The 55,771-nt window shown below is 71.6% G+C and carries 55 protein-coding genes; 23 read left to right on the top strand and 32 right to left on the bottom strand.

Translation table 11 applies throughout. The features are described 5' to 3' along the window. The first annotated feature begins 73 nt into the window (after positions 1–73). Positions 74–637, top strand: coding sequence for a GNAT family N-acetyltransferase (locus tag IE275_RS37620; RefSeq protein ID WP_189717159.1), 564 nt, complete (start codon positions 74–76; stop codon positions 635–637). On the opposite strand, the gene IE275_RS37615 is transcribed toward IE275_RS37620, so the two are convergent. The 6 genes from IE275_RS37615 to IE275_RS37590 form a co-directional block, all read right to left on the bottom strand. Next, positions 626–2,119, bottom strand: a complete 1,494-nt coding sequence (locus IE275_RS37615; RefSeq protein WP_189717158.1) for a type IV secretory system conjugative DNA transfer family protein — start codon at positions 2,117–2,119, stop codon at positions 626–628. The two genes, IE275_RS37620 and IE275_RS37615, sit on opposite strands and share 12 nt — an antisense overlap. Before the next feature lie 15 nt (positions 2,120–2,134). Continuing rightward, positions 2,135–3,562: an ATP-binding protein gene (locus IE275_RS37610; protein ID WP_189717157.1), complete on the bottom strand. Its 1,428-nt coding sequence runs from the start codon at positions 3,560–3,562 to the stop codon at positions 2,135–2,137. 9 nt (positions 3,563–3,571) lie between these two features. Further along, positions 3,572–5,113, bottom strand: a complete 1,542-nt coding sequence (locus IE275_RS37605; protein ID WP_373299369.1) for an SCO6880 family protein — start codon at positions 5,111–5,113, stop codon at positions 3,572–3,574. A 23-nt stretch (positions 5,114–5,136) separates the two neighbouring features. Further along, positions 5,137–6,483 (bottom strand): hypothetical protein, encoded by a 1,347-nt coding sequence (locus tag IE275_RS37600; RefSeq protein WP_189717155.1) that lies wholly within the window; start codon positions 6,481–6,483, stop codon positions 5,137–5,139. Beyond that, on the bottom strand, positions 6,473–7,294 hold the full coding sequence (locus tag IE275_RS37595) for a DUF8175 domain-containg protein (RefSeq protein ID WP_189717154.1): 822 nt from the start codon (positions 7,292–7,294) through the stop codon (positions 6,473–6,475). Before IE275_RS37595 ends, IE275_RS37600 begins: the two co-directional genes overlap by 11 nt. 212 nt (positions 7,295–7,506) lie before the next feature. Beyond that, on the bottom strand, positions 7,507–7,815 hold the full coding sequence (locus IE275_RS37590; protein ID WP_030795368.1) for a DUF8827 family protein: 309 nt from the start codon (positions 7,813–7,815) through the stop codon (positions 7,507–7,509). Positions 7,816–8,241: 426 nt separating this feature from the next. Here IE275_RS37590 and IE275_RS37585 point away from each other — a divergent pair, with 426 nt between their 5' ends. Next, positions 8,242–8,787 carry a GNAT family N-acetyltransferase gene (locus IE275_RS37585; RefSeq protein WP_229871013.1) on the top strand — a complete coding sequence of 182 codons (546 nt, stop codon included), beginning with the start codon at positions 8,242–8,244 and terminating at the stop codon, positions 8,785–8,787. Between the two features lie 6 nt (positions 8,788–8,793). Here IE275_RS37585 and IE275_RS37580 read toward each other — a convergent pair whose 3' ends face one another. Next, positions 8,794–9,036: a DUF397 domain-containing protein gene (locus IE275_RS37580; RefSeq protein ID WP_189717152.1), complete on the bottom strand. Its 243-nt coding sequence runs from the start codon at positions 9,034–9,036 to the stop codon at positions 8,794–8,796. A 177-nt stretch (positions 9,037–9,213) separates the two neighbouring features. Here IE275_RS37580 and IE275_RS37575 point away from each other — a divergent pair, with 177 nt between their 5' ends. Further along, entirely contained in the window at positions 9,214–9,957 is a 744-nt protein-coding gene (locus tag IE275_RS37575) for a trypsin-like serine peptidase (RefSeq protein ID WP_189717151.1), read from the top strand. Positions 9,958–9,960: 3 nt separating this feature from the next. Here IE275_RS37575 and IE275_RS37570 read toward each other — a convergent pair whose 3' ends face one another. The 3 genes from IE275_RS37570 to IE275_RS37560 all read right to left on the bottom strand — a co-directional run bounded on the left by IE275_RS37570 (position 9,961) and on the right by IE275_RS37560 (position 12,135). Further along, complete coding sequence (locus IE275_RS37570; RefSeq protein WP_189717150.1) at positions 9,961–10,686, bottom strand: carbonic anhydrase; 726 nt, start codon at positions 10,684–10,686, stop codon at positions 9,961–9,963. 242 nt (positions 10,687–10,928) lie between these two features. Further along, positions 10,929–11,504 carry a DNA-3-methyladenine glycosylase gene (locus IE275_RS37565; RefSeq protein ID WP_189717149.1) on the bottom strand — a complete coding sequence of 192 codons (576 nt, stop codon included), beginning with the start codon at positions 11,502–11,504 and terminating at the stop codon, positions 10,929–10,931. A 16-nt stretch (positions 11,505–11,520) separates the two neighbouring features. Further along, positions 11,521–12,135 carry a hypothetical protein gene (locus tag IE275_RS37560; RefSeq protein WP_189717148.1) on the bottom strand — a complete coding sequence of 205 codons (615 nt, stop codon included), beginning with the start codon at positions 12,133–12,135 and terminating at the stop codon, positions 11,521–11,523. An 89-nt stretch (positions 12,136–12,224) separates the two neighbouring features. Between IE275_RS37560 and IE275_RS37555 the strand changes: the two genes are divergently transcribed. Beyond that, a complete protein-coding gene (locus IE275_RS37555) occupies positions 12,225–13,232 on the top strand; it encodes a C40 family peptidase (RefSeq protein WP_308435752.1) in 1,008 nt (335 codons plus the stop codon). Between the two features lie 168 nt (positions 13,233–13,400). Beyond that, complete coding sequence (locus tag IE275_RS37550; RefSeq protein ID WP_189717146.1) at positions 13,401–14,111, top strand: phosphatase PAP2 family protein; 711 nt, start codon at positions 13,401–13,403, stop codon at positions 14,109–14,111. 39 nt (positions 14,112–14,150) lie between these two features. Here the strand turns inward: IE275_RS37550 and IE275_RS37545 are convergent, their stop codons facing one another. After that, on the bottom strand, positions 14,151–15,698 hold the full coding sequence (locus IE275_RS37545; RefSeq protein ID WP_189717145.1) for an FAD-binding oxidoreductase: 1,548 nt from the start codon (positions 15,696–15,698) through the stop codon (positions 14,151–14,153). A 513-nt stretch (positions 15,699–16,211) separates the two neighbouring features. On the opposite strand from IE275_RS37545, the gene IE275_RS37540 reads away from it, so the two are divergent. Further along, positions 16,212–17,048, top strand: coding sequence for an SCO4651 family lipoprotein (locus IE275_RS37540; protein WP_189717144.1), 837 nt, complete (start codon positions 16,212–16,214; stop codon positions 17,046–17,048). Positions 17,049–17,244: 196 nt separating this feature from the next. Continuing rightward, on the top strand, positions 17,245–17,451 hold the full coding sequence (locus IE275_RS37535) for a hypothetical protein (RefSeq protein ID WP_189717143.1): 207 nt from the start codon (positions 17,245–17,247) through the stop codon (positions 17,449–17,451). On the opposite strand, the gene IE275_RS37530 is transcribed toward IE275_RS37535, so the two are convergent. After that, entirely contained in the window at positions 17,437–17,853 is a 417-nt protein-coding gene (locus IE275_RS37530) for a metal-sensitive transcriptional regulator (protein ID WP_189717142.1), read from the bottom strand. The two genes, IE275_RS37535 and IE275_RS37530, sit on opposite strands and share 15 nt — an antisense overlap. A 215-nt stretch (positions 17,854–18,068) precedes the next feature. On the opposite strand from IE275_RS37530, the gene IE275_RS37525 reads away from it, so the two are divergent. Next, entirely contained in the window at positions 18,069–18,689 is a 621-nt protein-coding gene (locus IE275_RS37525) for a DUF47 domain-containing protein (protein WP_189717141.1), read from the top strand. 7 nt (positions 18,690–18,696) lie between these two features. Then, a complete protein-coding gene (locus IE275_RS37520; protein ID WP_189717140.1) occupies positions 18,697–19,695 on the top strand; it encodes an inorganic phosphate transporter in 999 nt (332 codons plus the stop codon). Between the two features lie 422 nt (positions 19,696–20,117). Here the strand turns inward: IE275_RS37520 and pstB are convergent, their stop codons facing one another. The 11 genes from pstB to IE275_RS37465 all read right to left on the bottom strand — a co-directional run bounded on the left by pstB (position 20,118) and on the right by IE275_RS37465 (position 32,359). Beyond that, positions 20,118–20,894, bottom strand: coding sequence for a phosphate ABC transporter ATP-binding protein PstB (gene pstB / locus IE275_RS37515; protein ID WP_189717139.1), 777 nt, complete (start codon positions 20,892–20,894; stop codon positions 20,118–20,120). A 43-nt stretch (positions 20,895–20,937) separates the two neighbouring features. Next, entirely contained in the window at positions 20,938–22,002 is a 1,065-nt protein-coding gene (gene pstA, locus IE275_RS37510) for a phosphate ABC transporter permease PstA (protein WP_189717138.1), read from the bottom strand. Further along, positions 21,999–23,021: a phosphate ABC transporter permease subunit PstC gene (gene pstC, locus IE275_RS37505; RefSeq protein ID WP_189717137.1), complete on the bottom strand. Its 1,023-nt coding sequence runs from the start codon at positions 23,019–23,021 to the stop codon at positions 21,999–22,001. The genes pstA and pstC overlap by 4 nt, the downstream gene beginning before the upstream one ends. Before the next feature lie 140 nt (positions 23,022–23,161). Then, on the bottom strand, positions 23,162–24,292 hold the full coding sequence (gene pstS / locus IE275_RS37500) for a phosphate ABC transporter substrate-binding protein PstS (protein WP_189717136.1): 1,131 nt from the start codon (positions 24,290–24,292) through the stop codon (positions 23,162–23,164). 226 nt (positions 24,293–24,518) lie between these two features. Continuing rightward, positions 24,519–24,941: an NUDIX hydrolase gene (locus IE275_RS37495; protein WP_189717135.1), complete on the bottom strand. Its 423-nt coding sequence runs from the start codon at positions 24,939–24,941 to the stop codon at positions 24,519–24,521. A 30-nt stretch (positions 24,942–24,971) separates the two neighbouring features. Next, positions 24,972–26,135: a CHAD domain-containing protein gene (locus IE275_RS37490; RefSeq protein ID WP_189717134.1), complete on the bottom strand. Its 1,164-nt coding sequence runs from the start codon at positions 26,133–26,135 to the stop codon at positions 24,972–24,974. Beyond that, positions 26,116–28,347: an RNA degradosome polyphosphate kinase gene (locus IE275_RS37485; RefSeq protein ID WP_189717133.1), complete on the bottom strand. Its 2,232-nt coding sequence runs from the start codon at positions 28,345–28,347 to the stop codon at positions 26,116–26,118. The genes IE275_RS37490 and IE275_RS37485 overlap by 20 nt, the downstream gene beginning before the upstream one ends. 365 nt (positions 28,348–28,712) lie before the next feature. Then, a complete protein-coding gene (locus tag IE275_RS37480) occupies positions 28,713–29,735 on the bottom strand; it encodes an ABC-2 membrane transporter-related protein (protein ID WP_189717132.1) in 1,023 nt (340 codons plus the stop codon). After that, entirely contained in the window at positions 29,732–30,787 is a 1,056-nt protein-coding gene (locus IE275_RS37475; RefSeq protein WP_189717131.1) for an ABC-2 membrane transporter-related protein, read from the bottom strand. The genes IE275_RS37480 and IE275_RS37475 overlap by 4 nt, the downstream gene beginning before the upstream one ends. 127 nt (positions 30,788–30,914) lie before the next feature. Further along, positions 30,915–31,850 carry an ABC transporter ATP-binding protein gene (locus IE275_RS37470; protein WP_189717168.1) on the bottom strand — a complete coding sequence of 312 codons (936 nt, stop codon included), beginning with the start codon at positions 31,848–31,850 and terminating at the stop codon, positions 30,915–30,917. A 2-nt stretch (positions 31,851–31,852) separates the two neighbouring features. Beyond that, on the bottom strand, positions 31,853–32,359 hold the full coding sequence (locus tag IE275_RS37465) for a GntR family transcriptional regulator (protein WP_189717130.1): 507 nt from the start codon (positions 32,357–32,359) through the stop codon (positions 31,853–31,855). Positions 32,360–32,601: 242 nt separating this feature from the next. Between IE275_RS37465 and IE275_RS37460 the strand changes: the two genes are divergently transcribed. The 5 genes from IE275_RS37460 to IE275_RS37440 all read left to right on the top strand — a co-directional run bounded on the left by IE275_RS37460 (position 32,602) and on the right by IE275_RS37440 (position 37,278). After that, a complete protein-coding gene (locus IE275_RS37460) occupies positions 32,602–33,144 on the top strand; it encodes an RNA polymerase sigma factor (protein ID WP_189717129.1) in 543 nt (180 codons plus the stop codon). Positions 33,145–33,253: 109 nt separating this feature from the next. Next, positions 33,254–34,087 carry a cupin domain-containing protein gene (locus tag IE275_RS37455; RefSeq protein WP_189717128.1) on the top strand — a complete coding sequence of 278 codons (834 nt, stop codon included), beginning with the start codon at positions 33,254–33,256 and terminating at the stop codon, positions 34,085–34,087. Between the two features lie 55 nt (positions 34,088–34,142). Beyond that, positions 34,143–35,024, top strand: coding sequence for an ABC transporter ATP-binding protein (locus tag IE275_RS37450; protein WP_189717127.1), 882 nt, complete (start codon positions 34,143–34,145; stop codon positions 35,022–35,024). Continuing rightward, positions 35,021–36,574: an ABC transporter permease gene (locus IE275_RS37445; RefSeq protein ID WP_189717126.1), complete on the top strand. Its 1,554-nt coding sequence runs from the start codon at positions 35,021–35,023 to the stop codon at positions 36,572–36,574. Before IE275_RS37450 ends, IE275_RS37445 begins: the two co-directional genes overlap by 4 nt. Further along, positions 36,562–37,278: an ABC transporter gene (locus IE275_RS37440; protein ID WP_189717125.1), complete on the top strand. Its 717-nt coding sequence runs from the start codon at positions 36,562–36,564 to the stop codon at positions 37,276–37,278. Before IE275_RS37445 ends, IE275_RS37440 begins: the two co-directional genes overlap by 13 nt. A gap of 341 nt (positions 37,279–37,619) precedes the next feature. Here IE275_RS37440 and mshD read toward each other — a convergent pair whose 3' ends face one another. Then, positions 37,620–38,546 (bottom strand): mycothiol synthase, encoded by a 927-nt coding sequence (mshD, locus tag IE275_RS37435; RefSeq protein ID WP_189717124.1) that lies wholly within the window; start codon positions 38,544–38,546, stop codon positions 37,620–37,622. A 218-nt stretch (positions 38,547–38,764) separates the two neighbouring features. Here mshD and IE275_RS37430 point away from each other — a divergent pair, with 218 nt between their 5' ends. From IE275_RS37430 to IE275_RS37425, 4 genes are all read left to right on the top strand, one after another. Then, on the top strand, positions 38,765–40,567 hold the full coding sequence (locus tag IE275_RS37430; RefSeq protein WP_189717123.1) for a bifunctional metallophosphatase/5'-nucleotidase: 1,803 nt from the start codon (positions 38,765–38,767) through the stop codon (positions 40,565–40,567). A gap of 247 nt (positions 40,568–40,814) precedes the next feature. Next, entirely contained in the window at positions 40,815–40,949 is a 135-nt protein-coding gene (locus tag IE275_RS46920; RefSeq protein WP_268255326.1) for a hypothetical protein, read from the top strand. An 80-nt stretch (positions 40,950–41,029) separates the two neighbouring features. After that, positions 41,030–41,164 carry a hypothetical protein gene (locus IE275_RS46915; RefSeq protein ID WP_268255325.1) on the top strand — a complete coding sequence of 45 codons (135 nt, stop codon included), beginning with the start codon at positions 41,030–41,032 and terminating at the stop codon, positions 41,162–41,164. Between the two features lie 108 nt (positions 41,165–41,272). Beyond that, a complete protein-coding gene (locus IE275_RS37425) occupies positions 41,273–43,117 on the top strand; it encodes an ABC transporter ATP-binding protein (RefSeq protein ID WP_189717122.1) in 1,845 nt (614 codons plus the stop codon). Here the strand turns inward: IE275_RS37425 and IE275_RS37420 are convergent. The 8 genes from IE275_RS37420 to IE275_RS37385 all read right to left on the bottom strand — a co-directional run bounded on the left by IE275_RS37420 (position 43,106) and on the right by IE275_RS37385 (position 51,945). After that, positions 43,106–43,879, bottom strand: coding sequence for a response regulator transcription factor (locus tag IE275_RS37420; protein WP_189717121.1), 774 nt, complete (start codon positions 43,877–43,879; stop codon positions 43,106–43,108). The genes IE275_RS37425 and IE275_RS37420 overlap by 12 nt on opposite strands. Positions 43,880–43,940: 61 nt before the next feature. Next, on the bottom strand, positions 43,941–46,004 hold the full coding sequence (locus IE275_RS37415; protein ID WP_189717120.1) for a pectinesterase family protein: 2,064 nt from the start codon (positions 46,002–46,004) through the stop codon (positions 43,941–43,943). Positions 46,005–46,096: 92 nt separating this feature from the next. Beyond that, entirely contained in the window at positions 46,097–47,542 is a 1,446-nt protein-coding gene (locus IE275_RS37410; RefSeq protein ID WP_189717167.1) for a sensor histidine kinase, read from the bottom strand. A 50-nt stretch (positions 47,543–47,592) separates the two neighbouring features. After that, positions 47,593–48,330, bottom strand: coding sequence for a response regulator transcription factor (locus IE275_RS37405; RefSeq protein ID WP_189717119.1), 738 nt, complete (start codon positions 48,328–48,330; stop codon positions 47,593–47,595). A 105-nt stretch (positions 48,331–48,435) separates the two neighbouring features. Beyond that, complete coding sequence (locus IE275_RS37400) at positions 48,436–48,645, bottom strand: hypothetical protein (RefSeq protein WP_189717118.1); 210 nt, start codon at positions 48,643–48,645, stop codon at positions 48,436–48,438. A gap of 29 nt (positions 48,646–48,674) precedes the next feature. After that, on the bottom strand, positions 48,675–49,883 hold the full coding sequence (locus IE275_RS37395) for a S1C family serine protease (protein ID WP_189717117.1): 1,209 nt from the start codon (positions 49,881–49,883) through the stop codon (positions 48,675–48,677). A 142-nt stretch (positions 49,884–50,025) separates the two neighbouring features. Next, positions 50,026–51,048 carry a LacI family DNA-binding transcriptional regulator gene (locus IE275_RS37390; RefSeq protein WP_189717116.1) on the bottom strand — a complete coding sequence of 341 codons (1,023 nt, stop codon included), beginning with the start codon at positions 51,046–51,048 and terminating at the stop codon, positions 50,026–50,028. Positions 51,049–51,165: 117 nt separating this feature from the next. Next, positions 51,166–51,945, bottom strand: a complete 780-nt coding sequence (locus IE275_RS37385) for a winged helix-turn-helix transcriptional regulator (RefSeq protein WP_189717115.1) — start codon at positions 51,943–51,945, stop codon at positions 51,166–51,168. 182 nt (positions 51,946–52,127) lie between these two features. On the opposite strand from IE275_RS37385, the gene IE275_RS37380 reads away from it, so the two are divergent. From IE275_RS37380 to IE275_RS47315, 5 genes are all read left to right on the top strand, one after another. Then, complete coding sequence (locus IE275_RS37380; protein WP_189717114.1) at positions 52,128–52,970, top strand: alpha/beta hydrolase; 843 nt, start codon at positions 52,128–52,130, stop codon at positions 52,968–52,970. 41 nt (positions 52,971–53,011) lie between these two features. After that, positions 53,012–53,266, top strand: coding sequence for a MoaD/ThiS family protein (locus IE275_RS37375; RefSeq protein WP_189717166.1), 255 nt, complete (start codon positions 53,012–53,014; stop codon positions 53,264–53,266). 2 nt (positions 53,267–53,268) lie between these two features. After that, entirely contained in the window at positions 53,269–54,507 is a 1,239-nt protein-coding gene (locus IE275_RS37370; RefSeq protein ID WP_189717113.1) for a hypothetical protein, read from the top strand. Between the two features lie 204 nt (positions 54,508–54,711). Beyond that, complete coding sequence (locus IE275_RS37365) at positions 54,712–55,449, top strand: LmeA family phospholipid-binding protein (RefSeq protein WP_189717112.1); 738 nt, start codon at positions 54,712–54,714, stop codon at positions 55,447–55,449. Positions 55,450–55,646: 197 nt separating this feature from the next. Further along, positions 55,647–55,730, top strand: coding sequence for a putative leader peptide (locus IE275_RS47315; protein WP_352348054.1), 84 nt, complete (start codon positions 55,647–55,649; stop codon positions 55,728–55,730). Positions 55,731–55,771: the final 41 nt, after the last annotated feature.

Raw genomic sequence — 55,771 nt, 5'->3', positions numbered from 1 at the left:
GCCGAACAAATTTTGAGAAAACCCCCAAGCCTATCGGCTTGGGGGTTTTCTGCGTTGTACTACGGTGATCCGCATGAGTGATTTTTCGGTACGGGGGATACAGGCCCAGGAGTGGGGCGCGGTCAAGGCGCTGCGGTTGCTGGCGCTACAGGATCCGATGGCGCCGCTGGCCTTTCTGGAGACGTACGAGCACGCCGTAGAGCAGCCGGACTCGTTCTGGCAGGAGCGGGCCTCCCGGGCCGGCGAAGGGGCGCTCGCGGTGCGGCAGTTCATCGCCGAGACGGAGGACGGGGTGTGGGTGGGGACGCTCACGGTCCTGGTCGAGGCGGCGGGGACGGTCGACTGGGCCGGGTATCCCGTCGAGCATCAGCAGGGGCATGTCGTGGGCGTGTACGTGCGGCCCGAGTGGCGTGGGGGTGAGGTGATCCGGGGGCTGTTCGACGCCGCGCTGGAGTGGGCGTGGGAGCACGGGTTGGAGCGGGTGCGGCTCATCGTGCACGAGGAGAACCTGCGGGCGCAGGGCGCGTACCGGAAGTTCGGATTCGTGCCGAGCGGGGTGACGGTGGCGCTGGAGGCGGCCCCCGGGGAGTCCGAGCTGGAGTTCGTGCTGGACGGACCCGGCGGGTCACACCGGTAGTTCGTGGTGCGGCCAGCGGGCCCTGGCCTGTTCACGGGAGCGGAGCAGGGCGAGCGTGGGCAGGCCGCGGTCGGCTCCGGTGGTGAGGAGCTCCGGGAGCTGGGCGAGGGGCGCCACGGCCGCGATGTCGTCGAGGACCAGAGTCAGTGGTGGGTCGAGGCGACCGGAGGATGACCGTTCGGCCATGCGCCGGCCGCGCTCGACCACGCTGGAGACGAGGGCCGTGAGGAGGGGCATCGCGCCGGGACGCGCCCTCGGGTCCTCGATGGATTCGCCGACCACATAAAGCGTTCCCCCTTCGTCCACGAAGGAATCCAAGGCGAGGGCATCACTTCGGTTTGGAGTGCATGCCTCGCGGATGTTGACCGTGGAGAGGGCGGAGAGGGCACGCGTCGTCAGTTCGTGGGCGATGTCGCGGCGTTCGGGGTACGCGGTGAGGGCCGCTTCGAGTTCGCCGGCGGAGCCGGGGGCGGCCTTGGGGTGGGTGCGGAGCGTTCTGACCGCTTCCTGGATGCCGGTGCCCTGGGACCAGCGGTGGAGGTGGCGGATGGTGCGGCCGTCGAGGGCGGCGGCGTGCAGGTAGCTGCGCAGGAGGGTCTCGGCGGTGTCGTGCACCGCCTGGTCCAGTCGGGCGGTGGGTCTCACCGGTGTGAGGAGGGCGGTGGCTCTGGCGGCTGCCGTAGCCTTGTCCTCGCAGCCCGCCGTGGGGGACCAGTGGAGGCGGGACGGGGTGTCGCAGAGGTGGGTGGGGTCGTAGAGGTGGAGCGGGCCCAGTTTGGCTCTGGCGTCCTTGGTGTCCTGCCAGAGTGTGGGGTCGGAGGTGACGACGAGGGCGGGGCCCTCGGCGTCCCGGACCGCCTGGGCGGCGGTCGTGTGGCGGGTCGCGGGTGGGGCGTAGTGCACCGCGCCCTCGGTGCGGGGTGCTTCCCACCCGCCCGCAGGCTCGGCCTTGGACAGGGAGGCGGGCGGCGCAGTCGGCAACGCCTCCAGCAACGGCTCCGGTTTCGGCTCCGGTTTCGGCTCCGGGTTCGGTTCGGTGCGGGGCGTCGGTACCTCGTCGGCCGCCGGGGTCTCCCTGGTCGCGGTGGTGTCGTACGCGCCCGCGCGCTTTCTGGCTCGTACGGCCTTCCATCTCGCCAGTGTTCCTATGACGAACACGGTGAGGACGAAGAGGATCATCAGCTGGCCGATGAAGAGGCCCCAGAAGAGGCCGTAGCCCGGGAGGCCCGATGTGTTCGCGTCGGGCCAGGCGCCGGGGATGTCGTGGGGCTCGGAGACGAGGTGGCGCATGGCCAGGGGGGTGCGGGAGAAGGTGACTCCCGTGGGCCAGGCGCCGTGGGTGAAGAGGGCGGCCAGGCCCGTCGCCGTCCAGACGAGCAGGGTGATGCCGAGCAGGAACGCGAGTATGCCGACCAGGAGGCCGTCGGGGATGCCGCCGGCCTGGCCTTCGCGGCCGGGGGTGCGGTCGTTGCCCGGTCTCATGGATGCCCCCGCCGTCTATGCCACCGTCGACTCGGACGAGCCGTCCAAGTCGGCCAGATGCTGTTCCATGAAGGCCGCCGCCCGCTGTTCCTGTTCCAGTTCGGCGGCGTGCAGGGCGTCGTCGGCGGCCAGGTGGTCGGCCGACGACTCCGTCATCGCGCGGTCGGTGAAGACCAGGGGGCGTTCCGTCTCGGTGACCAGGTGCTTGACCACCTGGACATTGCCGTTGACGTCCCAGACCGCGATGCCGGGGGTCAGCGTGGGGATGATCTCCACCGCCCAGCGGGGCAGGCCGAGGACGCGGCCCGTGGACCGTGCCTCGTCCGCCTTCTGGGCGTAGATCGTCCTGGTCGACGCCATCTTCAGGATCGCCGCGGCTTCCTTCGCCGCGGCTCCGTCGACGACGTCGGACAGGTGGTGGACCACCGCGACGAAGGAGAGGCCGAGGCGGCGGCCGAACTTCAGCAGGCGCTGGAACAGCTGGGCCACGAACGGGCTGTTGATGATGTGCCAGGCCTCCTCGACCAGGAAGATGCGCTTCTTCCGGTCGGGGCGGATCCAGGTGTGCTCCAGCCAGACGCCGACGATCGCCATCAGGATGGGCATGGCGATGGAGTTGCGGTCGATGTGGGACAGGTCGAAGACGATCAGTGGGGCGTCGAGGTCGATGCCGACCGTCGTCGGGCCGTCGAACATGCCGCGCAGGTCGCCGTCGACCAGGCGGTCCAGGACCAGGGCGACGTCCAGGCCCCAGGCGCGTACATCGTCTATGGCGACGTTCATCGCCTCCGCCGACTCCGGTTCGGGGTGGCGCAGCTGCTCGACGATGTCGGTCAGGACGGGCTGGCGTTCGACGATGGTCTCGTTGACGTAGGCGTGGGCGACCTTGAGGGCGAAGCCCGCGCGTTCGTCGAGGCCGTGGCCCATCGCCACTTCGATGATGGTGCGCAGCAGCGCCAGCTGGCCGGTCGTGGTGATCGACGGGTCCAGCGGGTTCAGGCGGATCCCGTGGTTCAGGGCGGCCGTCGGGTCCAGGCGGATGGGAGTTATTCCCAGCGCCTGCGCGATGAGGTTCCATTCGCCGACGCCGTCCTCGCCCTGTGCGTCCAGGACGACGACCTGGCGGTCCCGGAAGCGGAGCTGGCGCAGGACGTAGGTCTTCTCCAGGGCCGACTTGCCGTTGCCGGACTCGCCGAGGACCAGCCAGTGCGGGGCCGGGAGCTGCTGGCCGTACAGCTGGAAGGGGTCGTAGATGTAGCCCTTCCCGGAGTAGACCTCGCGGCCGATGATGACGCCGGAGTCGCCGAGGCCGGGGGCGGCCGTGGGCAGGTAGACCGCCTGGGCCTGGCCGGTGGAGGTGCGGACGGGCAGCCGGGTCGTCTCGACCTTGCCGAAGAGGAAGGCCGTGAAGGCGTCGGTGAGGACGGACAGCGGGTCCCGCATGTGATGCCCCTACCTTCGGATGCCGGTGGCGAACGGGAGCGTGTTCACGAACGCGCGGTGGTGCTCGCGGTCGCACCACTCCAGCTTCAGGTACGACTTGCCCGCGGACGCCCTTATCGTGCGCTTGTCGCGGGCGAGCGCCTCGGGGTTGCGGGAGGAGACGGTGATGTAGCCGACCAGGTTGACGCCGGCCGCGCCGGAGGCCAGGTCCTCGCCGCGCTGGTCGAGGCGGCCGTGGGCGGCGACGTCGCGGGGGTCGACGGTGCGGTTCATCTTGGCGGCGCGGCTGGCCTCGGCCTCGTCGTTGGTCTTCTCGGTCAGCATGCGCTCGATGGCGATCTCGGTGGGTTCGAGATCCATCGTGACGGCGACGGTGCGGATGACGTCCGGGGTGTGGACCAGGAGCGGGGCCAGGAAGTTGACGCCGACGGGGGTCATCGGCCACTCCTTGACCCAGGCCGTGGCGTGGCACCAGGGGGCGCGGGTGGACGACTCACGGGTCTTGGCCTGGAGGAAGGTGGGCTCCATGGCGTCCAGTTCGGCCGGCCAGGCGTTGCGCCGGGTCATCGCCTGGAGGTGGTCGATCGGGTGGTCGGGGTCGTACATGGAGTGGATGAGTGAGGCGAGGCGGCCCTGGCCGAGGGGCTGGCGGACGCGGATGTCCGCCTCCTGGAGGCGGGAGCAGATGTCCGTCAGCTCGCGGGCCATGACGACGGCCAGGCCGGCGTCGCGGTCCAGTTTGCGGCCGGCCTGGGGGCGGGCGGCGCGGGCCATGGCGTGCGCCTCGGCGGCCAGTTCACGGTTGAAGTGCATGCAGGCGACGAGGTAGGCGCGGTGCTGCTCGCTGCTCGTCGACACCATGGACTGCAACTGGTCGTAGGACGTCTGGAGCCAGGGCCGGGCCTTCTCGTCGCCGCGCTGGGTGACGTCCTTGGCGTGGGCGTCGGGGTCGGCGGGGAGGGTGCGGGCGAGCATCTGGAGGCGGGTGACGAAGCCGTCGCCGTTGGCCACGTGCTTGAGGAGGGTGCCGAAGCGGTCGACGAGGGCTTCCTGGTCCTCGCTGTCGCGCAGGCCGACGCCGGGGCCCTCGATCTCGATGGCGGCGGTCACGGTACGGCGGTCCGCGTGCAGGAGTACGGCGATCTCGTCGGGGCCGAAGGGGGCGGCGAGCCAGTTGATGCGGCCGATGCCCGGGGGCGGGCCGATCTCGATCTCCTCGCCGCCGATGCGGGTGCCCGCCTCCATGACGCCGGAGCGGTACGTGGTGCCCTGGCGGAGGGTGCGCTTGTAGCTGCGGTTGATCTCGAACCACTTGTAGAACGTGCGGTGCTTGTACGGCACGTAGACCGCGGCGAGCGCGATCAGCGGGAAGCCGGTCAGCAGCACGATGCGCAGGGAGAGGACGGGGACGAGCAGTCCGCACATCATGCCGAGGAACGCGCCGACGATGATCAGCGCGATCTCGCCGCTCTCGCGGTTGCGGCCGACGATCGCGTTCGGCCGGGCGCGGCCGATCAGATAAGTGCGGCGGGGCGAGATCGCGTGGGACACATGGGCCACGTGGGAATCCGTCGTCAACGCCCTTCACCTCCCGTGCGGTTGTTGCGGGCGTTGCTTGCGTGCGGTGAGTTCGCCGTGCCGCTCGTGCGGGGCGCGGGTGCGGCGGAGGGGACAGATCCGCCGCCTCCGTTCGAGGTGCGCGAGCTGTGCGCGGCGACGCCTCCGGAGGCCGGGTTGGCGGGGCGGGCGCCACTGGAGGCGGTTCCGCCGCCGTTGTTGTCGGCGCGGGTGCTGTGGGTCTTGATGCCCTGGGCGACGAGGGTCGCGGGGGAGCTGATGACGGCGGCGGCCTTGCCCTCGGCGCCCTGCATGATGCGGTTGTTGCGGGAGCCGGCGATCTCGTCGCCGAAGCCGGGGACGAAGCGGTAGATCATCGCGCTGGCGAAGATGGCGAGCAGGATGATGGACAGGCCGGAGACGACGGCGGAGAAGGCGTTGGGGCCGTCGTCGGCGGAGAGGGCGCCCGCCAGTCCGAGGACGATCACGATGACCGGTTTGACCAGGATGACGGCGATCATGATGCCGGCCCAGCGGCGGACGTGGCTCCACAGGTTCTTGTCGACCAGACCCGCGTAGACGACGGTGCCGAGGAGGGCGCCGACGTAGAGCAGGGCGGCGCGGATGACCAGCTCCAGCCAGAGGACGCCGGCGGCGAGGATCGACACGAGGGAGACGACGATCAGCATGATCGGGCCGCCGCCGATGTCCTCGCCCTTCTCCAGGGCGGCGGAGAACGTGCCGAAGAACGTGTCGGTCTGGTCGCCGGTGGCCTTGGCGAGAACCTCGGTGATGCCGTCGGTGGCCGATACGACGGTGTAGAGGATCAGCGGGGTGAAGGCGGAGGCGAGGACCGTCAGCCAGAGGAAGCCGACGGCTTCGCCGATGGCGGTGGGGAGCGGGACGCCCCGCACCGCCCGCTTGGCGACGGCCAGCAGCCACAGCAGGAGGGTGAGGACGGTCGAGGCGGCGAAGACGACGGCGTACTGCTGGAGGAACTTGGGGTTGGTGAAGTCGACGTTCGCCGTGCTCTTCACGGCCTCGCTGAGCTTCTCCACGGTCCACGCGGCGGCTTCGGCGCAGCCCTTCGCCAGGGAGGAGAGGGGGTCGAGGGTGTCGGATACGCCGGGGTTGGTCGTGGTGCCGGAGTTGGCGTTGCCCCGCTCGCAGTACTTCTTGGCCTCGCCGGAGATCAGGCTGCAGTCGAGGGTGTCGGTGGGCGTGGGCGTCGCCGAGCCCGAGGAGGACGGGGTCGGGTCGGGCGACGGGGCCGCGAAGGCGCGGGTGGCCAGCAGCACGGCGGAGGTCTGGACGGCCGTGACGACACCGGCGAGCCTGAGCAGGCGGCGCGGGTTACCGGGCATACGTGAACCCTCCGTACTCCTCGATGGCCTTGCTGATCTCGTCGGAGGTGGCGGCCTGGTCGTCGCCGGGGACCGGGGCGGGGCCGCCCTTCTGGGTGTCGGCGGTGATCTTCCAGTCGCCGTCGGCCCAGCTCAGGTCGAACGTCCAGGTCTTCCAGGACGAGGTGACCGGGTCGGTCGAGTTCGTGCCGGACATGCCGATCAGGCCGAGGTACCAGACGGCGACCTTGGCGGTGTTGTCGGAGTACGCCTGGACGGTCGTGCCCACGGGCACCACGCGGGAGACGAAGGTGTTTCCCGTGGGAGCGTCGCCTTCGGCGTCGAGGCCCATCTTGGCGAGGAAGTCGGCCGAATACGCCTGGTCCATGGCGCTCTGGAGCGAGGACGCCGCGGTGGTGGTGTAGATCGTGTCGACCAGGGTGTGTCTGCTGTCCTTGCGGAACATTCCGGTCGAACCCAGGGCCACGGCGTAGTTGGCGGCCGCCGACTGGACGCCCTGCCGGCTGCGGGCGAACCCGGCCGGGATGCCGGCCTTCTTCGTCTTCACCGGCTCCCTGCCCGTCGCCGCCGTGGACGTAGTCTCCGGCTTGCCCGCGTCCTCGCCGGTGGTGGCGGAAGGTGAATCGTCTCCTCCGCGGTTCGCGAAGGCGATGGCCGCGATGAGGAGGACGACGACGCCGACCACCGTGACCAGGCTCCGGGAGGAGGAGCGGGCGGGGCGGCGGGCGCCGCCGTAGGGGTCGCTCTCGGGCAGCCGGACGCGGGTGCCCGTGGGCTCGCCGTAGTCGTCGTGTTCGTCGCCGGGAGTCATGCCGCGGACGCCCCCTCGATGCCGTACCGGAACGCGTAGAAGTACGACGGTAGCCGTGCTGGTTCCCGCGCGGGCGCGGTGTGGTGACTCGACATCAGGGAAACGCAACCTCAGCCGGTGGGCACGACGGGTGGGTGGGGTGGAGGGGGCCGGGAACGGGTTCGGGTGTGCCCGGACGGGACCGACGGGACACCCGGTGGACGAGAACCCGGCTAGATGGCCATGCCGTACACGATCGTGAAGAGCGTGCCGAGCGAACCGATGATGAAGACGCCCGTCAGGCCGGCGATGATGAGGCCCTTGCCCTGTTCCGCGCTGAAGGTGTCCCTGAGGGCCGTGGCGCCGATGCGCTGTTTGGCCGCACCCCAGACGGCGATGCCCAGACAGAGCAGGATGGCTACGGCCATCACCACCTGGATCATCGTCTTCGCCTCGTTGCCGAGGCTGCCGAAGGGGCCCCAGTCCGGAGCGATCCCGCCGATGATGGTGTTGATGTCGCCCTTGTCGGCCGCAAACAGCATGTAAGTCACCGCCCCTGGTGGGTAGTTCCGCGTGTCCTCTGCGGTGCACAGAGGTCAGGCCTCATTGTCGCCGACAATGACGCCGTCTCATGTCGACTTGGCGGCATTGATGAGCGGGATTCGTATGAATGTCTCGTACGGTTACTCTGTGTATCACGGCCGGTCACGCCGGGCAATGAGGCCGGAGCGGAACCTGGGTGTGGTCCCGTCGTTGACCCACTTCACGGCTCTGGGCCGTTTCTGACGGCCGGTCGGGTGAGCGTCCGTCTTCATGTTCTCCGATGGTCTCATGGCGGCGGTGGGCGTACGGAGGGGGAGTGAGGGGGCGTCAGTCGGCGAGAGGCGTTCGGGCCCTGCGGGGTGCCGTGGCAGGATGCCGCGATGAACGCGTTCCCGCCTGTACCTCCTGCTGTTCCTCCCGGCCGAATGAACGGGGCCGAGCAGCCCGTCCTCGCACTGGCGGTCGACGGGCTGGAGCTGAGGCCCTGGCGGGCCGCCGACGCGGGTGCGTTGCTGGCGGCCGCGGGCGACCCGGGGATCCGGCAGTGGAATCTGCTGACCGTCCCCGACCGGGACGCCGCCGAGCACCGGATCGCGCGCATGCGCGAGCGGTGGCGGGCGGAGACCGGCGCGATCTGGGCGCTCGCGCCGGTGGACGGCGGTGAGGTCGTCGGGCTCGTCGGCTGGAACGACGTCGATCTGGCCGGCGGCGGCGCGGAGATCGTCTACTGGCTGCTCCCGCCGGCGCGGGGGCGCGGCCTCGCCGTCCACGCGGTGGAGCGGCTGACCCGGTGGGCCTTCGACGACCTCGGCCTGCACCGGCTGCGCCTGTGCCACGCCGTGGCCAACGAGGCGTCCTGCCGGGTGGCCGGGAAGGCCGGGTACGTCTACGAGGGCACGATGCGGGGCGCGTTGCTGCATGCGGACGGGTGGCACGACCAGCATCTGCACGCGGTGGTGCGGGCCGGGTGAGAGGCCTCAGCCCAGTTCGACGCCTTCCACGAAGTGGTCGAACTCGCCCGCCTGGACGCCGAGGACGAAGGCGTCCCACTTGCGGCGGTTCGTGGTGACGACGTTGTCCGGGTCCCTGGTCTCACGGAGGTAGACCGGGGCCTCGCCGTCGTCCCCCTCGCCGAAAGCGATCTCGATCCAGGGCCCCGGCCCGGTCGCCTCCGGCGGGGCGGCGCGGATCCAGGTGAGGTCCGGGGGGACGTCAGACATGGGGGGCGTCCATTCTGGAGGGCGGCGCAGGGGGCCGAGGAGTCGGTGATCGGAGATCTCATGCCCACCGTAGCCCCGTCCCGGTCCTGCGCCCGGAAGGTGCTGTGGGTCGAGTGCCGGTAGCGTGAGGAGCGGCATCCGACGTTTCTCTCACCTTTGTGGGACACAGTGGGCCCGATGAAGCGAAACGCCCTGCTCGGTGCGGTCGTGCTGCTGGCCGTCACCTCCGCCTCCGAGGCGGCCGCCGACGGCGGGCCCGGGCCGCTCGGCGTCACCGTGGTCGCGGCGGCCACGGCGGAGTCCGCGCGCGTCGGGGCGCTGTTCGGGTCCGCCGGCCTCGACGGCGGTCACTTCTGTACCGCGTCCGTGGTGCACTCCGACCACCGCGACCTCCTCGTCGGTGCCGCGCACTGTCTGGAGGCGGGGGACGACTTCTTCTTCGTGCCGGGGTACCGGGACGGGCGGGCGCCCTACGGCGTCTGGAAGGTCTCCCGGGTGTTTCTGCCCGACGGGTGGGCTTCCGGGCGGGACGAGGACAGTGACGTGGCGTTCGCGGCCGTTCGGGCGCGGGCGGGGAAGCGGGTCGAGGACGTCGTAGGAGGGAACCGGTTCGCGGCGGGGACGGCGACCGGGGCCACCGCCGTGACCGTCACCGGGTATCCCGACTCCCGGGAGGTGCCCGTCCGTTGCACCGACCGGGCGGCCGCGCACAGCCGTACCCAGCAGCGCATCGACTGTCCCGGCTTCACCGGCGGGACCAGTGGCAGTCCGTGGGTCGACGGGGACGGGCGGGTCGTCGGGGTGCTCGGCGGGCACGAGCGGGGCGGGGCCACGGCGGACGTCTCGTACAGCGTGGTCCTGGGCGCGGAGGCCGCGAAGCTCTACCGGCACGCGGCCTCCGCCGCCCGGGACGCCCCCTAGGGGTCACGTGACGCGGTGGACCAGCTGGGTCGTCAGTTCGTAGCGTGCGCCGACGACCGCCAGTTCGCCCGTGGAGATCTTCGCGGCGAGGTCGGGCTCGGCGGCGAGACGGGAGCGGACGGCTCGTATGTTGGCGTCGATGGTGGAGTCGACGCGGGCGTCGCCCTCCTTGCTGCGGTCGATGTTCGGGGCTATCCGGTCGGCCAGGTACTGGATGTGCGCGGGCAGCTTCTCGCCGGTCAGGTCCGCCTGCACGGCCGCCTTCACCGCACCGCACGACTGGTGGCCGAGGACGACGACCAGGGGGATGTCCAGTTCGAGCACGCCGTAGGCGACGCTGCCGAGGACGGCCTCGTCCAGGACCTCGCCCGCCGAGCGGACGGTCATCAGGTCGCCGAGGCCCTGGTCGAAGACCAGCTCGGGCGGTACGCGGGAGTCGATGCAGCCGAGGATCAGGGCGAAGGGGTGCTGAGCCGTCGTCAGGGTCCGGCGGACGGCCGGGGACTCGTCCGGGTGCCGTTCGCGGAAGGTGCGCCAGCGGCGGTTGCCGTCGGCGAGTTCACGCAGGGCCTCCTCGGCCGTGGCCGGGCGGTGGCGGGATGCGGTGGGCCGTGGGGAGGCGGACGCGGGGGCCGTGCCGAGGGCGAGGCCGCCCAGGGTCGCGGCACCGGCGAGGCCGCGCAGCAGGGCACGGCGGGCAGCGCTGTGGGGGGTGTCTTCAGTGATCACGGCGGGAACGTATGACCGAACCCCGGGCCCGGCGCCGGGGTTGCCGAATCATGGCCGTGGATGGGGATCACGGGGGTGATTGTTGGGGGGTGCTTGGCGTGGATCGGGGGCGTCCTTGACCGGCCGCCGGTCGCCCGTCGCCGGCGTCAGCCGTCGGTCGCCAGCGGTCAGCCGTCGGTCGCCGACTGCGGGCCGCCGGTCCTGGGCCGCCGGTCGGCCGTCGCCCGTCGGTCGTCGTCGGCTCAGCTGTCGAACCACACCACGAGCCGGACGTTCTCCCCGCCGTGCAGTTCCGCGAGCGTGCGCATCACGGTCCACACCGGCGCCCAGTCACCGTCCTCGGGCACGGCGTCGCGACGGGTGAGCCGGGCGACGCGGAAGAGGCGGCCGTGCTCCGTCCACGCGTCGCCCTCCGGCCGGCCGTGGCCGGGGCGCAGCCGCTTGCCGACCCGGGTCCAGCCGCCGTCCGGGGCGGGGGCGTACTCGTGGACCCGGCCGTCCACCTCCGCCGCGGGTTCGTCCCAGTCGACGCGCGCCAGCTCCGGCCAGCCGATCCAGGTCGTGTCGTGGGCGCCGGACACCCGCTCCTCCCGGATGCGCCGGGTCTCGGCCGACACGTCGTCCGGGAGACCCCGTCCCGCCGCGAGCGGGCGGAAGCCCGCGTGGTTCCGTACGCCGAAGAGGCAGCCGAAGGCGTCGTAGTCCCGCTGGTCGAGCAGGAACCTCAGGTCGACGGCGGCACCCCAGCGCACATGCCGCGCGTCGAGGAGCCCGGAGGTGGGCCGGCACTCGACGACGCCGTTGATGTCCGTGCCCATGTCCCGGTCCGTTCCCTCAGCTCAGTCCGCGCACGACCAGGAACAGCACCCAGCCGGCGATCAGCGACAGGCCCACGTAGGCGAGGGGGCGCTGGAGGATCGGCTTGCCGGGGTGGAGGGTGGCGGGGGTCGGGGCGGGGTGCGGGAGCTTGGCGATCTTGAAGTGTGCGTGGACGTTCGCGGCCAGGGTCAGCCAGCACAGCAGGAACAGGGACATCGGGCTGAACCAGCCGCCCGCCAGGGTCTTCGTGGTCATCTGACGGTGGATCGCGGTCGCGCAGGTCCGGCACAGCGGGCCCTGCGCCTTGTCCGTGCGCATCGCCACCAGCAGCCCCGTGTGCTGCCGGATCGTGACGTCCGCCGCCGCCGGGAACGCGCCGCACACCCGGCAGCCGGGGGCGCCGGGGGGCACGGAGGCGCCCGGACCGTACGCCGGCTGAGGCTGTCCGTACGCCTGGGCCGGCGCTTGGGGCGGTCCCTGGACGTGGGGCTGGGCCGGCGGCTGGGCGTACGGGCCCTGCTGGGCGTATCCCGCGTAGGCCGGATGCTGCGCCCCGTTTGGCGCGTAACCCCCTTGCGGAACCGGCTGGTTGGGCTGAGCCGGGTGCTGCGGGGGATAAGGGGTCGCCACGTGCGGTTTTCTCCTTCTGCATGATCACCCCGGAGGGCGGGGCCCGCCTCTACACTGGCCGGGGCGGACTCCCGGGCGGAGAGGGGCGGTTGACGGTGCGTAAGGCATGGATCGTAGCGACCGCCGCCGTCGGCGCCGGGGCCGCCTTCATGATGGTCCTCGTCGTCGGCGTGTACCTGGTCGCCGGGAACCTCACCGGCGGGGTCGGCGGCGGTGCCAGGACGCTCGCCAAGGGCGCCGTACCCGCCGCCTATCAGAGCATCGTGGCGAAGTGGGGCAACCTCTGCTCCGCCATCAACCCCGCGCTGCTCGCCGCCCAGCTGTACCAGGAGAGCGGCTTCAACCCGAGGGCGCAGAGCGGGGCGGCCGCACAGGGGATAGCTCAGTTCATCCCGGGCACCTGGGCCACGCACGGCATCGACGGCGACGGCGACGGCGACCGTGACGTCTGGGACCCGAATGACGCGATTCCATCGGCCGCGTCGTACGACTGCCAGCTCGCCTCGTACGTCAAGGACGTCCCCGGGGACGCCACCAAGAACATGCTCGCCGCCTACAACGCGGGGGCGTACGCGGTCATCAAGTACGGGGGCGTACCGCCGTACCGGGAGACCCAGAACTACGTGAAGACGATCACGACCCTGGAGGAGTCCTTCGCGGCTCCGGTGAGCCGGGTCGACCCCTCCGAGCAGGCGGCGGGAGCCATCTACTTCGCCCAGAAGAAGCTCGGCACGCCCTATCTGTGGGGCGGGAACGGCACCGCTGACCAGGGCGGACGGTTCGACTGCTCCGGTCTGACCAAGGCCGCCTACGAAAGCGTCGGGATCACCCTGCCGCGAGTGGCCAACGACCAGTACAACGCCGGCCCGCACCCCGCGCGGGACGAACTGCTCCCCGGCGATCTGGTGTTCTTCTCGCCCGACCCCACCAACTCCCGGGCCATCGACCACGTGGGCATCTACGTCGGCGGCGGGTACATGATCGACGCCCCGTTCACGGGGGCCGTCATCCGCTTCGACCCCATCGACACCCGCAAGTACTTCGGTGCCACACGCGTGACCGAAGATGGCGCGAAAGCGCTCCCCACGACCGTCTGAGCCGGACCGCCACCCACCCCCTGAGCTGCGATGATGTATCTCTCTTCGATAACGTCTGCGTGATCATTCAGTGGAGAGTGGAACGTATCAAGAGGGGCCGTGCGTTCCTGTTGGTACGGGCGCACGCGAGCGCGCCGTGCAAGACCGTGACGAAGGGGCCGCAGCACCATGGCTGGACTCGCCGATTCCGGGTCGAACCCTGACGTCGACCTGCTCTATGACATCAACGGCCTCGCGAAGGACGCCCCGCACTGGCTGGACCGGGTCGTCGAGTTCGTTGGCGAGTACGGCCTGCTGTTCGCCATGATCCTGCTGATCATGTGGTGCTGGTGGACCGTGCGCAGACGGCCCGGCAGTGCCGAGGAGGCCGCGTCCTCCGTCGCCGCGCTCGTGTGGGCCCCGCTCGCCGCCGCCGTCGCCGTGCTCGTCAACGTGCCGATACGCGGGTTCGTGGAGCGGCCCCGGCCCTTCCTCGACCACCAGGGGCTCGAGGTCCTGGTCGCCGGCAAGACCGACTACTCCTTCGTCAGCGACCACGCCACCATCACCATGGCCATGGCGGTCGGCCTGTTCGTCGCCAACCGGAAGTTCGGGCTCGTGGGGCTCGGGATAGCCCTGCTCGAAGGGTTCTGCCGGATCTACATGGGCGTGCACTACCCGACCGACGTCGTCGGCGGCTTCGCGCTCGGCACCGCCGTCGCCCTGCTCCTGTCGCCCCTCGCCTCGCTGCTGCTCACCCCGCTGCTGAAGGCCGTCGAGCGGTCGCCCCGGCTCGGCTGGGCCGTGCGCAGCCGGGCCGCCCGGGCCGGCGCCCGGGACGCGGTGATCCCGGGGGCGCGCAGCGGGGCGGCCGACAAAGAGCGTGACCTCGCCGCGTAGGGCGGGCCGTTGAGGCTCAGAGCGGGCCGTCGTTGAGGCTCAGAGCGCCTGCGGGTAGCTGAAGAAGCCCTTCGGGTCGTACTGCTTCTTCAGCTGGGTCAGGCGCGGCAGCGCGTCGCCGTAGTAGGCCTTCCGCCAGTTCGTCAGCGTCGGGTCCGCGTAGTTCTGGTAGGCGGCGCCCGACGCGTACGGGCCCATCGCCTTGTGCGCCTCGGTCAGCCACGACTGGGCGGTCGTACCCGCCGAACCCGCCCCCCAGGACGCGATGTACTGGGCCAGCATGAGGGAGCGGCGGTGGACGAAGGCGGTGGCCGTGGGGGAGACCCGGTTGACCGCTCCGCCGAGCGCGGTGAGCGCGATGCTGCCCGCGCCGCCGCGTACCGCCGTCATCTGCCGGAGCAGGGTCTGGATGCCCGCCGTCGACAGGGAGCGGTCGAAGAAGTCCGAGCGGGCCGCGTACGTCTCCCGGCCCAGCTTGCCCTGCGGGGAGCGGCCCGGCGTCGAGCCCGGCAGGTGGCACTGGGCGTCGGCGGAGAAGGACGAGCAGCCGGCGTAGATCTCCATCGCGTCCTCGTACGAGCGGCGGCGCAGGGACACGCTGGACGCCGGGGCGCCCACCCGGTCCGCCAGCCGGTCCACGGCGTTCTGGAGCTGGCCGTAGGTGCCGATACAGAACGCGGCGACCGAGACCGTGGGGGGACGGCCGGGCGAGGCGGACAGGTGCAGCGAGGACCAGATCTCGTCGGGCTGGGACGGGCCCCACTCCTGCCAGGCCTTCACCACCGCGGCCGCCTTCGCCCAGGGCCAGGTGAGATAGCCGGTCACCGCCTGGGGCGCGGGGTGGGTCTTGAAGTGGAGTTCCGTGACGATGCCGAAGTTGCCGTTGCCCGCGCCGCGCAGCGCCCAGAACAGGTCCTTGTTCCGGGTGGCGTCGGCGACGAACTGCTTGCCGTCCGCCGTGACGATCGTGGCCTGGGTGAGGCTGTCGCAGGTCAGGCCGTAGGCGCGGGAGACCACGCCGTGGCCGCCGCCGAGGACGAGGCCCGAGACGCCGACCGTGGGGCAGGAGCCCGCCGGGATCGTGACCCCCTTCGCGGCGAGCGCGCGGTAGACGTCGATCAGCTTGGCGCCGGCGCCCACCACGGCCGAGCCCGCGCTCGCCCGGACCCGGTTCAGCTTCGACACGTCGACGATCAGCCGGCCGTCGCCGGAGGACCAACCGCCGTAGGAGTGGCCGCCGTTGCGGATCGAGACCTTCGTCCGGTGGGCGCGGGCGTACGCCAGGACCGTGCGGATGTCGTCGGTGTGGGCGACGTAGGCCACCGCGGCCGGCTTGAGGTTGTCGAAACGGGTGTTGTACAGCTGCCGGGCCGTGGTCCAGGAGGCGTCGCCGGGGCGGACCAGCGTGCCGTCCAGGTCGCGGGCGAGGGCCGACCAGTTGGCGGGCGCGGAGACACTGGTCGTGGTGAGGGTCGGGCCACCGGTGCTGTCCGTGGTGCCTCCCGCGCCGGCGCCGGCCTTGCAGCCGGCCGTGGTGACCGCCGCGAGTGCGGCCGTACCGCCCGCGATGAACGTACGCCGTTCCATGTTCTGCGCCTTCCCTCGGCCTGTCGGCATCTCTCGGCCGGTCGGCACTGCTCGGCCGGTCGGCCTTCCTGAGCCGGTCGGCGTTCGCGGCCGGTCGGCTTCATGGAGCGAGACGGGCGCCCGCCGGGACGGGTTCCGGCGGGCCTCGGCGGTGACGGAACGGTGACGTCAGCCGCGCGCGTGCCCCTCCGCGTCGGTTCTCGCCATACTGCGGGCCCTGCGGGCCGGACCACGCCAGCCGCAGGTGCAGCGGGCCACACAGAAGCGACCCTGTTCGACGGTCCTGGTGAGATGTTCCCCGTCGGTGCGGGGAGGGGCCGAGCCGTCCTGCTGCGTCACGACGACAACGTTACCCAGTCCCGGCAAAGAACCCGTATGGCGGTGCCCTTGGCCGGGTGAAGGCCCCGTACGGCGGCCGCGGGGCGTCCGGTGCGCGTGACGGGGGGCGCCTGCCCGTCGTTAACCGGAACGACAGGGGGCCCTGACGGACGTACCGGTTGAGGTAGGCGGGCGATGGCACAGCGGTGGCGCAGGCGGCGGGGTGCGGTGGTCGTCGCGGGGCTGGTGGCCGGGGTCTGTGCCGGGGCCTGCGGATGCTCCGGCGGCGGTGCCGACGCCGACGACGCACGGGCGGGCGACCCCGTCGCGCTGCTGCACGGGGCCGCCGACACGCTCGTACGGGCGGGCACGTCGAAGGCGCGCACGTCGATGGAGATGGCCACCGGGGGCACCCGCGTCACCATCCGGGGCCAGGGTGTCTACGACTACCGCCGGCAGCTCGGCGAGCTGAAAGTGCTGCTGCCGCAGGATCCGGCCGGGACCAGCGAGCACCGGCCGATCACCGAACTCCTCGCGCCCGGCGCGCTGTTCATGAAGAACCGGGGTGCGGGGGTGCCCGCGGACAAATGGGTGCGGGTCGAGACGGCGACCCTGTCCGACGGCAATCTGGTGACCGGCGGGGTCACCGACCCGTTCGCCGCGGCCGAGGTGCTGCGGGGGACGCGTACGGCGACGTACGTCGGACGGACCGAGCTGGCCGGGACGGCCGTACGGCACTACCGCGGGACGGCGGACCTGACGATGGCGGCGCGAGGCGCCTCGGCGGGTGGCCGGGGATCGCTGCGGGCGGCGGCGCGAGGATTCGCCACGGCGCGGGTGCCGTTCGACGTGTACCTCGACGACGAGGGGCGGATCCGCAAGGTGCGGCACCGGTTCAGCTTCGTCAACGGGAGGCAGGAGGAGGCGGTGGCCGTGGCCTCCACGACCTTGCTCTACGACTTCGGCGCACCGGTCGACGTACGGCTGCCGGCGTCCGGGGACATCTATGCCGGGCGGATCGCGGAGGACTGACGGGAGGGGTGGGGTGGTTCCGGGGCGGAGGCCGGGTGGGGGGTTCGGGAGGTTTTCGGGGGGTTTTTCACGTGGGGGTTCGGGTGAGGGACGGACGGATTCGGTCATGGGGCGGGCACAAGGACTAGCCCGTCCGTGCCATGCGCGCGGTGTATACCGCTCCCTACTCTAGGAAGCCGGTGACGGCAGAGACGAGGTGACGCGCGTGGCTCCGGTCGGCGGTACGGCAGTTCAGGACCACGTGGCCCTCGCCGAGATCGAGCTGTGCGGGGAGCTGATCATCGCGGCCTCGGCGGCCGAGGAGCGGCTCAGCCTGGAAAGCATCGACCAGGTGCTGCGGGTGGGAGAGGAGCGGGCGGCCGGCGAGGCGGCGTCCGACGGCTCCGGATCAGGTACGCAGTAGCCGGCCGATCGCCTTGGTGGCTTCCTCGACCTTCGCGTCGATCTCGTCGCCGCCCTTGAGAGCCGCGTCGGCGACGCAGTGGCGCAGGTGTTCCTCCAGCAGCTGCAAGGCGAAGGACTGGAGTGCCTTGGTGGAGGCGGACACCTGGGTGAGTATGTCGATGCAGTAGGTGTCCTCGTCGACCATGCGCTGAAGGCCGCGGATCTGGCCCTCGATCCGGCGCAGGCGCTTGAGGTGCTCGTCCTTCTGCTTGTGGTAGCCGTGCGTGGTGTGGGTCTCGCCGGTCGGAGCGGCGGGCTCGGTGCGGACGTCCGCGGTGTCGCCGGCGGTCGCGGTGTCGCCGGCGGTCGCGGCTCCGGTGGGGACCGGCTCGGCGGCCTCGGTGACCTCAGTGGTCGTCATCGCGTCCTCCCGTTCCGGACATATACCCCTGCCGGGTATATCGTAACGAACTTTGCGGGTACAGGGCCCTTGAGACCCCTTGAACCGCCCCCGTGCTGATCACTCTGCCTGATGGGCGACACTGGGGGACGGCCCGATAGCCACGGTCGGATGGTGCGCCTAGCATCAACCTGGCCACCAGCTTGACTGAAACCGATGCATTCTGAGGACCTCACGTGCGCTTTCGTCTGACCCCCAGGGAGACGAGCTTCTACGACATGTTCGCCGCATCCGCGGACAACATCGTCACGGGCTCGAAACTCCTGATGGAACTGCTCGGGGCGGACTCGTCCGGCCGGGCCGAGATCGCAGAGCGTATGCGGGCCGCGGAACACGCCGGTGACGATGCCACGCACGCGATCTTCCACCAGTTGAACTCCTCGTTCATCACGCCGTTCGACCGTGAGGACATCTACTCTCTCGCGTCCTCCCTCGACGACATCATGGACTTCATGGAGGAGGCCGTCGACCTGGTCGTCCTCTACAACGTCGAGGAACTGCCCAAGGGCGTCGAGCAGCAGATCGAGGTGCTGTCCCGGGCGGCCGAGCTGACCGCCGAGGCGATGCCGAACCTGCGGACGATGGAGAACCTCACCGAGTACTGGATCGAGGTCAACCGGCTGGAGAACCAGGCCGACCAGATCCACCGCAAGCTGCTGGCGCACCTCTTCAACGGCAAGTACGACGCGATCGAGGTGCTGAAGCTCAAGCAGATCGTGGACGTGCTGGAGGAAGCGGCCGACGCGTTCGAGCACGTGGCGAACACGGTGGAGACCATCGCCGTCAAGGAGTCCTGAACCCTTAATGGACACCCTTGCTCTGGTCGTGACCGTCGGGGTCGCGCTCTTTTTCACGTATACGAACGGTTTCCACGACTCGGCGAACGCGATCGCCACCTCGGTGTCGACACGGGCGCTCACGCCGCGTGCCGCGCTGGCGATGGCGGCGGTGATGAACCTCGCCGGTGCGTTCATGGGGTCCGGGGTCGCCAAGACGGTCAGCGAGGGGCTGATCGAGACGCCCGAGGGGTCGAAGGGGATGGGGATCCTCTTCGCCGCGCTCGTCGGTGCGATCACCTGGAACCTCCTCACCTGGTACTTCGGGCTGCCTTCGTCGTCGTCGCACGCTCTGTTCGGCGGGATGGTGGGGGCCGCGCTGGCGGGCGGTACGACCGTCTACTGGAGCGGCGTCCTGGACAAGGTCGTCATCCCGATGTTCGTGTCGCCGGTCGTGGGCCTGCTCGTCGGCTACCTGGTGATGACCGCGATCATGTGGATGTTCCGGCGGGCCAATCCGCACAAGGCGAAGCGGGGCTTCCGGATCGCGCAGACCGTCTCGGCGGCCGGCATGGCGCTGGGGCACGGTCTTCAGGACGCGCAGAAGACCATGGGCATCGTGGTGATGGCGCTGGTCATCGCCGACGTCGAGGACTACGGGGATCCGATCCCGGTCTGGGTGAAGATCGTCTGTGCGGTGATGCTGTCCGCGGGCACGTACGCCGGCGGGTGGCGGATCATGCGGACGCTCGGGCGGAAGATCATCGAGTTGGATCCGCCGCAGGGGTTCGCGGCGGAGACCACCGGGGCGTCGATCATGTTCACCACGGCGTTCCTGTTCAAGGCGCCGATCTCCACGACGCATGTGATCACGTCGGCGATCATGGGTGTGGGGGCGACGAAGCGGATCAACGCGGTGCGGTGGGGGGTTGCGAAGAACATCGTGCTGGGGTGGTTCATCACGATGCCGGCGGCTGCGGTGGTGGCTGCGGGGGCGTTCTGGGTGGTGAATCTGGCGTTCCTGTAGGGGTCTTGCCCACCCGCCCGCCCGTCTCGGTGGGCCAAGAGGTGGGCGCTTCTCGGGGCTCCGCCCCGGGCCCCGGCGGGGACTGCGTCCCCTGCACCCCCTTTGCCCACCCGCCCGCCCGTCTCGGTCGGCCAAGGGGTGGGCCGTCTCGGGGCTCCGCCCCGGGCCCCGGCGGGGACTGCGTCCCCTGCGCCCCCATTGCCCGCCCGCCCGACTCGGTCGGCCAAGAGGTGGGCCGCCCCGGACTCCGGCCGGGACTGTGCCCCCATCGCCCACCCGCCTGACTCGGTCGGCCAAGCGGTGTCCGGTTCGGGTTGTCGCCGGAGGCATACGCATGCGGGCCCGCCCTCCGATCCGGAGGGCGGGCCCTTTGCGTCCTCGCGGTGGCACCGCCATGCAGCACCGCGAGGGGTCTGTGCGCTCTAGCCGAAGCGGCCCGAGATGTAGTCCTCCGTGGCCTGGACGGACGGGTTGGAGAAGATGCGCTCCGTGTCGTCTATCTCGATCAGCTTGCCGGGCTGGCCGACGGCCGCGAGGTTGAAGAACGCGGTGCGGTCGGAGACACGTGCCGCCTGCTGCATGTTGTGCGTCACGATGACGATCGTGAAGCGCTCCTTCAGCTCGCCGATCAGGTCCTCGATGGCGAGGGTGGAGATCGGGTCGAGGGCCGAGCAGGGCTCGTCCATCAGCAGGACCTTCGGCTCGACCGCGATGGCGCGGGCGATGCACAGGCGCTGCTGCTGGCCGCCCGACAGGCCGGAGCCCGGCTTGTTGAGGCGGTCCTTGACCTCGTTCCAGAGGTTCGCGCCCTTGAGGGACTTCTCCACGACGTCGGACAGCGCGCTCTTCTTGTAGCTGCCGTTGAGGCGCAGGCCCGCCGCCACGTTGTCGAAGATCGACATCGTGGGGAAGGGGTTCGGGCGCTGGAAGACCATGCCGATCTCGCGGCGGACGGACACCGGGTCCACGCCGGTGCCGTACAGGTCCTCGTCGTCGAGCAGCACCTTGCCTTCGACCCGGCCGCCCGACGTCACCTCGTGCATGCGGTTGAGCGTGCGCAGGAACGTCGACTTGCCGCAGCCGGACGGCCCGATGAACGCCGTCACCGAACGCGGCTCGACCGTCATCGAGATGTCCTCGATCGCCTTGTGGGATCCGTAATACGCGGTCAGTCCGCTTACGTCGATTCGCTTGGACATGGCTACTTCTTCACTTCCAGTCTCGGTCGCTGAGGGGCCGCGGTCAGCGACCGGTCTTCGGGGCCTTCCAGCGGGCGATGCCGCGGGCCACCATGTTGAGGATCATCACGAAGGCGATCAGCGTGAGCGAGGCCGCCCAGGCCCGGTCGTACGCCGCCGTCGAACCAGCGCTCTGCGAGTACTGCTGGTAGATGTACAGCGGCAGCGACGCCTGCGCCCCTTCGAAGGGGTTGTTGTTGATGAACGGGTTACCGAAGACCAACAGCAGGACGGGGGCGGTCTCACCCGCGATACGGGCGATCGACAGCATCACACCGGTGATGATTCCGCCGATCGAGGTCGGGACCACCACCTTGAGAATGGTGCGCCACTTCGGGACGCCGAGCGCCAGGCTCGCCTCACGCAGCTCGTTCGGGACGAGCTTCAGCATTTCCTCGGTCGAGCGTACGACCACCGGCATCATCAGGATCGCCAGGGCGAGGGAGCCCGCGAAGCCGAAGGGCTGCATGTCGAACATCAGCATGAGGCTGAGGATGAACAGACCCGCGACGATCGACGGGATGCCCGTCATGACGTCCACGAAGAAGGTGACGGCCTTGGCCAGCCCGCCCCGGCCGTACTCGACCAGGTAGATCGCGGTCAGGATGCCGATCGGGGCGCCGATCAGGGTGGCGAGGCCGACCTGCTCCAGGCTGCCGATGATGGCGTGGTAGATACCGCCGCCCGGCTCGGAGTCGGCGACCACACCCATGGAGTGGGTCAGGAAGTAGACGTCCAGGACCTTGACGCCGCGGGCGATGGTCGTCCAGAGCAGGGAGACCAGCGGGACGACCGCCAGGACGAAGGCGACCCAGACCAGCGAGGTCGCCACACGGTCCTTGGCCTGCCGGCGGCCCTCCACCTTCGCGGCGATGCCGTACGTGCCGAAGACGAAGAGGAGGCCCGCGATCAGGCCCCACTGGACCCGGCTGTCCAGGCCGGCGCCCAGGCCGATGCCGACGGCCGCCACGATCGAGCCGGCCGCGATCGCCCACGGCGACCACTTCGGGAGGCTGGCGCCGCGCAGCGTGCTGGGGCGCTTGTCGGAGACGGTAGCTGCGTGGCTCATGCGTTGGCCCCCGAGTACTCCTTGCGACGGGCGATGATCATGCGTGCCGCGCCGTTGACCAGCAGGGTGATGACGAACAGGACCAGGCCGGAGGCGATGAGCGCGTCACGGCCGAACTCGGTCGCCTCGTTGAACTTGCTGGCGATGTTCTGGGCGAAGGTACCGCCGCCGGGGTTCAGCAGGCTGGCGTGGATGTCGAAGTCGGGGGAGAGGACGGTGGCCACGGCCATCGTCTCGCCGAGCGCGCGGCCGAGGCCGAGCATCGAGGCCGAGATCACGCCGGAGCGGCCGAAGGGGATGACCGCCATGCGGACCACTTCCCAGCGGGTGGCGCCGAGTGCCAGCGCCGCCTCCTCGTGCATCTGCGGGACCTGGCGGAACACCTCGCGGCTGACGTTGGTGATGATCGGCAGGATCATGATCGCCAGGAGGATGCCGACGGTGAGCATCGAGCGCGGGGCGCCCTCGTCCCAGGAGAAGATCCCGGTCCAGCCGAAGAAGTCGTTGAGCCAGCCGAACAGGCCGTCCAGGTACGGCACGAGCACCAGGGCGCCCCACAGGCCGTACACGATGGACGGGACGGCGGCGAGCAGGTCGACCACGTAGGCGACCGGACCGCTCAGCTTGCGCGGGGCGTAATGCGTGATGAACAGCGCGATGGCGACCGCGATCGGGACCGCGATGACCATGGCGATGATCGACGAGACCACCGTGCCGAAGGCCAGGACCGCGATGCCGAACTTCGGCGGGACCAGGCCGGTGTTCCACTCGAAGGTGGTCAGGAAGTTGGCGTCGTCCTTGCTGATGGCGAGGTAGGCGCGGTAGGCCAGGAAGACCGCGATGGCCGCCATGATCACGAGCAGCAGGATGCCCGACCCGCGGGAGAGGCCGAGGAAGATGCGGTCACCCGGGCGGGTGGCGGCGCGGGCCGCGCGCTTCTGCTCGGCCGTCGGGGACGGTGGGACGTTCGTGGGGGGAGGCGCGTCGGCCGCGCCTGTCTTCTTCGTTGATATGTCCATCTGGGTCTCCGGTCTGCGGAGCCGTCTGCGGGAGTGGGCGGCTCGGGCGGGGCCGGCCGTCGACGGCGGCCCCTGGCGGCGGTGCACCGGACGGGTGCGGTCCGGACCGGGTCACCCCGGTGCCGGACCGCACCTTCGGATTAGCTCAGGCCCTCGACGGTGGTGCGGACCTTGGTGATGATGGCGTCGGGGATCGGCGCGTAGTCGATGCCCGACAGGATGCCCTGGCCCTGCTCGCTGGCGATGTAGCGCAGGAACGCCTTGGTGGCGGGCAGCGTGGCGGCCTTGTTGCCCTTGTCGCAGGCGATCTCGTACGTGACCAGGGTGATCGGGTAGGCGCCGTCGGCCTTGGTGGTGTAGTCGAGCTTCAGCGACAGGTCGCTGCCGGTGCCGACGACCTGGGCGGCGGCGACGGCCTTGGTGGCGCCGTCGGAGGAGGCCTTGACCGGGGCGGAGGCGCCGGTGTCGATGGCGACCGTGCCGAGACCGTCCTTGGCGTAGGACAGCTCCATGTAGCCGATGGCGCCGTTGGTCTGCTTGACGCCCTGGGCGACACCGGAGGAGCCGGCCGCGGACTGGCCGCCCTTGGCCTGCCAGGCCTTGCCGCCCTCGTACTTCCAGTTGTCCGGGGTGGCGGCGATCAGGTACTTGGTGAAGTTGTCCGTCGTACCCGACTCGTCGGAGCGGTGGTACGGCTGGATCTTGAGGTCGGGCAGCTTCGCGTCGGGGTTGAGCTTCGCGATGGCCGCGTCGTTCCAGTTGGTGATCTTGCCGTCGAAGATCTTGGCGATCGTCGCGGCGTCGAGGACGAGGTCGTCCACGCCGGAGACGTTGTACGCGACGGCGATCGGGCCGGCCACCATCGGGAGGTCGATGCCCTGGCCGCCGGTGCAGACCGACTTGGAGGCGGTGACCTCTTCGGGCTTCAGCGCGGAGTCGGAACCGGCGAAGGCGACCGTGCCCTGGGTGAACGCGGTGACGCCCGCGCCCGAACCGGAGCCCTTGTAGTTGACCTGGACGCCGTTGCAGGCCTGGGTGAAGTTCTTGACCCAGGCGTCGATCGCGTTCTTCTGCGCGGAGGAGCCGTCGGCGAGGAGCTGGCCCTTGGCGTCGTCACACTTGATGTCACCGGCGGCGGCGGTGGCGGACGAGGTGCTGCCGCCCTCCTTGGAGCCGGTGTCGTCGGAGCCGCACGCCGTGAGGGCCAGGGCGCCGGAGACGGCGAGAGCACCGAGGGTGAGGGCCCGCCGGTTCATGCGCTGAAGCTTCACTTGAGGGAGATCCTTCCAGGAGCCGCCGTCCTGAATTCGGCGGCGTGCGAAAGTCATGGGCGATGTGGACGCTTCTGTCAGGTCGCGTGCCGCACCGTGTAAGGCCGAAATTAGGCAGAACAGGTGAAGGCGCCTACGGGCGTGAATGAACGGCGGGTGAACCACTGGGGAAGCCCCGGTAAGGTCACGGAACGCTTACGCCGAGGACACGGCCCGGTCCCGGAATTCATGTCCGGTGCAGGACCGCCAGCAGGACGTCGACCAGGTACCGGTCCCTGGGCTGGGTGAGACGGGCCTTGGCGGGGGCGGGCGGCAGCCACAGAAGGCGGTCCACCTCGTCGTTCGGGGCGAAGGCGCCGGAGACGGCCTCGGCGGCCCAGTAGCGCACCTGCTTGGGCCGGCCGTTCGCCTCGTACTCCAGCGTGGGCAGCCCGGTCCCGGGCGCCGCCCGGTAGCCGGTCTCCTCGACCACCTCGCGCAGCGCACCGGTGAGAGGGTCCTCGCCCCGCTTGAGCTTGCCCTTGGGGTGCGACCAGTCGTCGTATTTCGGTCGGTGGACCAGGCACACCTCCAGTTGACCGTCAACCGGTGAACGGCGCCACAGGACGCAGCCGGCCGCCTGGACGGGGGTCTCGTTCGGGGAACTCACCTGGGTCTCACCACCTGCGTGACTGCTGGTCTAGGACGGGGTGAAGGTCTGCTTCGGCCAGGAGCGCTGGAAGGCGTAGCGGGCCGCCTCCACCTCGTGGCGCTGGTCCGCGTGCAGCACGCCGAGGGCGTACGCCGTCGCGGGCGCGATGCGGGGGGTACGGGCGGCCTGGGCCGCCGCGGACGCCGCCTCCGACGCGTCGCGGTGCCGGTCCAGGGCCTGGCCGGCGGTGAGCAGACGGACGTCGAGGGGCGTGGCGGGCCCGTGCAGCACCTCGCACGCGTAGCGGTGCAGGCGCAGCAGGAGGCGGGCCTGGTGCCAGGGGGCGTCCTGCGGGTGCGGGGCCGGGTCCGGGGAGAGGCCGTGGACCAGGGCCTCCGCGTTGTACGGGTTGCCCGCGGTGACCAGGGGGAGCGCGGTGACGGAGTCCGCGAGGCGCTCCTCGGCGGCGGTCGCGAAGGGGCGGAGGTCGGTGGTGGGCGCGGCCGGGGTGAGCGGGACCTCGCTGGCGAGGACGGCCACCTTGTCGGCGACGGCGTGGAAGCGGGACGAGCCGAGGGCCTGGAGGGCCGTGGAGTGGGCCCGGGTGCGGGCCAGGGTGAGCTGGCGGTCCAGGAGGGCGCCGGCCTTCGCCGCGCCCACGGTGAGGTTGCCGCGGTCGGGGGCCTGCACCGGGGCGGCGGGGCCGGCTTTCGCCGGGGCGGGGTCGGCCCCGGCGGCACGGCCGCCCACCGCCGCGCCCGCCTGGACGGGGACGACCGCCGCCCCGGACAGCCGGTGCAGCGCCAGCAGCAGCCGCTCCAGCCGGGCCCCGTAGGCGTGTTCCAGGGCCAGCGTGCCGGACAGCCAGGCCAGTTCGGGGCGGATCTGTTCCGACCAGTCGGGGTCGAGCAGCGGACGGAAGGTGTGCAGGCTCCCGCTGATGCGGCGGGCGGTGCGGCGCAGGGCGCGCACCGCGTCGACGGAGTCCTCCGCGCCGCCGGTCGTGCCGCCGGTCTCCCGGTGCAGACGCAGGGCGCGCAGGAAGTCCGTGGCCTGGGACCGGAGGTAGCCCGCGAGGGCGTCTCCGGTGGGCGTGCCTCCCTGCTCACGGGGGTCCCCCCGCTCGGGCGTGGCCGCGAGCGGGGGAGGGGCCGAGAGCTTGGCGGAGGTCCCGGCCGCCGGGTCCGTCAGGTCATGGTGTCGCTGTGCCACGCCGGCGCCTCCGGGCGTCTATGAGCATCTCCTGGATGTTGCGCAGGGGCTGGCCGTCCGCGTCCGTCGCGTGCCGGGTCCACTCACCGTCGGGGCCGAGGTGCCAGGAGGCGGTGGCGTCGGACATGCCGGTCTCCAGCAGCCGGTTCAGGGCTGCCCGGTGGGCCGGGTCGGTGACCCTGACCAGGGCCTCGATACGGCGGTCGAGGTTACGGTGCATCATGTCGGCGCTGCCGATCCACACCTCGGGCTCGCCGCCGTTGCCGAAGCCGAAGACCCGGGAGTGCTCCAGGAAGCGGCCCAGGATCGAGCGGACCTTGACGTTCTCCGACAGGCCGGGCACGCCCGGGCGCACCGCGCAGATGCCGCGCACCCAGACCTCGACCGGCACGCCCGCCTGGGACGCGCGGTAGAGGGAGTCGATCAGCGCCTCGTCGACGATGGAGTTCACCTTGATGCGGACGTACGCGGGACGTCCGGCGCGGTGGTGCTGGATCTCCTTCTCGACGCGCGAGATCAGGCCGTCGCGCAGCGACTTGGGGGCGACCAGGAGCCGGCGGTAGGTCTCGCGGCGGGAGTAGCCGGAGAGCCGGTTGAACAGGTCGGAGAGGTCCGCGCCGACCTGCGGGTCGGCGGTGAGCACGCCGAGGTCCTCGTACAGCCGGGCCGTCTTCGGGTGGTAGTTGCCGGTGCCGACGTGGCAGTACCGGCGGAGCGTCTCGCCCTCCTGGCGGACCACCAGGGACAGCTTGCAGTGGGTCTTCAGGCCGACGAGGCCGTAGACGACATGGCAGCCGGCCTCCTCCAGCTTGCGCGCCCACTTGATGTTGGCGTGTTCGTCGAAGCGGGCCTTGATCTCGACCAGGACGAGGACCTGTTTGCCGGCCTCGGCGGCCTCGATGAGCGCGTCGACTATGGGGGAGTCGCCCGAGGTCCGGTACAGGGTCTGCTTGATGGCGAGGACGTCCGGGTCGGCGGCCGCCTGCTCCAGGAACGCCTGGACGGAGGTGGAGAAGCTGTCGTACGGGTGGTGCAGGAGCACGTCGCGGTTGCGCAGGGCGCCGAAGATGTCGGGGGCGGAGGCGGACTCCACCTCGGCGAGGTCGCGGTGCGTGCCGGCGATGAACTTCTTGTACTTCAGCTCGGGCCGGTCGAGGCCGTGGATGCGGAAGAGACCGGTGAGGTCGAGCGGGCCGGGCAGCGGGTAGACCTCGGCCTCGGAGATCTTCAGCTCGCGCACCAGCAGGTCGAGCACCTCGCGGTCGATGGACTCCTCGACCTCCAGCCGCACCGGCGGCCCGAAGCGGCGCCGCATCAGTTCCTTCTCCAGGGCCTGGAGGAGGTTCTCGGCGTCGTCCTCCTCGACCTCCAGGTCCTCGTTGCGGGTGAGCCGGAAGGCGTGGTGCTCCAGCACCTCCATGCCCGGGAACAGCTCCTCCAGGTGCGCGCCGATGACGTCCTCGATGGGGACGTAGCGGCCCGGGGAGCTCTCCAGGAAGCGGGACAGCAGCGGCGGCACCTTGACGCGCGCGAAGTGCTTGTGGCTGCTGACCGGGTTGCGGACGACGACCGCGAGGTTCAGCGAGAGACCCGAGATGTACGGGAAGGGGTGCGCGGGGTCGACGGCCAGCGGGGTCAGGACCGGGAAGATCTGGTGCCGGAAGAGCGTGAAGAGGCGGGCCTGCTCCTTCTCGGTCAGCTCGTTCCAGCGGACCAGGTGGATGCCCTCCTCCGCGAGCGCGGGGGCGATGTCCTCGTGGTAGGTCGCGGCGTGCCGGGCCATCAGCTCGCGGGAGCGGGCCCAGATCATCTCCAGCACCTCGCGCGGCTGGAGACCGGACGCCGAACGGGTGGCGACCCCGGTGGCGATACGGCGCTTCAGTCCGGCCACCCGGACCATGAAGAACTCGTCCAGGTTGCTCGCGAAGATGGCGAGGAAGTTCGCCCGTTCGAGCAGGGGCGTGTTCGGGTCCTCGGCCAGCTCGAGGACGCGCTCGTTGAACGCCAGCCAGCTGCGCTCCCGATCGAGGAAACGACCCTGCGGAAGCTGCGGCCCGTCGTACGGCGACTCCTCGTACGCGTCGAGGTCGGCGTCGATGTCCGGTTCCAGATCGGACACCGCCGCCGCCACGGTGTGCGGACGGTGCGCGGCTATGGAGCCCACGGAGGGCTGCGTGTGCTGGACCTCGGCGGGGGCGTGTGACTGGCTCATGTACCCATTGTTCCGCGCCGGCAGCGAGACAGGCGCGTCGGAACGTGCGAGCGGGAGCACGGAGGCGTCCCCATCGGGGCGATTCCCCTCGGGGGGCGGTGAGGCCTCGGGCACGGCGGGGTTCATTGATCGAGCGTTGCAAGGTCGTCTGAACCGGTGGTTACGGAGACATGGCGTATGGGATATCGGGCGGCGGCTCGCGGGGGTCGATCTCGTGCGCACGCGTGTCCCTCCCCCCGTCGAGGGACACGCGCGCGTGGATCGGCCGAACAGGGTGGCCTACGGGGGCCCGGGAGCGGGACGGGGCTGATGTGCGGGGTGGGTGGGTCAGCCGCCGGTCGTCGCCGTGCGGCGGGGTGGGTCGGTCAGCCGCCGGTCGTCGCCGTGCGGCGGCGCAGGAGGAGGAACGCGGCGGCCGTGGCGAGGACGGCGACGCCGAGCACGATCCCGGTCTCCACGCACTGGAGCGGCCAGAAATGGGACTCGGGATGGAAGCGCGTGTAGGAGCCGGTGACGCCCAGGTCGTCGAGGCAGCGTGCCGACGAGGTTCCCGCGCGGTCGCAGGACCCGAGGTCGAGGTCCGGGGCCTGCCGCCCGTGGACCAGCACGCCGGACTCCACGTCCCAGGAGCCCTCGGGGGCGGACGGGACGTCCGTCGGGGAGGTGAGGGTCACCGCGGGCCACAGGGACGCCCGGTACCGCGCCAGGAGCAGGGCGAGTCCCAGGACCGCGGCGACGGAGACGCCCAGCGCGGGCAGGGCGCGGCGCAGCAGGAGCCCGGTGAGCGCGCCGACGGCCAGCGCGCACAGGGCGTACGCGACCGCGACCGGGCCGCGGGCCGTGAACGCGTGCCCGGACCACCAGTCGGCGTAGGTCAGGGGGCGGGCGGCGGACCAGGCCCAGCGGAACACCAGGACCTCGGCGGTGAGCCCGAGCGTCACGGCGAGCGCCGGCACGGCCAGCTTGGCGGCGAGCCAGCGGGTGGGGGTGATGCCCTGGGTCCAGGCCAGACGCGCGGTGCCGCTGTCCAGCTCGCGGCCGATCAGCGCGCCGCCCGCGAAGGCGGCCACGGCGACGAAGGCGCCGGCGGTCAGGAGCCCGATCAGGTCGAGCGGCCCGTCGTAGCCGACCATGCCGATGTTCATGTCGCACCAGTCCTGGGCCGCCCAGTCGCAGGCCTCCTGCCGCGCGCGCAGGTCAGGCCCGGTGACCTCGGTGAGCCACACCAGCCCGCCGGCCAGGGCGGCCACGAGGACGCCCCACACGACGAGCGCCGTGCGGTGCACGCGCAGCACGGCGCGTGCGGTGCCCCAGCCGGTCCGGCCCGTCGCGTCCGGTGCGCGGCCCGGTTCGGTCCGGGGGGCGGTCGTGGGGACGGTGGCGGTCATACGGCCTGCTCCTGGGTGGGCTCCTGGGCGGTGCGCTCCCGGGTGGGGCGCGTGGTGGCGGTCGTCCGCTTCAGCAGGGTGAACGTGGCCACCGCGAGTCCGGCGGCCACGGCCAGGACGAGGGCGGTGGTGGCCAGCTGGAGCGCCCAGTAGTGGGACTCGGGGTGGTAGGTGGTGTAGAAGCCGGTGGCGTCGAGCCGGGCGTACACGGCGTCGCAGCCGGAGTAGGACGACACCGGTCCGCAGCCGGGGTCGGCGATGTGCGCGCCGGTGGAGGTGACGAGGCCGGAGTCGACCGTGAGGCCCGAGGCCCGGTACCCCTCCTCCAGGCCGGTGACCTGGGTGACCGCCGGCCACAGGTGCGGCATGGCCAGACCGGCCAGGAACCGTACGCCCGCGGCGAGGCCGAGGGAGAGGATCAGCGCGGGCAGCGTACGGCGCAGCAGCAGGCCCGCGAGGGCGCCGCCGGCCAGACCGGTGAGGGCGAAGGCGACGGTGGTGGGGCCGTTGGCGTGCAGGGTCGGGCTGTCGTACCAGCTCTTGGCGGTGTCGATCCGGCCGTCGCCCGCCGACCACGCCAGACGGTGCAGCGCGACGAGCAGGCCGGTGCCCGCGGCGACGAGGACGGCGGGCACGGCGAGCTTGGTGGCCAGCCAGCGGGCCGGGGACAGGCCCTGGGTCCAGGCGAGGTGCGCGGTGCCCTGCTCCAGCTCGCGGCCGAACAGGGAGGCGCCCGACCAGGCGGCGACGAGGAAGGGGAGCGCGATCAGGGGGACGGTCGTGTAGTTGTACACGGACTTGTAGGTGACGATCGCGTCCTGGTCGTAGGCGCAGGGGCCGGTGTCGGCGCAGGCGCCGTACTGCCGCCAGGCGTCGGCGGCCGCCTCGGTGAGCGGGCCCCACAGCCACACCAGGCCGACGGCGAGGACGGCGACGAGACCGGCCCAGACGTACAGGGCGGGGCGGTGCAGGCGCAGGAGCCAGCGGGGGTCCGGGGGCCGGGGTGCGGCGGCCGCGGCGGGGGTCTCGCGGTGCAGCGTGGGGGCGGTCATGAGGCGGCCTCCTGGGCTGCGCGAGGGGTCGGGGACGGTATGGGTGTCGGGGGCGGTGTCGGTGTCGGGGGTGGGGTGACAGGTGTGGCGGCGGGCGGGCGCGGGGGCCGGGCCGGGGTTTCGGTGGTCATGCCAGGGCCTCCGCGTCGGCCGGGCGTCCCGCGGGTTCCGCGGGTTCCGCGGGGGTGAGGGGGGCCGCCTGCGGGTTGCGCAGATAGGCGAGGACGAGTTCCTCAAGGGACGGCTTCGCGGTGCGCCAGCCGTCGGGGAGCGGGCCCGACGGGCGGACCAGGGCGCTGAGCTGGCGGCCGGTGACCCGGGACTCGACGACGGTGTGCGGGGCGAGGCCGGTGTCGCCGGTGCCCTCCGGGGCCGGCGCGGTCGCGCTCACGCGCGTGTGGGCGTCGAGCAGGTCGTCGATCTCCCCGGCCAGCCGGACCCGGCCGCCGCCGACCAGCAGCAGGTGGTCGCAGGAGTCCTCCAGCTCGGCGACCACGTGCGAGGACATCACGATCGTCGTCCCGTACTGCGCCGCCCGTGCCATCAGGGTGCCCATCAGCTCGTGCCGGGCCAGCGGGTCGAGATCCGCCATCGGCTCGTCGAGGAGCAGCAGTTCGGGCTGCTTGGCGAGGGCCAGGGCGAGGGCGACGCGGGTGCGCTGGCCGCCGGAGAGGGTGCGGATCCGCGCCCCGGGGTCCAGCTCGCCGGCGGAGACGATCCGCTCGGCGGTCTCGGCGTCCCAGCGGCCCGGGTTCAGGTCGGCGCCCATGCGGAGGGTCTCGGCGACGGTGAGCTGCGGGTAGAGGGGCTTGTCCTGGGCGACGTAACCGACACGCGCGCGTGCGGACGCCGGGTCCGTGCCGAGGACGGTGACCGTGCCCTCGGAGGGGGCCAGCAGGCCGGCGGCGAGCGCGAGGAGCGTGGACTTGCCCGCCCCGTTGGGTCCGACGACGGCGCAGACGCGCCCCGCGGGCAGCCGGAACGCGCATCCGCGCAGCGCCCAGGCCCCACGCCGCCCGAAGCGCTTGCCGAGCCCGGATGCGGCCAGGGCGGTGTCGGTCACGGTCATGAGGGGTCTCCCTGAGGGGTCGGGTCGGGGGCCTGCGGATCCGTCGTGGTGGCGGGGGCCGGGCGGCCGGCCGTGGTGGCCGGGGCCGGTTGGTCCGCGGTGGTGGCCGTGGCCGGCCGGTCCGCCGTGGTGGAGAAGTGTTCGTCGAGTACGGCGGTGAAGAGCGCGGCCACGTCCTCGCGGTCCAGCCCGGCCTCGTGGGCCCGGACCGCCCAGGCGCCCAGTTCGCTGCGCAGGGGCGAGTCGGCCGGGGCGGTGCTCAGTCCGCGCCGTACGAAGGTGCCGAGCCCGCGCCGGGCCTCCACCAGCCCGTCGCGCTCCAGCTCGCGGTACGCCTTCAGCACGGTGTTGGGGTTGATGGCGGTCGCCTCGACGACCTCGCGGGCCGTGGGCAGCTTGTCCCCGGGCCGCAGTACGCCCAGGCGCAGGGCCTGCTTGGTCTGCTGGACGATCTGGACGTAGGTGGCCACACCGCTGTGCCGGTCGATGCGGTATTCGACCATCGGGCACCACCCTTTCACTAATTGAGTAGTGAAAGGGTGGTGGAAGGGGGGTGGGAAAGTCAAGATCGGGGCCAGGGGCGAGGGCGAGGGCGAGGGGGGCGGGGGTCAGGGGCCAGTGGCCGGGGCTCGGGGCTCGGGGCTCGGGGGCCGGAGGCCGGCGGCGCGGGACGTGCCTGCGCGGGTCCGAAAAAATCGTGCGGCGGATCGTGAACCGATCGGCGAGGTCGTTCCGATGAGGGGATGTGAGCGAAACGAGAAGCGACGGGGAGCTGCTGCGGGCCATCGCGGCGGACGCGGACCGTCACGCCTTCGAGGAGCTGTACCGGCGGTACGCACCTTGGCTGACCGCGCGCATGCGCGGCCGCTGTGCCGACGCCGGGATAGTCGACGACGTCGTGCAGGAGACGTTCCTCGCGGTGTGGCGGGGCACCGCCCGCTACCGCGAGGAGGGCGACGTGGCCGGCTGGCTGTGGCGCATCGGCGCGCGGCGGCTGGTCGACGCCCTGCGGGGCGCCGGCGCGCGCGGCCGGCTGCGCCAGACCCTCGCGCGGCTGCGCCACCGGGACGAGGTGTCGGCGGAGGAGCGCGTGCTCGCGGGGGTGGAGCACGGGGACCTCGCCGGGGCCCTCACCCGTCTCTCGCCGGAGTTGCGGGCCGTCCTCCAGGCGACCGTCATCGACGGGCTCAGCACACGGGAAGCGGCCGTTCTGCTCGGCATCCCGGCCGGCACGGTCAAGACGCGGGCCCAACGCGCCCGCAAGCAGCTGCGGGAGGCGCTGGCATGAGGCGGTACGCGAGACGAGGCGGTCTGCGCGAGCACACCGCGCATCGGCGGGGGAACGGAAGCGGTCCGCGCACCGGCGCGGGCGTCGAGCGGTCGAAGGAGGCACTGGCATGACGTGGCACGTGGCCGAAGAGGACCTGCGCGCCTACGCGCACGGCGCGTTGACGCCGCCCCTGCTGTGGTCCGCCGACACCCACCTCGCCCAGTGCGCGCGGTGCCGGGAGCAGCTCGCGCGGAGCACCGATCCGGTCGTCCTGGACGCCGGCTGGGAGCGGCTGGACGCCGCGCTGGACGCGCCCCGGCCGAGCCTGTCGGAGCGGCTGCTGGTGCGGTTCGGCGTGGCCGACCACACCGCGCGGCTGCTGACCGCGACGCCGGTGCTGCGCCGCTCCTGGCTGCTGGCGGTGCTGTTCCTGCTGGTCACCACCGTGCTGGTGGTGCGCCTGGCGGACCAGCCCGCGCTGTTCCTCGCGCTCGCCCCGATGCTCCCGCTGGCCGGCGTCGCTCTGTCCTACGGTCCCTCCCTGGACCCGACGTACGAGATGGCCGTCGTCGCCCCGCTGCACGGCTTCCGCCTGTTGATGATCCGCACGGTCGCGGTGCTCGGCGCCGGTCTGGTCCTCAACGGCCTGGCGACGCTCGCCCTGCCGGGGTACGGCCTGCTGGCCCTGGCCTGGCTGCTGCCCGCCCTCGCCCTCACCGCCACGGGCCTCGCACTGTCCGCCCGGCTGGGCCCGGTCCTCGCCCCCACGGCGGTGGGCGGCGCCTGGCTGACGCTGCTGGCCGTGGCGTACGAGAGGCCCCACGAGACACTCGCCCCCTTCACGGCGGCCGGACAGTCGGGCGCGGCGGTGGTCGCGCTAATCGGCGCCCTGCTGCTGTACCGGTCCAGGGACCGCTTCGACGCACGCCCCCTGGGCGGCTTCCAGGGCGGAGGCGTGTGATGACACCGCCTTCCGACCCCAGCCCCGCCCTCGACCGGACTTCCAGGAGCTCCGCATGACTCCCGTGCCCCCCGTCGGCCCCGCCACCGTGACGGCCACCGACCTCTCCCTGCGCTTCGGCGGCACCCGTGCCCTCGACGGCGTCTCGCTGCGGCTGTCCCGAGGCGTGACCGGGCTGCTGGGCCCCAACGGCGCCGGAAAGACCACCCTGTTGCGGGTGCTGGCCACGGCCGTGCCGCCGGACGGCGGGCAGTTCACGGCCCTCGGGCACGACCCGCGGACGTCCTCGGGCCGCCTGGGGCTGCGCCGCACGCTCGGCTATCTGCCTCAGACTCCCGGATTCCACCAGGACTTCACGGCTTTCGACTTCGTCGACTACGTGGCGATCCTCAAGGAACTGTCCGACCGCACCGCCCGGCACAGCGAGGTGCGGCGCGTCCTGGACGCCGTGGATCTCTCGGACGTGCGCGGCAAGCGCCTCAAGCGGCTGTCCGGGGGAATGCGGCAGCGCGTCGCCCTGGCCGCCGCCCTCGTCGGCGACCCCGGCTTCCTCGTACTGGACGAGCCGACCGTCGGCCTCGACCCCGAGCAGCGGATGCGCTTCCGTGAGCTGATCGCCCAGGCGGGCGAGGGACGCACGGTCCTGCTCTCCACCCACCAGACGGAGGACGTGGCGATGCTCTGCCACCGTGTCGTGGTCCTGGCCGGCGGCCGGGTCCGCTTCGAGGGCACCCCCGCCGAGCTGACCGCCCGCGCGGCCGGCCGTGTGTGGAGCAGCGCGGAACGCGCCCCGCACGCTCTGGCCGGCTGGCGCACCGGCGTCGGCACCTTCCGCAACATCGGCGACCCGCCGGATGGCGCCGACCTCCTCGACCCCACCCTGGAGGACGGCTATCTGCTGGCCCTCGACGGCGAGTCCGCGGAGGTGACGGCATGAGCAGCGCCACGGCCACCCCGCTCGCCGCCCCGGCCCCCACGCCCCCCGAGCCCCCGCGCGATCCGCGCCGCACCGGAGCCGTCCTCGCCCTCGCCCGCTTCGAGGCCCGCGAACTGTTCCTCCAGGCGCCGATCCTGCTCGTGTTCGCCCTCTACGCCCTGCTGGTCTTCATGCGGCTGGCGCAGGCGGACGGCATGAACGACTTCCCCGTCCTCAACACCGTCGACCGCCGCACCGAGACGCTCCCGCTGCTGGTCGCCGTCGCCGTGCTGATCTGCGCCAACTCGGCAGCGCTGCGCTCGCGGAAGAACGGCACGGTCGAGCAGCTCGGTGTGCTGCCGATGGAGCCCTGGAGGCGCACCGCCGCGCACCTGCTCTCCGTGGTCCCGTTCGTGGCGCTCACCGCGCTGGTCGTCACGGTCGAGTACCTCTGGGAGGCGCTGAAGCCCGGCGCGATCGGCCACGGCTCCTTCGGTGAACTGGCCGTCGGCCCGCTGCTCGTGCTGCTGGCCGGGATCCTGGGAGTGCTGCTGGCCCGTGTGCTGCCGTCCTCGTTCGCGCCCATAGTGTTCACGATCGTCGCGTACCTGGGCGTCGTCCTCACGTCGGCGATCGCGGACGCGGGCGGCTGGGCGGGCTGGCTCTCCCCGCTCGTCTTCTCCCCCGACACGGGGGGCGACCCGGTCCCCTCCGACCTGCTGGGCCGCCCCGCGAACTGGCACGCGCTGTACGTGGTGGGTCTGTGCGCGCTCCTGGCCTGCGCGGCCCTGCTCCTCTCCGGCGGCCGCACCCGAGCCGTCAGGACGGCGACCGGCCTCGCCCTCGCGGCCACCGTGGCCGGTGCGATCGGCCAGCTCCCGCGTGACGCGAACGCGCTGGAGGCGGCCCGCAGGACGGCGACCGAGACCCCGCAGAAGGTCCAGACGTGCACCACGTACGGCAGGTCGACGTACTGCTCCTTCCCCGAGTGGGAGGGCGTGCGGTCCGAGTGGGCCGAGGTCGTCGACCGTGTGCAGTCGGCGGCCGGCGGCTCGGCGGCGCAGACCCGTCTGACGGTCCGCCAGCGCATCGACGCCACCGACGGGGTGGAGGCGGACAGCGTCCTGCCCGCCTCCACCACCCCCGGCATGGTGACGGTCGGCACCCGCTGGGGCGGCAACCGCGTCCCCGAGTTCGCGGTCGGCGCCGCCTCGACCCTGGTGGTCGGCACCGAGGCCGTGACCGTCGAGGGGATGTGCGACGCCCGCGCGGTGACGATCATGTGGCTGGTCCTGGGCAGCGACCCCGCCCCGCTGGACACCTTCCAGCACGTGCGGCTGGACGACAGCATCAGCGGCTCCGCCTACGTTCTCGCCCCGACGGACGGGCTGAGCCTGACGGCCATGCAGACGACGGTGATCCGGGAACTGCTGGACCGCCCCCGCGCCGAGATGACGGCCCGGGTGAAGTCCCACTGGACGGAACTGACCTCCAAGAGCACCACGACGGCTCAGGCCGCGCGGCTGCTGGGTGTCGAGGTGCCGAAGGAGGCGGAGAAGTGCGACGACTAGCGGACACGGACACGGACACGGACACGGTGACGGAAGCGGAGACGGGGGGAGCCCAGGTCGGCCTGCTGCGTTCGTTGGTGCCGGCGGTGTGGCGCACCGTGCCCTGGCGGGCACCGGCGGCCGCCGGCGCGCTCGGCCTGCTGATCGCGGGCGGCACCCGGCTCCCGGACGACGCCCCGGGCGCCGGCCTGGGCCTGCTCGTGCTGCGCGTCACCGCGCTGGCCGGGGCGGTCGGCCTGGCCTTCCTGCTCGACGACCCCGCCCGCAACACCAGCGCGGCGACCCCGGTCGGCCGTGCGGTCCGGGCCGGCCTGCGGATGGCCTTCATGGTGCCGCTCGCCGTGCTGTGGTGGACGGCGGTCGTGCTGCTGCTCCCCGCGGCGACCCGCCCCGACCTGGCGCCGGTCACCCTCCAGGCGGCCGGGACGGCCGTCGGCGCGCTCACCCTCGCCACGGCCGCCGTCCGTTTCACGGACCGCGCGGAGGTGGGGCGGCGCACGGTGGTCCGGCTGGCCACCGTGGCCGTGCTGATGATCCTCGTCCCCAGCCGCTGGGGCCTGCTGGCCACCCCGGACGACCCCTGGTGGGAAGCGACCCAGGTGAGATGGGCGGTGGTCCTGGGCGTGACGCTGACGATGTGCGCCGTGTGGACCCCGGAGCCCCTCGAACGGCGCCGGCTGATACCCACGCGGGGCGCCGGCTGATCCCTACGGGGCGTCGGATGATCCCCGCACGGACGCCGGCTGATCCCCGCACGGGCCGTCGGCCGATACCGACGCGGACGGGCTGACGTCCACCACGCCGGCGGGGGATCCACTGGCCGGCGGGCGAGGGCGCGCCTCTCGGTCGAGCCCACCGGCGGGCGAGGGCGCGCCACTCGGTCGAGCTCACCGGCGGGCGAGGGCTCACCTCTCGGTCCAGCTCACCTCCGGTTCCGGTTCACTTCACGCCCCGGTCCGGCTCCCGTCCCAGCTCCTGCCCCGCGTCCGGCTGCCGCCCCGCGTCCGGCTGCCCGCACCGCGTCCCGCTCACGCCCCGCCAGGGCTCACGTCTCGGTCCGGTACATCAAGTCCGTCTCGTGGGTGACGAATCCCAGCCGCTCGTACACCGACACCGCCGCCTTGTTGTCGGCGTCGACGTACAGCATCGCGGTCGGCAGCCGCTGACCCGCGAGATGCCGGAGGCCGATGGTGGTGAGGGACTTGCCGAGTCCGCCGCCCTGGGCGCCGGGGGAGACGCCGAGGACGTAGACCTCGCCGAGCTGCTCCTCGGCGTGGACCTTGGTCCAGTGGAAGCCCACGAGCCGGTCGTCCTGGAACGCGAGGAAGAAGCCGGCGGGGTCGAACCACGGCTCGGCCTTGCGGTCGTCGAGGTCGCGCTGGGTGAGGGAGCCCTGTTCCGGGTGGTGGGCGAAGGCGGCGGCGTTGACGGAGAGCCAGGCGGTGTCGTCCTGGCCGGGCACGAAGGCGCGGACGGTGACGCCCATCGGCAGCACCGGGTCGGGCAGGTCGAGGCCGGTCAACGGCCGACGCATCTGGCGCAGTTCACGGAAGAGGGTCAGTCCCAGCACCTGGGCGAGGTGCCGGGCGGCGGAATGGCCGCCGTGGGCCCACACCCGCAGCCGCTTGCCGGAGGCGGCGAGCAGTGCGGAGCCGAGGGCGCGACCGTGCCCGTGGCCCCGGTAGGAGGGGTGGACGACGAGTTCGGCGGCGGGCGCCTCGACCGGGTCGGTGTCCTCCAGCTGGGCGTAGCCGATGAGTTCGCCGCCGACGGTCAGCAGCAGATGGGAGATGCCCTCGCGGGGGCCGCCACGCAGTTGGAGCCGGCCCTGTTCGGACACGGCCTGCTGGCCGTCGGTCCGGGCGGCTTCCGCGAGCAGTTCGAGGACGGCCTCGGTCTGTTCGGAGGAGAGCGCGGATTGGGTCTCGATGGATCGGGAGCCGTGGGCCCGTGCGATGTCGTCGCTGCTCATGGGAACGAGGGTAGACGGCGGGCGGCACAAATCGGCGGCATGGTGAATGAGCAGCGGAAAGGCAAAGCAGGGGACAAAGGGAAACCAGGATGTAACCAAGAACCCCCTGTCGTGCTACGCGCGTTGACTCTAGGCTGCGCCGGACGGGGCCGATTCCTCACACGCCTCACGGGGACCGCGATGCCGGCCCGGAGGACGCAGACACCACAGGGGGGCGCATGCCAGCCACTTCCCAGCCGCATCCGAGCGGCAGACGTCGTACGTACCGTCTTGTCGCGGTCGCCGCGGGGCTCGCCACCGCAGGCGCCATGGCCGCCGCACTCCCGGCGGACGCCCACGACGCGAAGCACTCCAAGCCGCTGCCGAGCCGCTACCAGGACGTGCAGCTGCTGTCCTTCAACGACCTGCACGGCAACCTCGAGCCGCCGTCCGGCTCCTCCGGCCGGGTCACCGAACTCCAGGCGGACGGCACGACGAAGACGATCGACGCGGGTGGTGTCGAGTACCTCGCGACGCACCTGCGCGAGGCGCGCCAGGGCAACCCGTACTCCATCACCGCGGCCGGCGGCGACATGGTCGGCGCCTCCCCGCTGATCTCGGGCCTCTTCCACGACGAGCCCACCATCGAGGCGCTGAACAAGCTGGACCTGGACGTCACGTCCGTCGGCAACCACGAGTTCGACGAGGGCGCCAAGGAACTGACGCGCCTTCAGTACGGCGGCTGCCACCCGACGGCCGGCTGCTACACGGACAAGAAGTTCAAGGGCGCCGACTTCCCGTACCTGGCGGCCAACGTCCTCAAGGAGAAGAGCGGCAAGCCGGTCCTCGACCCCTACTGGGTGTGGAAGAAGAACGGCGTCAAGATCGGCTTCATCGGTGTGACGCTGGAGGACACCCCGGGTGTCGTCTCCGCCGAGGGCGTCAAGGGCCTGAAGTTCAAGGACGAGGTCGAGACGATCAACAAGTACGCCAAGGTGCTGGAGCGCCAGGGCGTGAAGTCGATCGTGGCGCTGATCCACGAGGGCGGTCTGCCCGCGTCGGGGTCGTACAACTACAACTGCGACTCGCCGGGCGCCGGTGCCGGCATCTCCGGTCCGATCGTGGACATCGCGAAGAACGTCACGCCGAAGGTCGACGCGCTCGTCACCGGCCACACGCACGCCGCGTACGCGTGCACGATCAACGACCCGTCGGGCAAGCCGCGCACGGTCACCTCGGCCGCGTCCTTCGGCCGCCTCTACACGGACACCACACTGACCTACGACCGCTTCACGGGTGACATCGCCCGTACGGCGGTGAAGTCGGCGAACCACGTGGTCACCCGGACCGTCGCCAAGGCGCCCGACATGACCGAGCTGATCAGCAAGTGGAACACGCTGGCGGCCCCCATCGGCAACCGCGCGATCGGCTACATCTCCGGTGACGTGCCCAACACGGGCACCGAGTCCCCGATGGGCGACCTGATCGGCGACGCGCAGTTCTGGTACGGCAAGCAGCTGGACGCCGGGACCGACCTCGCGCTGATGAACCCGGGCGGTGTCCGGGCCGGCCTCACCTACGCGGCCAAGGGCACCGAGGGCGACGGCGTGGTGACCTACGCCGAGGGCTTCACCGTGCAGCCGTTCTCCAACACCGTGAACCTCCAGGACTTCACCGGCGCCCAGCTGATCCAGGTGCTCAAGGAGCAGGTGAGCGGGACGAACGCGAGCGCGCCGAAGATCCTCCAGCCGTCCGCCAACCTGACGTACACGCTGGACCTGACGAAGGCCGGCGCCGACCGGGTCGTCACGGACTCCATCAAGCTGAACGGCGCGGCCGTCGACCCGGCCGCCACCTACCGTGTCGCGACCAACAGCTTCCTCGCGGGCGGCGGCGACGGCTTCACCACCCTGGGCCTGGGCACCAACGACCTCGTGGGCGCCGACGACCTCACGGCCCTGGAGCAGTACCTGACGGCCAACTCCTCGGCCACCGCCCCGATCGCCCCGCCGGTCACCAACCGGATCACGATCGTGCAGTAGCACCCAGCACCCTCAGCTCCACGCACGAACGAGGCGGCCGCGTCACCGACGCGGCCGCCTCTTCGTATTAAAACCTGTGTGAGTCCGCCATTGGTTCCCGTCATCGCCTGAAAACCGGTCTCAGTCGCAATTCATCGAGGTCTCAGCGGAATCGGCCTTTTCCGTGTCTGGCGTCCCGTAGTGTTTTCCATGTCGAAAGCGAACGACGCGAAAGCGAACAGAGCGAACCGGACGAACGGAGAACGCCATGAGCTTCCACAAGATCACCCCCGTCAAGAAGGCCCGCAAGACCGCCGCTGCCCCGGCGCCGAAGCCCGTCGCCAAGAAGAAGGCCGCGCCGAGCGTCACTCCGAAGCGCCGCCCGGTCTCCCATAAGGGCTGACATTCGCTTCGGGGCTGTTGCAAACCCCGCATGAATAAAGAGCACGTAATCACCGGCTGATAAATGGAGAGGTAATTCCCATGAGCTTCCACAAGATTGCCCCCGTGAAGAAGGCCCGCAAGACCGCCGCCGCGCCGGCGCCGAAGCCCGTCGCGAAGAAGAAGGTTGCGCCGAAGGCCGCCCCGAAGCGCCGCCCGGTCGGGCACCAGGGCTGACGGGACGCCACGAGGCGGGGTCACCGGCACCGGCGTGAAGACGCGCGGGCCGGGGCCCCGCCTCGGCCATGTCCGACGCACCACCGAGAGACGAGAGGGTTGTCGACGATGAGGGAAGCCCGTGCGGCCTTCCGCCGCTTCTGGCCGCTGACCCGCGGCGACCGCGGCTGGATGCTGGTCGTCGTGGCCTGCGTGGTGGTCTCCGCGCTCGCCGAGACCGCCGCCATCCTGCTGTTCGCCCACCTCACCGACACCGCCCTCCAGGAGGGTTCGCTCTCCGCGTTCTGGGGACCGGCCGGCGCCTGGCTGGGCGTCGCCGTGCTCGGCGCGCTCGTCGGCTACCTGGGCAACTCGCTGGCGACCTGGACCGCCGAACGCTTCGTCCTGCGGCTGCGCGCGAACGTGTTCCGTCATGTCCAGGACCTGCCACCCCACTTCTTCCAGCGCCACCGCCGCGGCGACCTGGTGGAACGCCTCACCGGAGACGTCGAGGCGATCGAGCAGATGGTCGTCTCCGGGGTGGTGGGCACCATCTCGGCGGCCTTCTCCGCCGTGTTCTACTCCGCGGCCGCCCTGTACCTGCGCTGGGACCTGGCCCTGGCCACCTTCGTCCTCGCCCCGCTCTTCCTCCTCGCCGCCCGCCGCTTCTCCGGCCGCATCAGGCAGGCCGCGCAGGACGAGCGGGTCGCGGACGGCGCCATCACCTCCGTGGTGGAGGAGTCGCTGGGGAACGTCGTCCTCACCCAGGCGTACAACCGCCGCCGCGACGAGGAACGGCGCCTGGACCGCGAGGCCCGCGCCTGGATGCGGGCCAGTGTGCGCGGGGCGCGCCTCGGCGAGATGTACGAGCAGTTCGTGGAGGTCGTCGAGACCCTCTGCGTGCTGGCGGTCGTCGGGCTCGGCGTCTGGGAGATCTCGGCCGGCCGTATGACCCTGGGCGCGCTGCTCGCCTTCGCCGCGTTCATCGGCTACCTCTACCCGCCGGTCCGCAGCCTCGGCGGGCTGGGCCTGACGGTCACCGCGGCCACCGCGGGCGCGGACCGCATCGCGGAGATCCTGGACGCGGAGCCCGCCGTACGGGACCCCGCCGTACCGGTGCCCGCCTGGCCGGTCCGGGGCTGGATCGGCTGCCACGACGTCACCTTCGGCTACCCGCAGGACCCCGACCCCTCGCGCCCCTCCCGCCCCTCTCGCCCCTCTCTTGAAGGGGTGACCTTCACCGCCGGTCCCGGCGAGCTGATCCTGGTCACGGGCCCGAGCGGCGCCGGCAAGTCCACCCTGTCCAAGCTCCTCACCCGCTTCTACGACCCCGACGGCGGCGTGATCAGCCTCGACGGCGTGCCGCTGACGGACGTACCGCTGGAGTTCGTCCGCGAGAACGTGGCGCTGCTGCCGCAGCAGACGCTCGTCCTCAGCGGCACCATCCGCGAGAACATCGGGTGCGGCCGGCCGGGCGCGACGGACACCGAGATCGAGGAGGCCGCGCGGGCCGCCGCGGCCCACGCGTTCATCGGCGCGCTCCCCGAGGGTTACGACACCCGGATCGCGCCCGGCACCGCCGCCCTGTCCGGCGGCCAGCTCCAGCGGATCGGCATCGCCCGCGCGATGCTGCGCGCCGCCCCGGTCCTCGTCCTCGACGAACCCACCGCCGGCCTCGACTCGGTGGCTGCCCGTCAGATCGTGCGGCCCCTGCGGCGGCTGATGTCGGGCCGTACGACGATCATGATCACCCATGATCTGAGCCTCGCCCCCGACGCGGACCGTGTGCTGGTCGTGGACGGCGGCCGTCTGGTCGACACGGGCACGCACGACGAACTGGTGGGCCGCTGCCCGGCGTACGCGCGGCTCGCCGAACCGTGGCCGCGCCCACGGCCGTCGACGGCGAGGGCGACGGCGACGGCGACGGCGAGGTACGAAGGACCGGCCGACGACACCCTCGTGCTACGGCTGTGAGGACCCGCGCAGGATGTACCCGAGCCCCCGCACGGTCTGGATCAGCCGTGGTTCGCCGCGGTGCTCCAGCTTCCGGCGCAGGTACATCACATACACGTCGAGCGTGTTGGAGACCGGCTCGAAGTCGAAGCCCCAGACCTCCTTGAGGATCTGGGAGCGGCTGAGCACCTTGGCCGGGTGGCGCAGCAGGTACTCCAGCAGGGAGTACTCGGTGCGGGTGAGGTCCAGGGGGCGGTTGCCGCGGGTGACCGTGCGGGTGGCCGGGTCCATGACGACGTCCTGGAAGGCCAGCGGCCCGGGGGCCGTCGCGGCTGGCGGGGGCGGCAGCCGGCGCGCGGTCCGGCGGAGCAGGGCCCGGACCCGGGCGAGGAGTTCCTCCACGGCGAACGGTTTCATCAGGTAGTCGTCCGCGCCGTTGTCGAGGGCGACGATCCGGTCCCCGACGGCGTCCCGGCCCGTGATCATCAGGATCGGCACGGTGCAGCCGGAGGCCCGGATCCGCCGGGTCGCGGCCAGCCCGTCGAGGCCGGGCATGGTGACGTCCATCAGGACCAGGTCGGGGGCGCCGTCGGGGGCGCCGACCAGGTCGAGGGCGAGGTGTCCGTCGGCGGCGAGGAGGGTCTCGTACCCCTCGAACCTGAGGAGCCGGCCGATGCCCTCCCGCACGTCCCGGTCGTCGTCGGCGAGCAGGATCCTGCCCGCCGTGCTCGTTCCCGCCCCGGCCGTCCCCGTCCCGTTCCGCTGTGCCGTCTGATTCACCATCCCTTCACGGTGGGGCGGGGGACTGTGCCGGAGCTGGCAGCGGGGTGTGGGTGGGCTGGGATCAGGAGGCCGAGGGCGTCCAGTCGCCCAGCCAGTCCGCGACCTCCTGGCCGGTGGCCTGCGCGTCGGTCAGCTGCGGCCGGTCGGCGCTCGCGGCGCCCGCGCCGGAGCCGGTGTTCCGGTACTCGGCGAACCGGTCGTCCTTCCAGGAGAAGCCGCCCATGTCCGACCACGGGGTCGGCCTGATCGCTGCGCCGAGCGTGCTGTCGCGGACGGTGGTCTGCGGGTCGACGGTCGTGTCGCCGCCCGGGTGCCAGTTGCGCCCGAGGAAGAACGAGGCCGCGCTCACGTCACCGGTGATCGTCGACCGGTTGATGAGGATGCCCTTGCGGCCCGCGGGGGTGCTCGGCGCGGTGACGTAGCCGGCGGAGGTGCCGTTCCAGCGCTTCTTCAGCGTGATCACGGACTTGTCGACGACCACCGTGGCCCGGCCGAAGATGAAGTCGACGTTCCCGGTGATGTACGAGTTGCTGATGTGGACCCGGCCGAGCTTGTCCTTGGCGGCGGTCTCCAGTTCCAGGGTGTCCTGGTCGCCGTTGACGATGACCCCGTCGAGGACGATCCGGTCGGCCTGCGTCAGCAGCGCCACCGCCTGGTTCGCGATGTCCTGGTGCCGGGACTCGTCGAAGTCGTTGGTGATCGTGAGATTGCGGATCTGGGAGTCGTCCGACTGCACGGACACGGTGGCGCTGCCCGGGGTGCCGTACGTCCCCGACCCGTCGGGCCTGGTCATACCGGCGGCGTTGCCGTACACGATCGTGGTGTCCTTGCGGCTGCCGCCCGAGCCCTGGATGGTGACGTGCGGCTTGTTCGCGGGCACCTTCACGACCTCGCGGTACGTTCCCGGCTTGACGGAGACGATCACCCGCGAGGGGTTGTTCGCGGGTACGGCGTCCACGGCGGCCTGCACGGTCCGGTACTGGCCGCTGCCGTCGGCGGCGACGGTGAGCGTCGTGGCCGCGGCCGCCCTGGTGGTCGCCGCCGTCGTCCCCAGCGTGCCGCGCGGTCCGGCACCCGACTTGAGGAGGGCGGGCACGTCGGCGGCCTTGTCGAGGGTGTAGCCGTAGAAGGTCTTCGGGTCGAAGGCCGTGCCGCCGCTCTCGTTGCGTCCGGTCGTCCCGGCGAAGGTGTTGCCCCGCTGCACGATGGTCGCGGTGCTGTCCTTGATGACCGGGTTGTTGACGCCCTGGAAGTAGGAGTTCTCCAGGACCATCTTCGTCGCGCCGCGCGAGTAGTTGCCGTACGAGGACGTGATGGCGGTGCCCGCCACGTCCTCCAGGAAGTTGTTGTAGAGGTGGGCGTGGGCGGCGTTGTCCGTCGACGGGTTGCGCTGCTCGGTCTCGGAGATCCAGTTGTGGTGGATCGTGATGTCGGTGACGACGTTCGAGGTCCAGCCGATGCCGAAGGCCTTGTTGTCGTTGCTCAGCTTGTTCCAGGACACCGTCACGTCGGTGCTGTCCTTGCGGACGTCGATGAGTCCGTCGGCCATGTGCCGCAGGTCGTTGTGGTCGATCCAGACGTGGTGGGCGCCGTCCATCTGGATCGCGTCGAAGTCGTGGTCCTTGTCGTTCCAGACGCCCTGGTACGCGTCCCGGATGGTCAGGTTCCGGATGATCACGTTGTGGACGCCCTGCCCGAGGAAGAAGCCGCCCCCGACGATGTGCCCCGATGTCCCGGAACCGATGATCGTCTTGTCCGACCGGACCTTGATCTCCTTGCCGACCGGATCCATGGTGATCGTCCCGGCGACGACGATGACGTACGGCTCGTCGGCGGTCGCGTACTTCTCCAGATCGGCGAGCGTCCGCACCGTCACGGTCGCGCCGTCCCGGCCGCCGTACGTCCCCTTCTGCCCCAGCGCGTCGACCGAGGCGAAGCCGTCGGCGGTGGCGGTCGCCCAGGCGGGGGCGGCGGTGGCCGCGGAGGCGCTCTCCTGCGTGCCGATCCCGAACACCGACCCGTAGGCCAGCGCACCGGCGGCCGTCAGGGCCAGCGGTACGCCGACCACGAGCGCGGTTCTGCGCCTGCGGTGCCGGGGCCGGGACGTGCGGGCGATGTCGCTCATCGATGAGGTTCCGTTCCGTGGAGGGGACCACCCGTGGGGGGTGCGGGTCACGGGATGGTCGCCGCACGGAACGGAAAGGTTGCCGGGATCCCCTACGGCGTCTCGGGCGGAGGCGTCGGAGCCCCCGGCAGCCGTACGGTCGCCACCGTGCCGCCGCCGTTCGCGCGGGCCAGGGTGATCCGGCCGCCGGCCTGCTCCACGGTCCGGGCGACGATCGACAGACCGAGACCGGACCCGGGGAGGGCGCGGGCGCTCGGCGAGCGCCAGAACCGGTCGAAGACATGCGGGAGTTCGTCCTCGGGGATACCGGGGCCGTGATCGCGCACGGTCAGCACGCCACCGCTCAGCCGCACGTCGATCGCGCCGCCCTCGGGACTGAACTTCACCGCGTTGTCCAGGATGTTGACCACCGCGCGCTCCAGCGCGGCCGGCTCCGCCCGGGTGAACCAGGGCTCGACGTCGGCGGTGATGGTCAGCTCCGGGCCGCGCAGCCGGGCCCGGCGCAGGGCCGACTCGACGGTGTCCTCCAGGGAGACCACCTGCACGCGTTCACCGCGCTGGCCCTCCGAGCGGGACAGCTCCTGAAGGTCGCCGATGAGCGACGCCAGCTCTGTCATCTGTGCCTTCACCGACGCGAGCAGCGCCTTGCGGTCCGCCTCCGGGATCGGCCGGCCCGTCTCCTCGCTCCGGGTGAGCAGCTCGATGTTCGTCCGCAGCGAGGTGAGGGGCGTACGGAGTTCGTGCCCGGCGTCGGCGATCAGCTGCTGCTGCAACTCGCGGGAGTTGGCCAGGGAGGCGGTCATCGAGTTGAAGGAACGGGAGAGGCGGGCGATCTCGTCCTCGGAGTCCTCCTCCACGGGGATCCGTATGCGGAGGTCCTCCGTCCGGGCCACATGCTCGACCGCCTCGGTCAGCTTGTCGACGGGCCGCAGCCCGGCACGCGCCACCGCCAGGCCGGCGGCACCCGCACCGAGGACACCGATACCGGAGACGAGGAGGAGGATGAGGGCGAGGTCGTTGAGGGTGGACTGGGTGTTCTTGAGGGGGACCGCGATGAGCAGTGCGGTGTCGGGGTAGAGCTGCGGCGGGCTGCCCATGCCCTGGCTGACCACCAGGGGCACGGTGAGCACCCGTACGGCGTTGCCGTCGGTGTCGGTGCCGTTGCGGGTGATGCCTCGGTCGACGATTCTCTTGCTGCTGTTCGCGTTCTTGATGACGTTCTTGTCGGCACCGGCGACCTTGACCGTGCCCGCCGAGTCCGACGAGACACAGGGCGTGCCGTCCGCCTTGACCAGCTGGAGGTAGACGTTCTGGGTGCGCAGGTCGCCGAAGCCCGCCTGGCCGGACTGGTCCGACTGATCGTTCTGGACCTTCTGGGGGCAGGCGTCGAGGAGCGCCACGACCCGGTCGTAGCGCTGCGGCTGCGACATCTTCTCGAGGTCCGCGTTGACCTGCTCGTACAGCTTCCCCTGCACGATGAACCAACACGTCACCGAAACCGCCGCCACCGCGAAAGCCACAGCGGCAGCGACGAGCATCGACAGCCGTGCCCTGATCGGCAGCGTCCGGAACCGCCGGCCGAGCCTGCTCACTCCGCGCCGCCCTGCCGCAGCACATACCCCACGCCCCGCACCGTGTGCACGAGGCGCGGTTCGCCGCCCGCCTCGGTCTTGCGCCGCAGGTACATCACGTAGACGTCCAGCGAGTTCGACGACGGCTCGAAGTCGAAGCCCCAGACCGCCTTCAGGATCTGCTCACGGGTCAGCACCTGGCGGGGGTGGGCCATGAACATCTCCAGGAGGGTGAACTCCGTGCGGGTCAGCTCCACCGGGCGCCCGCCGCGTGTCACCTCCCGGGTCGCCAGGTCCATCCGCAGGTCGGCGAAGGTGAGCGCCTCGTCCTCCTCCACCGCCGCCGCCCCGGCCGCCGCCGCGTAGGAGCTGCGCCGGAGCAGCGCGCGGACCCGGGCGAACAGCTCGTCCAGTTCGAAGGGCTTGACCAGGTAGTCGTCGGCGCCCGCGTCGAGCCCGGTGACCCGGTCGCCGACCGTGTCACGGGCCGTCAGCATCAGGATCGGCGTGGTGTCGCCCGCCCCGCGGATGCGGCGCGCGGCGGTGAGGCCGTCCATGCGGGGCATCTGGATGTCCAGGACCACCAGGTCGGGGTGGTAGGCCGTCGCCTTCTCCAGGGCGTCGGCACCGTCGACCGCGACCTCCGTGTCGTAGCCCTCGAAGGCGAGGCTGCGCTGGAGGGCTTCGCGCACCGCCGGCTCGTCGTCGACGATCAGGATGCGCTGGGTGTCACGGTCGCCTTCGGCGGTGCTCATGGCGTGGATTCCTCGGGTGCGGTGGGACGGCGGAGGCTGCGGTCGGGTGACCGCCTTCAGCCTCGCACGGTTCCCGGCGGGCGCGTACGGACGAGCTGGGTGAGATCAGCCGCGCATCGCGGTGAGGCGGTTCAGCGGGACCTTGCGGCGGTGCGGGCGGGCCGTGCCGGTGCGCAGGCCCATCATCTGGGGTGCGGCCACCTCGGGTGCGCGGGCCGAGGTCACCGGAGCGTGCAGCTCGTACGCCACGCCGAGGGCCAGGCCGAGGTCGGCCGCGCCGACGCCGGTCACGGAGTGCGAAACCTGCTTGATCATGACGTGCTCCCCTGTTCGCCGGTGGATGTTCAGCTGTCGGAGCCGCCGGCCCGCAAGGTGGCCAGGTCGGACTTGACGGTGTTGATCGGGATGGCGAAGCCGAGGCCGACGCTGCCGGCGTCCGAGGACGAGTCGGAGGCGGCCGAGTACATCGCGGAGTTGATGCCGATGATGTTGCCGCCCGCGTCGATGAGCGCGCCGCCGGAGTTGCCGGGGTTGAGGGACGCGTCGGTCTGGAGCGCCTTGTAGGTGGTGGTCGAGGTGCCGGTGTCGCCGTTGAACTGCTGGCCGCCGAACTCGAACGGCCAGCCGCCGCTTCCGCCCTGCTGTTGCTGTTGCTGCTGCTGGCCCTCGTCGGTGGACACGGTCACGTCCCGGTCGAGGGCGGAGACGATGCCGCTGGTCACGGTGCCGGTGAGGCCTTCGGGGGAGCCGATGGCGACGACGGTGTCACCGACCTGGACGCCGTCGGAGTTGCCGAGGGTGGCCGCCTTCAGGCCGGAGGCGTTCTCCAGCTTGATCAGCGCGAGGTCCTTCTTGCTGTCCGTGCCGACGACCTGCGCGGTGTACGACTTGCCGTCGCTGGTCGTCACCTTGATCGAGGAGGCGCCGGAGATGACGTGGTTGTTGGTGATGATCTCGCCGCCGCTGGTGATGATCACACCGGAGCCGGTGGAGGAGCCGTTGCTGAGCGTGGCGCTGACCTCGACGACGCTCGGGCTGACCGCCGCGGCGATCGTGGCCACGTCACCGGTCTTGCTGGACGGCACCACGCTGGTCGTGGTGGAGGAGGAGACCACCTCGTTCTTGCCGGTCAGCTCCTGGATGCCGTAGGCCGTGCCGCCGCCGATGGCCGCGGCGACGATCGCCACGGCGGCCAGCAGCGCGAGCGGGCCCTTGGTGCGCTTCTTCTTCCCGGGCGCGGGCTCCGGGGCCACGGCGGTGAGGAGAGCGGTCCCGCCGCCGATGCCGTCCCCGGCGCCGCCGGCCGCCGGCGCCGGGTGCGCCTGCCACACCGCGGTGGGCTCGACGGCCGGCTGCTGCGCCGTGTGCGGTATCGGCTGCTGCGGGAAGGGCTGCTGCGTCGACTGCTGCCGGACCGGCTGGGGGGTGACCGGCTCGTACGCCGGCGGGGGCGGCCACTCCGGGTTCACCGGGGTGGAAGCGTGCTGCTGGGCGCCCTGGTACGGGTTCTCGTGGTTCTCGTACTCGCCGCTGCGGCGGAAGCTCTCGGTCATGCCAAGAAGCTTGGACGCCGACCATGAGAGCTCCCTGAGTGCTCCCTGAGAAGCCCGCCAGAACCTCGTATGCCCGATATAAAGACGGTCCTCGCAGCTCGGCGTGGTCTCTCAGAGAAGGTTCATGGACCCTTCCGAACGGTTACGCACAGCCACAGGAGTGCCGCACCACCAGGCGCGAGGGGAACACCTTCAGCCGCTCGCGGCGCGAGCCGGTGACCCGCACGCCGTCGTCCAGCACCAGATCCACCGCCGCGCGGGCCATCGCCGAGCGGTCCGATGCGATCGTTGTCAGCCGGGGGTCGGCGAGGCCCGCTTCCTTGATGTCGTCGAAGCCGATGACCGCCAGCTCGCCCGGCACGTCGATGCGCAGCTCGCGCGCCGCGCGCAGCAGGCCGATCGCCTGGTCGTCGGTGGAGCAGAAGATCGCGGGCGGCCGGTCGGGGCCCGCCAGCAGGTCGAGGGCGACCCGGTAGGCGTCGTAGCGGTTGTACGGCGCCTCGAACAGCCGGCCCTCGGTGCTCAGGCCGGCCTCGGCCATCGCGCGCCGCCAGCCCTCGACGTGGTCGGAGACCGGGTCGCCGACGGAGGGGGTGTCGGCGGTGCCGCCCATGCAGGCGACGTATTCGTAGCCGTGTTCCAGGAGGTGGCGGACGGCGAGCTGGGCGCCGCCCAGGTCGTCCGTGACGACGGCGACGTCGTCGATGGCCTCGGGCCGCTCGTGCAGCAGCACCACCCGGGCGTCCCAGGCCTCGATCTCGGCGGCGGCCAGGTCGTTCAGCGCGTGGCTGACGAGGATGAGGCCGGAGACCCGCATGCCGAGGAACGCCCGCAGATAGTGGACCTCGCGCTCGCCGATGTAGTCGGAGTTGCCGACCAGCACCATCTTTCCGCGCTCGGACGCGGCCTGTTCGACGGCGTGCGCCATCTCCCCGAAGAAGGGCTGGCGGGCGTCCGGGACGATCAGGCCTATGAGATCGGTGCGCCGCGACGCCATCGCCTGGGCGACCCGGTCCGGTCGGTACCCCAGTTCCTTGATCGCCGCGAGGACACGCTCGCGCGTGGCCGGTGCGACCGGCCGGGGTCCGTTGTTGATGACATAGCTGACTACGGCGGTGGATGTCCCCGCCAGCCGAGCTACGTCATCGCGAGTCACCTTGGCCACGCGCGGAGTCTACGCGGATGGACCCGCTCTGGGCAGGGCGTACAGGAGCTTCCCTGTGCGGAAGCGATGCCTCCCCTGAGCGGGTGCCACGGCGTTGCCGTCGGGTACCGGCGGGTACTACGCCTCCGCCGCGACCTCTTCGGCACCCACGGTGGCCGCGTTGTCCGCATCCTCCGTGTTTGCCCGGTCCATCTTGGCCTTGGCCTCGTCACCGCCGCGGTCCGCCTTCTCGGGCGTAACGAATCGATAACCCACGTTCCGGACGGTCCCGATCAGCGACTCGTGCTCCGGGCCGAGCTTGGCCCGCAGCCGCCGTACGTGCACGTCGACGGTGCGGGTGCCGCCGAAGTAGTCGTAGCCCCAGACCTCCTGGAGGAGCTGGGCGCGGGTGAAGACCCGGCCCGGGTGCTGGGCCAGGTATTTCAGGAGCTCGAACTCCTTGAAGGTCAGGTCGAGGACCCGGCCCTTGAGCTTCGCGGAGTAGGTCGCCTCGTCGACCGAGAGGTCGCCGTTGCGGATCTCCATGGGGGAGTCGTCGTTGACGATCTGCTGCCGGCCCATGGCCAGCCGCAGCCGGGCCTCGACCTCCGCCGGACCGGCGGTGTCGAGCAGCACGTCGTCGATGCCCCAGTCGGCGGTGACGGCCGCGAGGCCGCCCTCGGTCACGACCAGGATGAGCGGACAGCCGGGGCCGGTCGAGCGCAGCAGCTGGCACAGGCTGCGCACCTGGGGAAGGTCGCGGCGGCCGTCGATCAGGATGACGTCGGCGCCCGGGGTGTCGACGAGGGCGGGGCCTTCGGCCGGAGCCACGCGCACGTTGTGCAGCAGCAGGCCGAGGGCCGGAAGCACCTCCGTCGACGGCTGGAGAGCGTTGGTCAGGAGCAGCAGAGAACTCATACGTCTGGTTCCTCCTCGGTCCCTGCGAGGACGTTTGCGGCACTGCGGCACTGCGCTGCGTTCCCGGGGCCCGTACACCGGCGGTCACCTGGAGTTTCCCGCTTCGTATACAACGCTTCCGAAAGCACAAAAGGACCCGGGGGCAACGCTGCCCGAGTCCTCTGCCCAGCAGAATAGCCCACATGAGCACGGGTCCGGCAGGTCATACGGCGCGTTCCGCCTACAGTCCACACTCCGAGACGCCCAGAGGTGCACCATTGCGGACGTTTCTGCACACCGCCGACGGTGTGACGATCGATTCCGTATACGACCCGGGTGCGGTCGTATACGACACCCGCACGCCACCCTCCGGACGCCCGGTGTTCGTCGTGGCACACGGCTTCACGGGCGACGCCGACCGCCCGCACGTCCGCCGGGTGGCGGAGGCCCTCACCCGGTACGGGGGAGTCGTCTCCTTCTCCTTCCGCGGCCACGGCCGCTCCGGCGGGCGCTCCACGGTCGGCGACCGCGAGGTGCTCGACCTCGACGCGGCGGTGGCGTGGGCGCACGAGCTCCACCCCCACGTGCGCGTGGTCACCGTCGGGTTCTCCATGGGCGGCTCGGTCGTGCTGCGGCACGCGGCCCTGCACCCGGGCACGGTCGACGCCGTCGTCTCGGTGAGCGCGCCCGCCCGCTGGTACTACCGGGGCACCGCCCCCATGCGCCGGCTGCACTGGCTGATCACCCGCCCCGCGGGCCGGCTGGTCGGCCGCTACGGCTTCCGCACCCGGATCCACCACCGGGACTGGGACCCGGTGCCGCTCTCCCCGACCGAGGCGGTCCCGAAGATCGCCCCCACCCCGCTCCTCATCGTCCACGGCGACCGGGACGGCTACTTCCCGCTCGACCACCCCCGGATGCTCGCCGAGGCCGCCGGTGACCACGCCGAACTCTGGGTGGAGCCCGGCATGGGCCACGCCGAGCACGCGGCCGACGACGGCCTGCTGGCCCGGATCGGGGACTGGGCGGTCTCCCGGGCGGGCTAGCCTGGGCCCTGTTGACCACCGAAATCGACTTGAGGGACGAGATGGCAAAGGTCACGGTGCGCTACTGGGCGGCCGCCAAGGCCGCGGCCGGTGTCGCCGAGGAGCCGTACGACGCGGCCACGCTCGCCGAGGCACTCGACGCCGCGCGGGAGCGACACCCCGGTGAACTCGCACGTGTCCTGCGGCGATGCTCGTACCTCGTCGACGGTGACCCCGTGGGCACCCGCGAACATGAGACGGTACGGCTGGCCGACGGCGGCACGGTCGAGGTGCTCCCGCCGTTCGCAGGAGGGTGAGAATGACCGACCAGCCGTATCAGCCGTACCAGGGGTACGAGGGGTACGACCCGCACACCGGGCAGCCGCAGCAGGAGCAGCCGCAACAGCGGCAGCAGGCGTGGCCCGGGCAGCAGCAGGGGTACGAGGACCCGCAGGCCCACCTCCAGTACACCCAGCAGTGGCAGGGCCAGACCTGGGAGACCAGCGTCCAGCCGCCCGTCGCCGCGCCGGACCCCGCCGAGACCGCGTATCTGCCCCCGCAGACGGGCCAGGCACCGGTGTACCCGGGGGCCTCGGCCGCGTACGGCGCCCAGCCGCCCCCGGAGAGCCACGCCCCGGCGCCGGCCTGGCAGCAGCAGGCGCAGGCCCCTCAGGCGCAGGCCGCACAGGCCCCCGCCCGGCACGCGGCGCCCTACACGCCGCCCGCGCCGGAACCGGACCCGGCCGACAGCCCGGAGGGGGCCACCGGCTACGGCCGCGCCACCCTCGCCGGGAACGCCCGGATCACCGACGCCCAGCGGGCCCGCCTCGAAGGGCGCTCGCCGATCATCGACCCGGGCATGCAGCCCGCGGCGCTCACCGCACTCCTCGGCCTGCTCCTCTCCGGGACGGCGGCCGTCGGCTCGTACGCCCTGCTCGTCCCGCTCGTCGTGCTCCAGGCGGTCACCGCGGCCGGCTGGTTCCGGCTGAACGGCATGTGGCCGGCCCGGCAGGGCATCGCGCTCGCCTTCCTCGGCGCGCTGGTCTCGGACGTGGCCCTGCTCGTGGCCGGCCGGGAGAACGCGCCCGCGGCGATCCTCGGCACGCTGGGCGTGTGGGTGCTGCTCTGCCTGGTCCTTCAGCTGCGCTCGCACGCCGACCCCGACGAGCGCATGTACGGACTGATGGCGACCGTCGCCTCCTCGGCCCTGGCCGTCCTGGCCACCGGGCACCTGGGCGCCGACCCGGACGCGGTGTCGGTCGGCACGGCCGCGGTCGCCGTGGCCGTCCTGGCCCGGGCGCTGCCGCTGCCCACCCCGGCCTCCGTCGTCGTGGCCCTGCTCGCCGCGGCGGGCGCGGGCATCGCGGTGGGCGGGATGACCGGCATCGGGACGCGGGGCGCGCTGCTCGGCGCGGGTGCCGCGGTGTGCGCCCTGATCGGCCACCGGGTCGCCGCCTACGACTACCCGTCCCGGTTCGTGCACTTCACGGCGGGCGTGGCCCTGCCGCTGGCCGCCGCGGCCCCGGCGGTCTACGTCCTGGGGCGCGCGCTGGCCTAGGGGGCTTTCCCTGAGAGCGTGCCGCCATGAACCGGGGGCGCGCTGATGCGGAACAGAGGGCGTGCGTCGGCGCAACGGCGCGCGCCCTCGTGCGTCGGTCAGGCGTGTCACAGCTGATCGACAATTTTCCGGAGGCTCTTCCGCACAGGGTTACCGTGGGTGGTCAAGTGAATGTTCAGGCCATCCGGGTGGGGGAACAACCGCATGCGTGCGCTTCGCATATTTCTGATCGTGGTCGTGGTGCTCGGCGGCCTGTTCGTGCTCGCGGACCGGCTCGCGGTCAACTTCGCCGAGGGTGAGGCCGCGGACAAGCTGAAGGCCACCGAGAACCTCGCGAGCACCCCGGACGTGTCCATCAAGGGTTTCCCCTTCCTCACCCAGGTCGTCGGCGGCTCGCTGGACGACGTCGAGGTCGGCATCAAGGACTACGAGGCGACCACCGGAACCAACGGCCAGACGATCCGGATCGACGACCTCAAGGCCGACATGAAGGGCGTCGAGTTCTCCGGCGACTACAGCTCCGCCACGGCCGCCAGCGCCTCGGGCACGGCGACCATCGCCTACGCCGAGCTGCTGAAGACCGCCAAGTCGGAGTCGACCGAGGTCGCGCCCGGTGTCACCGCCCGGGTGATCGGCCTCTCCGACGGCGGGAACGGCAAGATCAAGGTCACCGTCGAGGCGACCGTCCTCGGCACCAAGCTGCCCCAGCCGCTCTCCGTGCTGAGCACGGTCACCGCCGAGGGGGACGTCGTGCGGGTGCACGCCGACTCGCTGCCCAGCTTCGGCGGGGTCCAGGCCGCCGAGAACGAGGTGCGGTCCATCACCGACTTCGAGCAGAAGATCGAGGACCTGCCCGGCGGGATCCGGCTGGACAAGGTCGAGGCGGCGCGGGGCGGTGTGGAGATCGGCGTGCAGGGTTCGAACGTCCGGCTCGCCGGGTAGGGCTGTCCTGCGCCGGACGGCGTTGTCCGACAGGCGAGACGAGGCCGTCCGCACCGTAGATGTGATGGCGGATACACGCGCCCGGAAGCCCCTGAGGGGCGGCCGGGCGCGTTCTTCGTCCCGGCATTCGGACGATCGCATCTCACTATGCGGAGCACTGGTGACACGCCCGCCTGTCCGTCCCTACGATCGACGGCATGATGCAGCGACAGGCGGATCTCACGAAGCGGCGGGCAGTCGACCTGTGCCGCGTCGCCGCCATGCTCTGTCGCACTGTCTGAGCGGAAGCGCCGCCGGCCTCCCGCGCCTCCCCCGCGCCCTC

It is taken from the genome of Streptomyces phaeofaciens, assembly GCF_014648915.1.
Taxonomy (GTDB): domain Bacteria; phylum Actinomycetota; class Actinomycetes; order Streptomycetales; family Streptomycetaceae; genus Streptomyces; species Streptomyces phaeofaciens.
This window is presented reverse-complemented; position numbering and strand designations above follow the sequence as displayed.

What these genes read in the sequence shown, in the direction of transcription:
- IE275_RS37615 (WP_189717158.1), bottom strand. Translation starts at nt 2,119, where the DNA reads ATGAGACCGGGCAACGACCGCACCCCCGGCCGCGAAGGCCAGGCCGGC.
- IE275_RS37415 (WP_189717120.1), bottom strand. Translation starts at nt 46,004, where the DNA reads ATGAGCGACATCGCCCGCACGTCCCGGCCCCGGCACCGCAGGCGCAGA.
- mshD (WP_189717124.1), bottom strand. Translation starts at nt 38,546, where the DNA reads ATGAGCAGCGACGACATCGCACGGGCCCACGGCTCCCGATCCATCGAG.
- IE275_RS37410 (WP_189717167.1), bottom strand. Translation starts at nt 47,542, where the DNA reads ATGCTCGTCGCTGCCGCTGTGGCTTTCGCGGTGGCGGCGGTTTCGGTG.
- IE275_RS37465 (WP_189717130.1), bottom strand. Translation starts at nt 32,359, where the DNA reads ATGGTCGAATACCGCATCGACCGGCACAGCGGTGTGGCCACCTACGTC.
- IE275_RS37595 (WP_189717154.1), bottom strand. Translation starts at nt 7,294, where the DNA reads ATGACTCCCGGCGACGAACACGACGACTACGGCGAGCCCACGGGCACC.
- IE275_RS37370 (WP_189717113.1), top strand. Translation starts at nt 53,269, where the DNA reads ATGACCGACCAGCCGTATCAGCCGTACCAGGGGTACGAGGGGTACGAC.
- IE275_RS37610 (WP_189717157.1), bottom strand. Translation starts at nt 3,562, where the DNA reads ATGCGGGACCCGCTGTCCGTCCTCACCGACGCCTTCACGGCCTTCCTC.
- IE275_RS47315 (WP_352348054.1), top strand. Translation starts at nt 55,647, where the DNA reads ATGATGCAGCGACAGGCGGATCTCACGAAGCGGCGGGCAGTCGACCTG.
- IE275_RS37545 (WP_189717145.1), bottom strand. Translation starts at nt 15,698, where the DNA reads ATGGAACGGCGTACGTTCATCGCGGGCGGTACGGCCGCACTCGCGGCG.
- IE275_RS37445 (WP_189717126.1), top strand. Translation starts at nt 35,021, where the DNA reads ATGAGCAGCGCCACGGCCACCCCGCTCGCCGCCCCGGCCCCCACGCCC.
- IE275_RS37520 (WP_189717140.1), top strand. Translation starts at nt 18,697, where the DNA reads ATGGACACCCTTGCTCTGGTCGTGACCGTCGGGGTCGCGCTCTTTTTC.
- IE275_RS37530 (WP_189717142.1), bottom strand. Translation starts at nt 17,853, where the DNA reads ATGACGACCACTGAGGTCACCGAGGCCGCCGAGCCGGTCCCCACCGGA.
- IE275_RS37590 (WP_030795368.1), bottom strand. Translation starts at nt 7,815, where the DNA reads ATGCTGTTTGCGGCCGACAAGGGCGACATCAACACCATCATCGGCGGG.
- IE275_RS37600 (WP_189717155.1), bottom strand. Translation starts at nt 6,483, where the DNA reads ATGCCCGGTAACCCGCGCCGCCTGCTCAGGCTCGCCGGTGTCGTCACG.
- IE275_RS37485 (WP_189717133.1), bottom strand. Translation starts at nt 28,347, where the DNA reads ATGAGCCAGTCACACGCCCCCGCCGAGGTCCAGCACACGCAGCCCTCC.
- IE275_RS37420 (WP_189717121.1), bottom strand. Translation starts at nt 43,879, where the DNA reads ATGGTGAATCAGACGGCACAGCGGAACGGGACGGGGACGGCCGGGGCG.
- IE275_RS46915 (WP_268255325.1), top strand. Translation starts at nt 41,030, where the DNA reads ATGAGCTTCCACAAGATTGCCCCCGTGAAGAAGGCCCGCAAGACCGCC.
- IE275_RS37450 (WP_189717127.1), top strand. Translation starts at nt 34,143, where the DNA reads ATGACTCCCGTGCCCCCCGTCGGCCCCGCCACCGTGACGGCCACCGAC.
- IE275_RS37480 (WP_189717132.1), bottom strand. Translation starts at nt 29,735, where the DNA reads ATGACCGCCACCGTCCCCACGACCGCCCCCCGGACCGAACCGGGCCGC.
- IE275_RS37575 (WP_189717151.1), top strand. Translation starts at nt 9,214, where the DNA reads ATGAAGCGAAACGCCCTGCTCGGTGCGGTCGTGCTGCTGGCCGTCACC.
- IE275_RS37620 (WP_189717159.1), top strand. Translation starts at nt 74, where the DNA reads ATGAGTGATTTTTCGGTACGGGGGATACAGGCCCAGGAGTGGGGCGCG.
- IE275_RS37365 (WP_189717112.1), top strand. Translation starts at nt 54,712, where the DNA reads ATGCGTGCGCTTCGCATATTTCTGATCGTGGTCGTGGTGCTCGGCGGC.
- pstB (WP_189717139.1), bottom strand. Translation starts at nt 20,894, where the DNA reads ATGTCCAAGCGAATCGACGTAAGCGGACTGACCGCGTATTACGGATCC.
- IE275_RS37395 (WP_189717117.1), bottom strand. Translation starts at nt 49,883, where the DNA reads ATGACCGAGAGCTTCCGCCGCAGCGGCGAGTACGAGAACCACGAGAAC.
- IE275_RS37405 (WP_189717119.1), bottom strand. Translation starts at nt 48,330, where the DNA reads ATGAGCACCGCCGAAGGCGACCGTGACACCCAGCGCATCCTGATCGTC.
- pstC (WP_189717137.1), bottom strand. Translation starts at nt 23,021, where the DNA reads ATGGACATATCAACGAAGAAGACAGGCGCGGCCGACGCGCCTCCCCCC.
- IE275_RS37580 (WP_189717152.1), bottom strand. Translation starts at nt 9,036, where the DNA reads ATGTCTGACGTCCCCCCGGACCTCACCTGGATCCGCGCCGCCCCGCCG.
- IE275_RS37540 (WP_189717144.1), top strand. Translation starts at nt 16,212, where the DNA reads ATGGCACAGCGGTGGCGCAGGCGGCGGGGTGCGGTGGTCGTCGCGGGG.
- IE275_RS46920 (WP_268255326.1), top strand. Translation starts at nt 40,815, where the DNA reads ATGAGCTTCCACAAGATCACCCCCGTCAAGAAGGCCCGCAAGACCGCC.
- IE275_RS37385 (WP_189717115.1), bottom strand. Translation starts at nt 51,945, where the DNA reads ATGAGTTCTCTGCTGCTCCTGACCAACGCTCTCCAGCCGTCGACGGAG.
- IE275_RS37425 (WP_189717122.1), top strand. Translation starts at nt 41,273, where the DNA reads ATGAGGGAAGCCCGTGCGGCCTTCCGCCGCTTCTGGCCGCTGACCCGC.
- IE275_RS37565 (WP_189717149.1), bottom strand. Translation starts at nt 11,504, where the DNA reads ATGGGCACGGACATCAACGGCGTCGTCGAGTGCCGGCCCACCTCCGGG.
- pstA (WP_189717138.1), bottom strand. Translation starts at nt 22,002, where the DNA reads ATGAGCCACGCAGCTACCGTCTCCGACAAGCGCCCCAGCACGCTGCGC.
- IE275_RS37585 (WP_229871013.1), top strand. Translation starts at nt 8,242, where the DNA reads ATGAACGGGGCCGAGCAGCCCGTCCTCGCACTGGCGGTCGACGGGCTG.
- IE275_RS37380 (WP_189717114.1), top strand. Translation starts at nt 52,128, where the DNA reads ATGAGCACGGGTCCGGCAGGTCATACGGCGCGTTCCGCCTACAGTCCA.
- IE275_RS37375 (WP_189717166.1), top strand. Translation starts at nt 53,012, where the DNA reads ATGGCAAAGGTCACGGTGCGCTACTGGGCGGCCGCCAAGGCCGCGGCC.
- IE275_RS37550 (WP_189717146.1), top strand. Translation starts at nt 13,401, where the DNA reads ATGGCTGGACTCGCCGATTCCGGGTCGAACCCTGACGTCGACCTGCTC.
- IE275_RS37475 (WP_189717131.1), bottom strand. Translation starts at nt 30,787, where the DNA reads ATGACCGCCCCCACGCTGCACCGCGAGACCCCCGCCGCGGCCGCCGCA.
- IE275_RS37430 (WP_189717123.1), top strand. Translation starts at nt 38,765, where the DNA reads ATGCCAGCCACTTCCCAGCCGCATCCGAGCGGCAGACGTCGTACGTAC.
- IE275_RS37400 (WP_189717118.1), bottom strand. Translation starts at nt 48,645, where the DNA reads ATGATCAAGCAGGTTTCGCACTCCGTGACCGGCGTCGGCGCGGCCGAC.
- IE275_RS37455 (WP_189717128.1), top strand. Translation starts at nt 33,254, where the DNA reads ATGACGTGGCACGTGGCCGAAGAGGACCTGCGCGCCTACGCGCACGGC.